Genomic DNA, 57,671 nt, shown 5'->3' on the forward strand with positions numbered 1-57,671 from the left:
CGTCCGCCAGTACTCCGCTGTCGGTACTACATGCGTAGCCGTTTCTATTAAGTTAACCCTCAGCGACCCGAAGGGCAGGGTGCTTTGGGCGAGTTGTGTAAGTTTTAGCCGCTTCGTCCACAACGTACTGCACGGCGATTCTGTTCTATATGACAATCACTTTGGGTTTACAGACATCCCCTGATGATTGCTGGACCCGAAGGTACCAGGAGGGAAGGGCTAAGGCTGCTTACGCAGCGAGAGCGTATTCCCCGTAGGTTTCGTCATTGGCAACTATAAGAAGTTGCAACAGTGGATTTACGAGTTCTGTTACCAACTCGGCATGCACCTAAAGTTTCGCAACCGGCGTCGAATCCTAAACGGCCCCGTGCTTGTAACTCGTTGTTTCTTAGTGAGTGACAAGCCTGTGCAGTGTACGTCAATCGGTCACAGAAGGCCAACCCGAAGGTTGGCCTTGGGCAATCAGCGGGTTACTGATTGCCGCCTTTGTCCGTGTCTTGCAGGCTTTGCAGGGCCTTGGAGGTGATCTCGATGCATTTCTTGTCATCGCCTGCCGCATGGGCCGCTTTGGCCTGGGAAACGGCGGTGTCGATTTCGCCGGATTTGCCGCTGGTGTCGGTGGCGAGCAACGCTTTACCGTTGTTGATTTTGTCCAGGTTGATTTGGCACAGATCGTCTTTTGTTCCGGCTGCAAACGCGGGGGAGGCCAGCATCGCAGCGGTAATGAACAAACCAGCAAGAGCGGAACGCTTCATGGGTATCTCCTTGTGCAAATAGGGCTCGATGCTGCCGGTTTTCCGTGCAGCCAGCGAGGTCACTGATGAGCCTCGTTTGTCGAGGCCTATGCAGATGACTACGCCAGCGCGCAGGGGTTCTGTTTTGTCGCTGGATTAGTCGAAAAACCCCTGAATCATTGGCTTTTTGCACCCAAACAGGGCGGCGTTAGTGGGCGCGCGCCTGGGTAACCCGATCCACCAAGTACACCAGGCCGTGGTAATCAATGCCGCCATATTGCGTCAGACCAATCTCACACGTGCGGCTGGTGGAGATGCCTTCGCTGCAATGCTGCACGGCGTCCTTCAGGCTGCGCAGTGAGTGGGCATTCAGCTCCGGCGTGGTGAAGCCCTTGTCGCCGGCAAAACCACAGCAGTGAATGCCTTCAGGGATCACCACGGTTTTGCTGCAACGCCTGGCCAGGTCGATCAACGCCTGGCTTTCTCCCAGGTGTTGGGTGCTGCAGGTGACGTGCACGGCGATCGGGGCTTCCTGGGGGGTGAAGTCGAGGCGGTCCATCAGGTGGGTGCGGATAAAACGCACCGGGTCGTAGAGGTCGAGGCGGGTTTCGGCCAGGTCCTGCACCAGGCGCAGGGTGCACGGGCTGGTGTCGCAGTAGATCGGGTCGAGGCCGCCGCGGCTGGCGTGGAGCAGGGCGCCGATCAGTTCCTGGCGTTTGTGTTCGGCTTGTTCGGCGTAACCTTTGGACGCAAAAGGTTGGCCGCAGCAGAGGTTGTCCTGGTTGTCGGGAAAGACGACCTGGTAACCGGCTTTTTCCAGCAGGCCGCGGGTTTTGTCGTACAGCGACATCTGTTCCTTGTCACCGGCTGCCGGCCCCATTGCGCGTGATACGCAGGCGGCGAGGTACACCACTCGTGGTCGCTCATCGTTCACGGCGGGGCTGAAGCGAATGGCTTTTTCCGGCTGCGGCATGGCGTTGGTCCACTGGGGGATTTGCCCCTTGGACAGCTTGGTCACCGTGGCCGAGAGCTTTGCCAGCCGTGGAGCGCCCAGCAGCATGCGCGCACCGTTGGCTACGTGCAGCGTGAAGCGCGCGCCTTGCAAGGCGGTGGCGAAATGCGTCGACAGCCATTCGGCGGTTTTCGTACGGTCGGCGTCGCGGCTGCGTAGCTTTTTCACCAGGTCGCCGGTATTGATTCCTACCGGACAGCGTTGGGCGCAAAGCCCGGTGGCTGCGCAGGTGTCGATGCCTTGGTATTGATAGGCCGCTTCCAGTTCAGTGGTGTCGACGCCGGCGCGTTTCCTGGCCTGTATATCGCGCCAGATCACAATGCGCTGGCGCGGGCTGAGGGTGAATCCTTTCGACGGGCAAACCGGTTCGCAGAAGCCGCACTCGATACACTTATCCACAAGCTCGTCGGCGGCGGGCAGCGGTTTGAGGTGTTTGAGGTGGATTTGCGGGTCTTCGCTGAGTACCACGTCCGGGTTGAGAATACCGTTGGGGTCGAGCAGGCGCTTGAGCTGCCACATCAACTGGTAGGCATCGCTGCCCCATTCCAGTTCGACGAAGGGCGCCATGTTGCGACCGGTGCCGTGCTCAGCCTTCAGCGAACCGCCAAATTCGACGGCTACCAACTGGGCAACGTCGTCCATGAACGCCTGGTAGCGTGCGACTTCTTCTGCGCTGTTGAAGCCTTGGGTGAACACGAAGTGCAGATTGCCCTCAAGGGCATGTCCGAAAAGGATCGCTTCGTCGTAGTGATGTTTATCGAACAGCTCGATGAGGCGGTTTACGCCGATGGCCAGTTGTTCCACCGGGAAGGTCACGTCTTCGATGATCACGGTGGTGCCGGTTTTACGCACGGCGCCCACGGCGGGGAAGGTGTCTTTGCGGATCGCCCACAGGCGGGCGTTTTCCACCGGATCTTCCGTGAAGTCGACCTGTTTCTCCACCGGGAAGCTGGCGAGGGACGCCATGATCAGCGCCAGTTGCTTGTGCAACAGTGAGGGCGAGGCGGCGCGGGATTCGATCAGCAGGGCGCAGGCATTTTCCGACAGTTGTTGTACGAAAGCCGGCATGCCGGGTTTGTCCTGCACCGAGCGCATGCTGCGCCGGTCCAGCAGTTCAACCGCTGAAACGGGTTGGGTTTTGAGTACGGTCACTGCGTTGCAGCAGGTTTCCACATCAGGGAACACGATCAGGGCCGAGGCTTTGTTCGGGTGATCGATCACCGTGTCGTAGGTCACTGCGCTGATAAAGCCCAGGGTGCCTTCGGAGCCCACCAGCAGGTGGCTGAGGATATCCAGCGGCTCGTCGAAATCCACCAGGGCGTTGAGTGACAACCCGGTGGTATTTTTCAGACGGTATTTGTGGCGGATTTTTGCAGCCAGTTCGGCGTTGGCCCGCGTTTCGCGGCCCAGTGTTGCCAGGCGTTCGAGCAGGTCGCCGTGACGCTGGCGAAAGGCCGAAACACTGGCCGGGTCTTCTGTGTCCAGGCGGCTGCCGTCGGCCAGTACCAGGCGAATGCCTGCCAGGGTGTGATAGGTGTTCTGCGCCGTGCCACAGCACATGCCGCTGGCATTGTTGGCGACGATGCCGCCGATCTTGCAGGCATTGATCGAGGCCGGGTCCGGCCCGATCTTGCGTCCGAAAGGTGCCAGCCACGCATTGGCCTGGGCGCCGATCACGCCGGGTTGCAGGCGGATTTGCGTGCCTTGGCCGCGAATTTCGCGGCCGTTCCAATTGTCCCCCAGCACGATCAACACCGAGTCGCTGATGGCCTGCCCGGAGAGGCTGGTGCCCGCCGCGCGAAAGGTCACCGGCACGCGGTCGCGCTGGGCCAGTTGCAACAGGGCCACCACTTCGTCTTCCGATTCAACGCGGACTACCAACTGTGGGATCAGTCGGTAAAAACTGGCGTCGGTGCCGAAGGCGAGGGTGGAAAGTGGATCGTCGAAGCGACGATCTTTCGGGATCAGTTGTGCGGCGTCGCTCAGAAAGGCAGCAGGCAGGCTCATCGGTCCTCCAGAAATAGCAGACGCCGGAATCGCTGCCCGGCGTCGGTTCTTACCCTATTACACGCAGGTCTCAGTGCACCAGCATGCCGGTGAACCAGTAGGCCTGGGCCAAGGTGATCAGCCCGACAATCGTCGCGAAAAACAGGCTGTGCTTGAGGGTGAAGCGGAACAGGTCGGATTCCTTGCCCACCAGGCCAGTTGCGGCGCACGCCACGGCGATCGACTGCGGCGAGATCATCTTGCCGGTCACGCCGCCGCTGGTGTTCGCCGCCACCAGCAAGACGTCGTTGACGCCGATCTGGTGGGCGGTGGTGGCTTGCAGCGAGCTGAACAGGGCGTTGGACGAAGTGTCGGAGCCGGTCAGAAACACCCCGAGCCAGCCAAGGAATGGCGAGAAGAACGGGAATGCCGAGCCGGTGGCGGCGAGCACCAGGGCCATGGTCGACGACATGCCGGAATAGTTGGTGACGAAGGCGAAGGCCAGCACCATGCCGATGGACAGGATCGGCCAGCGCAGTTCATAGAAGGTTTCTTTCAAGGTGGTCAGACCAGTTTTGAAATCGATCTTCAGCACCAGCATCGATACCAGGGCGGAGAAGAAAATCGCCGTACCGGTCGCGGAAATCGGGTCAAGCTTGAACACTGCCGGAATTGCCGTTGGCGCAGCAACGATCGGCGCAACCTTGATCACCAGTTGGTCCAGGTGCGGGATCGCGAAATTGAACACCGAGCTGTACATCGCGCCGCCCGCGGCGAACAGCGCCTTGAATGGCTTGAGGGTCCAGATGGTGACGAGCACGGTCAGGATCAGGAACGGTGACCAGGCCTTGAAAATCTGCCCCAGGCTGTAAGGCGAGGCCAGGGTGTTGCGAGGCAGGCCAAAACCACCGGCGCTGGCGGTGACGGCAGTGCCGGACGTCGCGCCGGCAATTTGCGCATTGGCGCTGCGCTTGGGCTGCCAGACTTTCAGGAACAGGGTCAGGGAAATCAGACTGGCCAGGGCCGAGGTGATGTCTGGCAGTTCCGGGCCGATGAAGTTCGAGGTGAAGAACTGGGTAACGGCAAAGCTCAGGCCTGCGACCAGTGCGGCTGGCCAGGTTTCTCTGACGCCACGCAGACCGTCCATCATGAACACCAGCCAGAACGGTACGAACAACGACAGCAGCGGCAATTGGCGACCGGCCATGGCGCCAATCTTGAACGCATCGATGCCGGTCACTTGCCCTGCCACGATGATCGGAATCCCCAGTGCGCCGAACGCTACAGGGGCGGTGTTGGCAATCAGGCACAGGCCGGCGGCGTACAGAGGGTTGAAACCCAGTCCTACCAGCAGTGCGGCGGTAATCGCCACCGGTGCACCGAAACCGGCGGCGCCTTCCAGGAACGCGCCGAAGCAGAAGCCGATCAACAGCACCTGCAGGCGCTGGTCGTCGGTAATCGACAGCACGGAGCTGCGGATGATTTCGAACTGGCCGCTTTTGACGGTCAGTTTGTAGAGGAATACGGCGGCGACGATGATCCAGGCGATTGGCCACAGGCCGTAGGCAAAGCCATAACCGGCGGCGGCGAGCGCCATGTCGACCGGCATCTGGAAGGCAAAGATCGCTACCAGGATCGAGAGTGCCAAGGTGATGCTGCCCGCAACGTGGCCTTTGAGGCGAAACACCGCCAGGGCCAGGAAGAAAAATACGATGGGAATAACGGCGGCCAGTGCGGACAGGCCGAGGCTGCCGAGCGGGCTGTAGAGCTGTTGCCAGGTTTGCATATGGGGTGGCCCCTAATTGTTGTTGGTCAGGCACTGCTTTAGTGATTTGGGTAATTGGTATTACCAATTTACAATCACCGTTGGCTAGGTTAAGAGTCTTCAGGGGGATGTGTCAATTTGCCGCTTGTGAATCTTTGGTCGTAGGCGGGCGCGGGCAGGTGCTGATCGGCTGAAACGAGGGCGTTCTGATAGGTGCCGGATGGGCTGCGATAGGCCAGAATAGGGGCCCCGGCGAGTGGTCGGGATGGTGGAGAGTGAGTTATGGGGTTTGATCAGGTGCGTCAGCGCCGTTTGTCTGACGATATCGTCGAGCAGCTTGAGGGCATGATCCTTGAGGGCACGCTGAAGTCGGGCGAGCGCTTGCCGGCCGAGCGCGCACTGGCCGAGCAGTTCGGGGTGTCGCGTCCGTCGTTGCGTGAGGCGATCCAGAAGCTGGCGGCCAAAGGTCTGTTGGTCAGCCGTCAGGGCGGTGGCAATTATGTAGTGGAGTCGCTGGGTTCAACCTTCAGCGATCCGCTGCTGCACCTGTTGGAAAATAATCCCGAGGCTCAGCGTGATCTCCTGGAGTTTCGTCAGACCCTGGAAGCTTCGTGCGCGTATTACGCAGCGTTGCGCGCCACTGAGGTGGATCGCGAACGGCTCACTGCCGCTTTCGAAGAATTGCAGGATTGCTACACGCGATCAGATGAAGTGAGCCGTGCGGAAGAGGGCGCGGCGGATGCGAGGTTTCACCTGGCCATCGCCGAGGCCAGTCATAACGCAGTATTGCTGCACACCATTCGCGGCCTGTTCGACCTGCTCAAGCGCAACGTGGTGACCAACATTGGTGGCATGTATCAGCAGCGTACGGAGACCCGGGACATGCTGATCAATCAGCATCGTGACCTGTACCTGGCGATTATCGAGGGGCGTGCCGAGCAGGCGCGGGAAGTCTCAACACGTCACCTGCTGTATGTGCAGGAAGTGCTGGAGGAAGTGCGTCAGGAGGTTCAGCGCATGGCCCGGGCGGAGCGGCGCAAGGGAATGTAGCGATTGTTGTGGCTGAGGGAGCGGGCTCCCTCGGCCACATCAAGTCACAAGAAAGTCAGTCTTCCTTGCCCTTGTTACGCACGGCACGCTGCAATTCCCGGTTGGAATCGCGTTCGCGCTCGGTGTCGCGCTTGTCGTATTCCTTCTTGCCCTTGCCCAGCGCGATCTCGCACTTGACCAGGTGCTTGCTCCAGTACCACGACAGGCAGACACAGGCGTAGCCCTTTTGCTGCACGGCGGCGTGGAGCTTTTCCAGTTCGCGGGCATTGAGCAGCAGCTTGCGCGTGCGCACCGGGTCGGCAATCACGTGGGTGCTGGCGGTCATCAACGGCGTGATATGACTGCCGAGCAGCCATGCCTCACCGTCTTTGAGCAGCACATAACTGTCGACCAGTTGCAGCTTGCTGGCGCGCAGACTTTTTACTTCCCAGCCGGCCAGGACCAGACCAGCCTCGAACCGATGTTCGATGAAGTAATCGTGTCGCGCCTTTTTATTTTGCGCGATGGTCCCTGTTGGGTGTTTCTTTTGTTTAGCCATAGGGGCGGCATTATAGGGAGTTGCGAGCGCGTCGGCTACGGTCAACCTGCGTGCTTGAGCGTGTTGAATGAATCCCGGACAATGCAGGCTGGTTTTAGATTTTTTTCTTTCGCGAATCCTGTTGTCCTTTCGCGATGTTTGCCGCTCAGCTGTGGAAATAACGCTCACATGACGACGCATATTCAACGTTCGGCCCTGCTGCCTTACCCGGCGCAGGCGCTCTATGACCTGGTCAACGACGTGGCGCGTTACCCGGAGTTCCTGCCTTGGTGTTCGACTGCCGAGGTGTTGGAGAGCAGTGATGAGCACATGGTTGCCAGCGTGGGGGTGGCGAAGGGCGGCTTGAGCCAGCACTTTGTCACGCGCAACACGCTGGTGCCCGGGCAGTCCATCGAGATGAATCTCGAAGAAGGCCCGTTCACTCAGTTGCATGGGGTGTGGGTGTTCAAGGCGCTGAACGAGAAGGCGTGCAAGATCAGCCTGGATTTGTCGTTCGATTATGCCGGCCCTATCGTGCGTGCCACCCTGGGGCCGCTGTTCAATCAAGCGGCCAATACCCTGGTGGACGCGTTCTGCCAACGCGCCAAGCAAATGCATGGCTGAGCCATTGGTTGAGGTCGAGGTGGTGTACGCCGCGGTGGATCGCCAGGTGTTGATGAGCCTGGCAGTAGCGGCGGGCACAAGCCTCAGGGCTGCTGTGCTGGGTTCGGGAATAGATGCGCAATTTCCGGAACTGGATCTGCAGGGTTGCCCTTTGGGGATCTTCGGTAAGGTGGTGGCGGACGCGGATGTTCGTCGTGTGCAGGCCGGAGATCGAATCGAGATCTATCGCCCATTGCTGGCCGACCCGATGGAGATACGCCGCTTGCGTGCGGCCAAGGCGGCCAAGGCAAAACAACAGAATTCTTAGCTTGCGAAACGGCAGGCAACAAAAAGCCCGGCATGCCGGGCTTTTTATCGAGCGTTGCAAACTTATTGCGGGCTGGCGTCCAGAGGTTCTGGAGTCGGCACCGGAACGGTTTGTACGCCGTCGACGCCTTTCTGGATCTCGTCCAGCAAGGAGCCAGGCTTGGCCGGTACTTCGGACTTGGGCTTCTCCTCGTTCTGCGCGGGCGCAGGGGCGGTGGTGCCGTTGTCCTTGCCCAGCAAGGCTTCATCGCGGCTTACGCCCGGTTTGAAGTCCCCCGACAGGCTGACGAGCTGGTCATTGCCATTGAAGATGACACTGACCCGCTCCTGCTGGCGTTCACCGCCACCAGGTTGGATGCTATAGAGATAATCCCAGCGATCGGCATGGAATGTGTCGGTCAGCAGGGGATTGCCCATGATAAACCGTACTTGCCGTCGGGTCATTCCCGGGCGTAACTGGTCTATCATGTCCTGCGTGACGACATTGCCCTGCTGGATGTCGATTTTGTAAACCCCGGGGAATGAACAACCGGCGAGTGCGAGCAGTCCCACAAAGGTGAAACTGGTTAGCAAGAGCTTGGTGTTTTGCATCGGTGGGCGACTTCCACTATCTTGGCTGGGACAACGTAAACGCCGATCATACCCGTATTAAGAGAAGCTGCGAAGCAGCATCCGCGAGAAAGCTAACCATGGTTGAAAATAGCGAACTACGCAAAGCCGGTCTTAAAGTGACTCTGCCACGAGTCAAGATTCTACAAATGCTCGATTCTGCTGAGCAGCGCCACATGAGTGCCGAGGATGTATACAAGGCACTGATGGAGTCTAACGAGGACGTCGGCCTGGCCACGGTTTACCGTGTACTGACCCAGTTTGAAGCAGCAGGACTGGTGGTTCGTCATAATTTCGACGGCGGTCATGCAGTGTTCGAATTGGCTGACGGCGGTCATCACGACCACATGGTTGACCTGGATACCAATGAGGTTATCGAGTTCACCAGTCCGGAAATCGAGAAGCTCCAGCACATGATCGCTGAGCAGCATGGATTCGATTTGGTGGATCACAACTTGGTTCTCTACATACGTAAGAAAAAGTAAGAAAGCTACGCAGATCCGCTCTGCGAAACGATCGAAGGCGACCCTAGGGTCGCCTTCGTGCTTTCTATAGAAAGAAAATGACCAGCAAGCAGGCCTCAGACCTTTGCGGTGACCACCATTTTCTTCGCGTGAGCCAAGGACTCCTTGGTCAGGTCGATGCCGCCGAGCATCCGCGCCACTTCTTCTACCCGTTCGGTCTTGTTCAGCTTGGACACGGCGGTATGGGTGGCATCGCTGCCCCTTACCTTGTGCACGAACAGGTGTTGATGCCCTTGGGCGGCCACTTGTGGCAAGTGGGTTACGGTCAGCACCTGGCCGCGATCGCCCAGCCGGCGCAAAAGCTGGCCAACAATCTCGGCCGTCGGGCCGCCGATCCCCACGTCCACTTCATCGAATACCAGTGTCGGCACGCGTGAGGTCTGGGCGGTAATCACCTGGATCGCCAGGCTGATCCGTGACAGCTCGCCGCCGGACGCCACTTTAGCCAGTGCCTTGAGGGGTTGGCCCGGGTTTGCGCTGACCAGCAGTTCTACCTGCTCAAGGCCGTTGGGCAGCAGCTCGTTGCTGGTGTTGGTGTGCAGTTCGATGGTGAAGCGCCCGCCGGGCATGCCCAGGCGCTGGATTTCCTGCTCCACCGCGCTGGCCAGGCCGGTCGCAGCCTGATGGCGCAGATCGCTCAGCTCTCGGGCTTTCTCTTGATAATGGCGAGCAAAGGACGCCAGTTCTTCGCTCAAACGCTCGATGGACTCATCATTGGCATTCAGGGTTTCGATTTCATCCAGCAGTTTTTGCTGCATGGTTGCGACTTCGGTCGGCTGGATTCGGTGTTTGCGTGCCAGGGTGTAGATGGTGTCCAGGCGCTCTTCTATATCCTGCAGGCGTGCCGGGTCGGCATCGAAGTGGTCGAGGAAGCGATTCAGCTCGCCCACGGCTTCCTCTACCTGGATTTGCGCGCTGGTCAGCAGCGTGGTGGCTTCATTCAGCGACCCGGAGGCGTTATTCACGCTGGAAAGCCGGTTGAGGCTCGCCGTCAGGGCATTGAGCACATTCCCGGAATCACTTTCACTGCACTGTTCCACCACTTGCCGGCAGATGCCCAGCAGGGTTTCTGCGTTGGTCAGGTTCTTGTGTTCCTGTTCCAGTTGCTCCAGTTCGGTCTCGCCGAGCCCCAGGCTTTCCAGTTCTTCCAGTTGATAGCTGAGCAGTTGGTGGCGGGCACGTTGCTCGTCGCCGGAGTTGGAGAGGCGCTCCAGCTCCTGGCGGGTTTGCCGCCAGCGCTGGGCGGCCAATTGCACCTGGCGCGCCAGATCGGTGGCGCCGGCGTATTCGTCGAGGAGCCGGCGATGGGTGTCGGTTTTCAGCAGGGATTGGTGTTCATGCTGGCTGTGGATGTCGATCAGCAGTTCGCCCAGGGCTTTCAAGTCGCCGAGGGGGCAGGGCGTGCCATTTATATAGCCACGGGAGCGCCCTTCGGCAGTGATCACCCGGCGCAGGATGCAGGGGCCTTCATTATTGAGGTCGCGCTCGGCAAGCCAGGCTTCGGCTTCCGGGATGTCCGCCAGGTCAAAGGTGGCGAGGATATCCGCCTTGTCGGCGCCCGGGCGTACCACGCCGCTGTCGGCGCGGTCGCCGAGGGTCAGACCCAGGGCGTCGAGCATTATCGACTTGCCGGCGCCGGTTTCGCCTGTGATTACGCTCATCCCGCGATCCAGTTCAAGATCCAGATGTTCAACGATGGCGTAGTTATGTACGGACAGGTGCACCAGCATGACGGCCGCTCCCAGGCTTTAGGTCTGGTTATTTATACAGTGTTTTGTTCTGGGGTGACAATCCTGATGCTTAGTCCGATTTGCTTGAATAGACGTCTTTTTAAGTGCGACAGGGAATGATCGGCAGGAATTGATCCAGGACAAGTGAAAGACTTTTGGTAACGCCTCAACCCTTGAACCTGAAAATTGTGGCCCCATATACCGGAACAGAAGCGCGAGTCGAGTTCGCGCATGATTTTGAAAGGAGAAATCTATGGCTGACGAACAGACGCAGGATACGCAAAATCCAGACGCCAACCAGGCAGCAGGTGAAGACCTGGCCGCTCGTGTACAAGTGCTCGAAGAGCAATTGGCAGGCGCACAGGATCAATCGTTGCGTGTTGCCGCCGATCTGCAGAACGTCCGCCGCCGCGCCGAGCAGGATGTAGAAAAAGCTCACAAATTCGCCCTGGAAAAATTTGCCGGTGATCTGTTGCCGATCATCGACAGCCTGGAGCGTGGCCTTGAGCTGTCCAACCCGGACGACGAAAACATCCGTCCAATGCGCGAAGGGATCGAACTGACCCTGAAAATGTTCCAGGACACCCTGAAGCGTTATCAGCTGGAAGCCATCGATCCGCAAGGCGGCGAGCCGTTCAATGCCGAGCATCATCAAGCGATGGCGATGCAGGAAAACGCTGATCTTGAGCCGAACAGCGTATTGAAGGTGTTCCAGAAGGGTTACCAGCTCAACGGTCGCTTGCTGCGCCCGGCAATGGTTGTGGTGAGCAAGGCTCCTGCACCTGTTGCACCTTCGATTGATGAGCAGGCTTGAAATAAGTCGTAACGGCCCCATCTATAAGTCAAGCGTTTAAGTACTGCCGCAGTTAGCCACCACTGCTGCGGCAACAAAATCTAAGTTTCGGGAGAGTAAATCATGGGCAAAATTATCGGTATCGACCTGGGGACTACCAACTCCTGCGTCTCCGTGCTGGAAAACGGCGTATCCAAAGTTATTGAAAACGCGGAAGGCGCACGTACCACCCCTTCCATCGTGGCTTATGCCAACGACGGCGAAATCCTGGTGGGCCAGTCCGCCAAGCGTCAGGCTGTGACCAATCCGCATAACACCCTGTACGCGGTGAAGCGTCTGATCGGTCGTAAGTTCGACGAAGAAGTCGTACAGAAAGACATCAAGATGGTCCCGTACAAAATCGCCAAGGCTGACAACGGTGACGCCTGGGTTGAAGTGAACGGCCAGAAAATGTCGCCGCCACAAATCTCGGCTGAAATCTTGAAAAAGATGAAGAAAACCGCCGAAGACTACCTCGGTGAAGCAGTGACTGAAGCGGTGATCACCGTTCCGGCCTACTTCAACGACAGCCAGCGCCAGGCGACCAAAGACGCCGGCCGTATTGCTGGCCTGGACGTAAAACGTATCATCAACGAACCCACCGCAGCCGCTCTGGCCTACGGTATGGACAAGGCCAAGGGCGACCACACCGTGATCGTTTACGACCTGGGTGGCGGTACCTTCGACGTTTCCGTGATCGAAATCGCTGAAGTCGATGGCGAGCACCAGTTCGAAGTGTTGGCCACCAACGGTGACACGTTCCTGGGCGGTGAAGACTTTGACATTCGTCTGATCGACTACCTCGTTGACGAATTCAAGAAAGAAAGCGGCATGAACCTCAAAGGTGACCCGCTGGCCATGCAGCGCCTGAAAGAAGCCGCTGAGAAAGCCAAGATCGAACTGTCTTCGAGCAATTCGACCGACGTGAACCTGCCGTACATCACTGCAGACGCTACCGGTCCGAAGCACTTGAACGTGAAAATCTCCCGCGCCAAGCTGGAAGCGCTGGTAGAAGACCTGGTTCAACGCACCATCGAGCCTTGCCGCATTGCGCTGAAAGACTCGGGTATCGACGTTGGCGCGATCAACGACGTGATCCTGGTAGGCGGTCAGACCCGTATGCCACTGGTTCAGAAGCTGGTTACCGAGTTCTTCGGTAAAGAAGCGCGTAAAGACGTGAACCCGGACGAAGCCGTTGCCATGGGTGCTGCCATCCAGGGCGCGGTATTGGCCGGCGACGTGAAAGACGTTCTGCTGCTGGACGTAAGCCCGCTGACCCTGGGTATCGAAACCATGGGTGGCGTGATGACTGCGCTGATCGAGAAAAACACCACGATTCCTACCAAGAAATCGCAGGTGTTCTCGACTGCCGACGACAACCAGGGCGCAGTGACCATTCACGTGCTGCAAGGTGAGCGTAAGCAAGCGGGTCAGAACAAGTCCCTGGGCAAGTTCGACCTGGCCGAGATTCCACCAGCACCACGTGGCGTGCCACAAATTGAAGTGACCTTCGACATCGACGCCAACGGCATCCTGCACGTAGGCGCCAAGGACAAGGCCACCGGCAAGACTCAGTCGATCGTGATCAAGGCTAACTCGGGTCTGTCCGAGGAAGAAATCCAGCAGATGATCCGTGATGCTGAAGCCAACGCCGACGAAGACCGCAAGTTCGAAGAGCTGGCCGCCGCCCGCAACCAGGGTGATGCACTGGTTCACTCGACTCGCAAAATGATCGCTGACGCTGGCGACAAAGTGACTGCCGAAGAGAAAACTGCAATCGAAGCCGCAGTAGTTGCCCTGGAAGCCGCTGTTAAAGGCGACGACAAGGCCGCTATCGAAGCCAAGGTTGAAGAACTGTCGAAAGTCTCTGCGCCAGTGGCTCAGAAAATGTACGCCGAACAAGGCCAGCCGGCTGACGGTGCTGCACACCAGGCAGAACCTGAAGCCAAGCACGACGACGTTGTCGATGCCGAGTTCGAAGAAGTAAAAGACCAGAAGTAACTTGGTCGCCCGGTTGACCGCTCACAAGCGGTGACTGGTAGGATGTCGCCGCGCGGGAGCTTGCTCCCGCGTTGGCGTGTCTGGGGTACGCGAATTTTTACAGCATGCGACAACGCTCGGATGCTGGCGGTGTGATCGGGAATGCTCCTGCTTTCCGGGCGACAGTCACCGCGTTTTTGGCCGGTTGCCGGCTGAAAGCAGTAACGACCAGGATCGTTGAATTGACGTGAGTTGGGTCCGGGCCTGTATTGGGGCTCAACGAGTTTGGCAAGGCTCAGGAGGGTTTTGCCGGACGTCCTTAAGAGTGCAAAGACTTATGGCAAAGCGTGACTATTACGAAGTGTTGGGTGTGGAGCGCGGCTCCAGCGAGGCGGACCTGAAAAAGGCTTACCGTCGCCTGGCGATGAAGCACCACCCGGACCGTAATCCGGATAACAAAGAATCCGAAGACCTGTTCAAAGAGGCCAACGAGGCCTACGAATGTCTGTGTGATCCAAACAAGCGTGCCGCTTACGATCAGTATGGCCATGCCGGCGTCGACCCGAGCATGGGTGGCGGCGGTGCCGGTTTTGGCGGTCAGAACTTCTCCGATATTTTCGGCGACGTGTTCAGCGACTTCTTTGGTGGCGGCCGTGGTGGCCAGCGTGGCGGCGCCCAGCGTGGCAGCGACCTGCGCTACACCCTGGAGCTGAACCTGGAAGAAGCGGTGCGCGGCACCAGCGTCAATATCCGCGTTCCGACGCTGGTCAACTGCAAGCCGTGCGACGGCTCGGGTGCCAAGAAAGGCTCCTCGCCGATCACTTGCCCGACTTGCGGCGGTATCGGCCAGGTGCGGATGCAGCAAGGTTTCTTCTCGGTGCAGCAAACCTGCCCGCGTTGCCATGGCCAGGGCAAGATCATTTCCGACCCGTGCGATTCGTGCCACGGCGAAGGGCGTGTCGAAGAGTACAAGACCCTCTCGGTGAAAGTGCCGGCGGGTGTTGATACCGGCGACCGCATTCGTCTGTCGGGCGAAGGCGAGGCGGGTACTCAGGGCGGCCCTACGGGCGACCTGTACGTGGTGATCAATGTGCGCGAGCACTCGATCTTCCAGCGCGACGGCAAGCATCTGTTCTGTGAAGTGCCGATCAGCTTTGTGGATGCGGCCTTGGGTGGCGAGCTTGAAATTCCGACGCTGGATGGTCGGGTCAAGCTCAAGATCCCTGAGGGTACGCAAACCGGCAAGCAGTTCCGTATTCGTGGCAAAGGCGTTGCGCCGGTGCGCGGTGGCGGTGCTGGTGACTTGATGTGCCGTGTGGCGGTAGAGACGCCGGTGAACCTGGGCCGTCGTCAGCGTGAATTGCTGGAAGAGTTCCGCAGTTCCCTGGCTGGCGATGACACCCATTCGCCAAAAACCACTGGTTGGTTCGAAGGCGTGAAGCGCTTCTTCGGCGACCTGTAAGGAAGTGAGTATGCGACGTATCGCGGTGATGGGCGCTGCCGGGCGCATGGGCAAGACTTTGGTTGAAGCCGTACAGGCACGCTCGCCGGCGTCCGGGCTTACGGCGGCGATTGTGCGCCCCGGCAGCACCTTGATTGGTGCGGATGCGGGTGAGTTGGCGTCCCTGGGGCGGATTGGCGTTTCGTTGTCCGGCAACCTCGAGCAGGTCGCCGACGAGTTCGACGTGCTGATCGACTTCACCCTGCCGGAGGTGATGCTGAAAAACCTGGCGTTCTGCCGTAAGGCGGGCAAGGCCATGGTGATCGGTACCACCGGTTTGAGTGCCGAGCAGAAGCAACTGCTGATGGAGGCGGGCAAGGACATTCCTATCGTGTTCGCCGCCAACTTCAGCGTCGGCGTCAACCTGTCGCTGAAGCTGCTCGACATGGCGGCGCGGGTGATGGGGGATGAGGCTGACATCGAGATCATCGAGACCCATCACCGGCACAAGATCGATGCGCCGTCGGGTACGGCGTTGCGCATGGGCGAGGCGATTGCCGATGCCCTTGGACGGGATCTGTCGAAGGTGGCCGTGTACGGTCGCGAAGGCCACACCGGTGCCCGTGCTCACGACACCATCGGTTTTGCCACCGTTCGCGGCGGTGATGTAGTGGGTGATCACACGGTGCTGTTCGCAACCGAGGGTGAGCGTCTTGAGATCACCCACAAGGCGTCGAGCCGCATGACGTTCGCCAAGGGTGCCGTACGTGCGGCGCTTTGGCTGGATGGGCGTGCGCCGGCCCTGTATGACATGCGCGACGTGCTGGATCTGCATTAAGAAGTAGCTAAAACGGGGCCTCAGGATTATTCTAAGGCCCCGTTTTTACCCGCTAGGCGACGTCCTGTCGCATTCCCCTGCCTTTAAGGCTCATTAGCGGTGGACCAAAAAAGCCTTTTTCTGTAAGCTACAGCTTTAGTGTGTCCACTAAAAGCGCGCAGAATAATTCGGTGAAGAAGCGGGGTGACGTGTCCATACGTCACTCCGCTTTTTTACAACCTGCGATCGCCCTTTCAGGCTTTATTTACGGGAGGTCTTCTTGACTAAGCCAGCCATACTCGCCCTTGCTGATGGCAGCATTTTTCGCGGCGAAGCCATTGGAGCCGACGGTCAGACCGTTGGAGAGGTGGTGTTCAACACCGCCATGACCGGCTATCAGGAAATCCTTACCGATCCTTCCTACGCCCAACAGATCGTTACCCTGACCTATCCGCACATCGGTAACACCGGTACTACACCGGAAGACGCCGAGTCTGATCGTGTCTGGTCGGCGGGTCTGGTAATTCGTGACCTGCCACTGGTTGCGAGCAACTGGCGTAACACGATGTCCCTGTCCGATTACCTGAAAGCCAACAACGTTGTGGCGATCGCCGGTATCGATACGCGTCGCCTGACCCGCATCCTGCGTGAAAAAGGCTCGCAGAACGGCTGCATCATGGCCGGTGACAACATCTCCGAAGAAGCGGCGATTGCGGCAGCCCAAGGTTTCCCTGGCCTGAAAGGCATGGACCTGGCGAAAGTCGTCAGCACCAAGGACACGTACGAGTGGCGCTCCACTGTCTGGGACTTAAAGACCGACAGCCACGCGACCATCGACGCTTGCGAACTGCCTTACCACGTCGTGGCCTACGACTACGGTATCAAGCACAACATCCTGCGCATGCTGGTCGAGCGCGGTTGCCGCGTGACCGTGGTGCCGGCGCAAACCCCGGCCAGTGACGTGCTGGCCTTGCAGCCGGACGGCGTATTCCTGTCCAACGGCCCGGGTGACCCCGAGCCTTGCGACTACGCCATCAAGGCCATCAAGGAAGTACTGGAAACCGAGATCCCGGTATTCGGTATCTGCCTCGGCCACCAGTTGCTCGCCCTGGCCTCCGGCGCCAAGACCCTGAAAATGGGCCACGGCCACCACGGTGCCAACCACCCGGTACAGGATCTGGACACGGGCGTCGTGATGATCACCAGCCAGAACCACGGTTTTGCGGTAGATGAAGCGACTCTGCCGGGCAACGTCCGGGCGATTCACAAGTCGCTGTTCGACGGCTCCCTGCAAGGCATCGAGCGCACCGACAAGAGCGCGTTCAGCTTCCAGGGCCACCCTGAAGCAAGCCCGGGCCCGAACGACGTAGCGCCGCTGTTCGACCGTTTCATCAATGAGATGGCCAAGCGACGCTAAGTGAGCGGCCTGAGGGTGGCCCGGGAAACCGGCGGCCCCCTCAGGCTCTTCAAAGATTGTTCAAGACGGCTTGCCGACTGACCTGCGGATTTGAGTGACAAACCCATGCCAAAACGTACAGACATAAAAAGCATCCTGATTCTCGGCGCTGGCCCGATCGTGATCGGCCAGGCCTGCGAATTCGACTACTCCGGCGCCCAGGCCTGTAAAGCCCTGCGCGAAGAGGGTTACCGCGTCATCCTGGTGAACTCCAACCCGGCCACCATCATGACCGACCCGGACATGGCCGACGCCACCTACATCGAGCCGATCAAGTGGCAGACCGTTGCCAAGATCATCGAGAAAGAGCGTCCGGACGCGCTGCTGCCAACCATGGGTGGCCAGACCGCCCTGAACTGCGCACTGGACCTGGAGCGCGAAGGCGTTCTGGAGAAGTTCGGCGTAGAGATGATCGGCGCCAATGCCGACACCATCGACAAGGCTGAAGACCGTTCGCGTTTCGACAAGGCCATGAAGTCCATCGGCCTTGACTGCCCGCGTTCCGGTATCGCCCACAGCATGGAAGAGGCCAACGCGGTTCTGGAACGCCTGGGCTTCCCGTGCATTATCCGTCCGTCCTTCACCATGGGCGGCACCGGTGGCGGTATCGCTTACAACCGTGAAGAGTTCGAAGAAATCTGCGCCCGCGGCCTGGACTTGTCTCCGACCAAAGAGCTGCTGATCGACGAATCCCTGATCGGCTGGAAAGAATATGAGATGGAGGTTGTCCGCGATAAGAAGGACAACTGCATCATCGTCTGCTCCATCGAAAACTTTGACCCAATGGGCGTGCACACCGGTGACTCGATCACTGTTGCGCCAGCACAGACCCTGACGGACAAGGAATACCAGATCATGCGTAACGCCTCTTTGGCGGTGCTGCGTGAGATTGGCGTGGAAACCGGTGGCTCCAACGTCCAGTTCGGCATCTGCCCGGACACCGGCCGCATGGTTGTGATCGAGATGAACCCGCGTGTATCGCGTTCTTCGGCGCTGGCATCGAAAGCTACCGGCTTCCCGATTGCGCGTATCGCCGCCAAGCTGGCGATCGGCTACACATTGGACGAGCTGCAGAACGAAATCACTGGCGGCGCGACGCCGGCATCCTTCGAGCCGTCGATCGACTACGTCGTCACCAAGCTGCCACGCTTCGCTTTCGAGAAATTCCCGAAAGCCGACGCCCGCCTGACCACTCAGATGAAGTCGGTTGGTGAAGTCATGGCCATCGGCCGGACCTTCCAGGAATCCCTGCAGAAAGCCCTGCGTGGCCTGGAAGTGGGCGTTTGCGGTCTGGACGAGAAACTCGACCTGAGCAACCCGGAAAGCATGAGCGTGCTCAAGCGCGAGCTGACCGTGCCGGGCGCCGAGCGTATCTGGTACGTGGCTGACGCCTTCCGCGCCGGCATGACCGTCGAAGATATTTTCTGCATGAACATGATCGACCCGTGGTTCCTGGTGCAGATCGAAGATCTGATCAAGGAAGAAGAGAAGGTCAAGACCCTCGGTCTGTCCTCTATCGACCGCGACCTGATGTTCCGCCTCAAGCGCAAAGGCTTCTCCGACATGCGCCTGGCCAAGCTGCTGGGTGTGACCGAGAAGAACCTGCGCACGCATCGTCACAAGCTGGATATCTTCCCGGTCTACAAGCGCGTCGATACCTGTGCGGCCGAGTTCGCCACCGACACCGCGTACATGTACTCCACCTACGAGGAAGAGTGCGAAGCCGCGCCGTCGGGCCGCGACAAGATCATGATCCTGGGTGGCGGTCCAAACCGTATCGGCCAAGGCATCGAGTTCGATTATTGCTGCGTACACGCCGCTCTCGCCCTGCGCGAAGACGGGTACGAGACCATTATGGTCAACTGCAACCCGGAAACTGTTTCCACTGACTACGACACTTCCGACCGTCTGTACTTCGAGCCGGTAACGCTGGAAGACGTGCTGGAAATCTGCCGCGTCGAGAAGCCAAAAGGCGTGATCGTCCAGTACGGCGGCCAAACCCCGTTGAAACTGGCTCGCGCACTCGAAGCCGCTGGCGTGCCGATCATCGGTACCAGCCCTGACGCTATCGACCGTGCTGAAGACCGTGAGCGCTTCCAGCAGATGGTTGAGCGTCTGAACCTGCGTCAGCCGCCAAACGCCACCGTGCGCAGTGAAGACGAAGCGATCCGCGCAGCCAGCAAGATTGGTTACCCGCTGGTGGTGCGTCCGTCCTACGTACTGGGCGGTCGGGCGATGGAAATCGTCTACGAAGAAGACGAACTCAAGCGTTACCTGCGTGATGCGGTGAAAGTGTCCAACGACAGCCCGGTGCTGCTGGACCACTTCCTCAACTGCGCCATCGAGATGGACGTGGATGCGGTCTGTGACGGCACCGACGTGGTGATCGGCGCGATCATGCAGCACATCGAACAGGCTGGTGTTCACTCCGGTGACTCCGCTTGCTCGCTGCCGCCGTACTCGCTGCCGGCGCACATCCAGGACGAGATGCGCGAACAGGTCAAGAAAATGGCCCTGGAGCTGGGTGTGATTGGCCTGATGAACGTACAGTTGGCGCTGCAAGGCGAAGACATCTACGTCATCGAAGTCAACCCGCGCGCCTCGCGTACCGTGCCATTTGTTTCCAAGTGCATCGGTGTTTCCCTGGCGATGATTGCCGCCCGTGTGATGGCCGGTAAGACCTTGAAGGAAATCGGCTTCACCAAGGAAATCATTCCGAACTTCTACAGCGTGAAAGAGGCGGTGTTCCCATTCGCCAAATTCCCTGGTGTGGACCCGATCCTGGGCCCAGAGATGAAGTCCACCGGTGAAGTGATGGGCGTGGGCGATACCTTCGGTGAGGCGTTCGCCAAGGCCCAGATGGGCGCCAGCGAAGTGCTGCCGACCGGTGGTACTGCCTTCATCAGCGTGCGTGATGATGACAAGCCACTGGTTGCAGGCGTGGCCCGTGATCTGATCAACTTGGGTTTCGAAGTCGTGGCCACTGCCGGGACCGCCAAGCTGATCGAGGCTGCCGGCCTGAAAGTGCGTCGCGTGAACAAGGTGACGGAAGGCCGTCCACACGTGGTCGACATGATCAAGAATGACGAAGTCACTCTGATCATCAACACCACCGAAGGTCGCCAGTCGATCGCGGACTCCTACTCCATTCGTCGTAACGCCTTGCAGCACAAGATCTACTGCACCACCACCATTGCTGCTGGCGAAGCTATCTGCGAAGCGCTCAAGTTCGGTCCTGAAAAAACCGTGCGTCGCTTGCAGGATCTACATGCAGGATTGAAGGCATGATCAAATACCCAATGACCGTCCAGGGCGCAAAAGCCCTGGAAGAAGAGCACGCCCACCTGACCAAGGTCGTCCGTCCGAAGCTGAGCCAGGACATCGGTACGGCCCGGGAATTGGGTGACCTGAAGGAAAACGCTGAATACCATGCTGCCCGCGAGCAGCAAGGTATGGTCGAGGCGCGGATCCGTGATATCGAAGGCCGCCTGCAGAACTCGGTGGTTATCGACGTCACGACCATTCCGAAGACCGGCAAGGTGATTTTCGGCACCACCGTGGAAATCGCCAACGTCGAGACTGACGAAAGCGTGGTTTACCACATCGTGGGTGAAGACGAGGCCGACTTCAAACTCGGCAAGATCTCCGTCGGTTCGCCGCTGGCCCGCGCCTTGATTGCCAAGGAAGAGGGTGACGTGGTGGCCGTCAAGACGCCTGGTGGCGTGATCGAGTACGAGATTGTCGAAGTTCGTCACATCTGAAAGACGGCGCCCGCTTCGTGCGGGCGCCATGCTTTGGCAGTTTGCCCAGATGCTTTGGGTTGGCGGCCTATGGCTGTTGCATATTGGTGTACTGCCGGCGCTGGGCCTGATTGGTCTGGCACCGTTGCTGATCGATGAGTTCAGCGGATTATTAAGCGCGTTGCTGGTGGGTTTTGCGGCGGCGTGCGTAACGCTTCAGGCGCTGGTGCTGATCAAGGCCGAAGGCTTGGGGAGTTTGTGGCGGGATATTCGCGGGCAACTGCTGTTGATGGCGCTGTATGCGTGCGCAATGTTTTGCGTGGTACGCATCTTTCTGCCGGAAGCGTTGCGCTGGCAGCTGTTCAGCTATCTTGTGCTAGGGTTTTCCGGGTTGGTGCTGGTTGTTCAGCCGGTGCCGGGATGGAGTGGCAGGGCGTGCGAAGCACGCCCGTGACCCTTGTTTCACTTGAAGCGGTGTACGTTCGACAGTTGCTTGTTGGCGCTGAAGTTCTTGCGATACAGCAGTGCCATCTTGCCGATGACCTGAACCAGGTCCGCCTTGCCAACCTTGCACAGTTCTGCAATGGCTGCCAGGCGCGCCTCGCGATCAAGGATGCTGACCTTGATCTTGATCAGCTCGTGATCGCCCAATGCGCGTTCAAGTTCGGCTAACACACCTTCAGTCAAACCGTTGTCAGCCACAATCAAAACTGGTTTCAGATGGTGGCCAATGGATTTGTACTGTTTCTTCTGCTCTTGAGTGAGCGGCATAATCTGACCCCTGCGTCTGATCTTGTAAAAAGCGGCGGCCAGTTTACCCGAGCGAGTCCGGGACCGCCCAGTTAATCACGACCCGTTTTATTTTCGAGGTGGCCCGTGGCCCGTTCCAAAACTAGCCTTAAGTGGCTGCAAGAGCATTTCAACGATCCTTACGTCAAAATGGCGCAAAAGGATGGCTACCGTTCCCGGGCCAGCTACAAGCTGCTGGAGATCCAGGAAAAGGACAAGTTGATCCGTCCTGGCATGAGCGTTATCGACCTTGGTGCCGCCCCGGGTGGCTGGTCCCAGGTGACCAGTCGTCTGATTGGTGGGCAAGGTCGTTTGATCGCTTCCGATATCCTGGAAATGGACAGCATCCCGGATGTGACCTTTGTTCATGGTGACTTTACCCAGGATGAAGTGCTGGCACAGATCCTCGAGGCGGTCGGAAATTCGCAGGTAGACCTTGTGATTTCCGATATGGCCCCCAATATGAGTGGATTACCAGCTGTTGATATGCCGCGAGCCATGTTCCTCTGCGAATTGGCACTGGATCTGGCGGGACGGGTACTACGTCCGGGTGGTGACTTTCTGGTCAAGGTCTTCCAGGGTGAAGGCTTCGACGAGTATCACAAGAACATCCGCAAGCTGTTCGACAAGGTACAGACACGCAAGCCTGACTCTTCCCGAGACAGGTCTCGCGAGCAGTATTTGCTGGGTCGTGGTTTCCGTGGCATTGAAGGCGCTGCCAGTGAAGAGCGTTTTTGAGGAATTTGACGGAGGCGATAGGTTTTTTTATATCGCTTTCGTCACGAAGCTTTACGAATATTGTGTAGTCAAAGTTTCACAAAGGGTTACAGACGGCGCCTGCCAGAGTTGTAGGTAATGTAGTAAGTTAGGCCGGTGAATATCATGCGAAGCGCGCGCCAGTAGCGGAGCTTGCTTCAGAGGGTAGTTAATTGAACGATATGGCAAAGAATCTGATCCTGTGGTTGATCATCGCGGCTGTCCTCGTGACGGTGATGAACAACTTCTCCAGCCCTAACGAGCCGCAGACCCTCAACTATTCCGACTTCATCCAGCAAGTTAAGGATGGCAAGGTCGAGCGCGTAGCGGTTGATGGCTACGTGATTACCGGCAAGCGCAACGATGGCGACAGCTTCAAGACCATCCGTCCGGCAATCCAGGACAATGGCCTGATCGGCGACCTTGTGGATAACCACGTGGTCGTTGAAGGCAAGCAGCCTGAGCAGCAGAGCATCTGGACCCAACTGCTGGTAGCCAGCTTCCCGATACTGGTGATTATCGCCGTGTTCATGTTCTTCATGCGCCAGATGCAAGGTGGTGCGGGTGGCAAGGGCGGGCCGATGAGCTTCGGCAAGAGCAAGGCACGCCTGCTCTCCGAAGATCAGGTGAAAACCACCCTGGCTGACGTTGCCGGTTGCGACGAAGCCAAGGAAGAAGTGGGCGAACTGGTTGAATTCCTGCGCGATCCAGGCAAGTTCCAGCGTTTGGGCGGGCGTATTCCTCGCGGTGTGCTGATGGTTGGCCCGCCAGGTACCGGTAAAACCCTGTTGGCCAAGGCCATTGCGGGCGAAGCCAAAGTGCCTTTCTTCACCATTTCCGGTTCCGACTTCGTCGAAATGTTCGTCGGTGTGGGTGCCAGCCGTGTTCGCGATATGTTCGAACAGGCCAAGAAGCACGCGCCTTGCATCATCTTCATCGATGAAATCGACGCCGTTGGTCGCCATCGTGGCGCCGGCATGGGCGGCGGTCATGATGAGCGTGAGCAGACCCTTAACCAGTTGCTGGTTGAGATGGACGGCTTTGAAATGAACGACGGCATCATCGTGATCGCCGCAACCAACCGTCCTGACGTACTCGACCCTGCGCTGCTGCGTCCGGGCCGTTTCGACCGTCAGGTTGTGGTGGGTCTGCCGGATATCCGCGGCCGTGAACAGATTCTGAAAGTGCACATGCGCAAAGTGCCGATGGGCGACGACGTGGCTCCGGCCGTGATTGCCCGTGGTACTCCAGGCTTCTCCGGTGCCGACCTTGCCAACCTGGTGAACGAAGCTTCGCTGTTCGCTGCCCGTACCGGCAAACGCATCGTCGAAATGAAAGAGTTCGAACTGGCGAAAGACAAGATCATGATGGGCGCCGAGCGCAAATCGATGGTCATGTCCGAGAAAGAGAAGCAGAACACCGCTTATCACGAAGCCGGTCACGCCATTGTCGGTCGTGTTGTGCCTGAGCATGACCCGGTCTACAAGGTATCGATCATTCCTCGTGGTCGGGCGCTGGGCGTTACGATGTTTCTGCCGGAAGAGGATCGCTACAGCCTCTCCAAGCGTGCGCTGATCAGCCAGATCTGCTCGCTGTATGGCGGCCGGATTGCTGAAGAGATGACCCTGGGCTTCGACGGTGTGACTACCGGCGCCTCCAACGACATCATGCGTGCGAGCCAGATTGCACGGAACATGGTGACCAAGTGGGGTCTGTCGGAAAAACTCGGCCCTTTGATGTATGCCGAGGAAGAAGGCGAGGTGTTCCTGGGGCGTGGCGGTGGCGGTCAAGCTGCCAGCTTCTCCGGTGAGACAGCCAAGCTGATCGACTCCGAAGTGCGCAGCATCATTGACCAGTGCTACGGCACGGCCAAGCAGATCCTCACCGATAACCGTGACAAGCTCGACGCCATGGCTGATGCCCTGATGAAGTACGAGACCATTGATGCCGAGCAGATCGACGACATCATGGCCGGCCGTACGCCTCGCGAGCCTCGCGATTGGGAAGGTGGTTCGGGTACTTCAGGCACGCCGCCTGTGGTGCAGAACGAGCGCCCTGAAGCCCCGATCGGCGGCCCTGCTGCTGACCATTAAGGTTTGAAATGACTTCTGCGTTGTCCTCGACCCGGTTGCCTTGCGGCAGCCGGGTTCTTGATTTGGCCCGTACACACGTTATGGGCATTCTTAACGTAACCCCTGATTCCTTTTCCGATGGCGGCCGCTTCAGCCAGCTTGATGCTGCGTTGCGCCATGCGGAAGCGATGGTGGCTGCCGGTGCGACCCTGATTGATGTCGGTGGCGAATCAACCCGGCCCGGCGCACGCGCAGTGTCTCCCCTGGAGGAGCTGGAGCGGGTTGCGCCGATTGTCGAGCGCATCCACCAAGAGCTGGACGTGATTATCTCTGTCGACACCTCGACTCCTGCCGTCATGCGCGAAACCGCGCGGCTGGGGGCTGGGTTGATCAACGATGTGCGTTCCCTGCAGCGGGACGGCGCGCTTGACGCGGCGGCTGCCACGGGGCTGCCGGTTTGCCTGATGCATATGCTCGGTGAGCCGGGCACGATGCAGGACGATCCGCATTACGACAATCTGGTCGGTGAAGTGAAAGGCTTTCTGGCCGAGCGCATGGCTCAGTGCGCTGCAGTGGGGATAGCTCCCGAGCGGATCATCCTTGATCCGGGGTTTGGCTTTGCCAAGACCCTGCAGCACAATTTAAGCCTGTTCAAGCATATGGAATCCCTGCATGCCCTTGGTCGCCCCCTGTTGGTCGGGGTTTCGCGCAAGAGCATGATAGGTCTGGCGTTGAATCGTCCCGTGGGTGAGCGGCTGTATGGCGGCCTGGCACTCGCGGCACTTGCCGTGGTCAAAGGCGCGCGTATCTTGCGCGTGCATGACGTGGCCGAGACGGTCGATGTCGTGCGAATGATCGCAGCGGTTGAATCAGCCGAATAAGAATGATGGAGCACTTATGACTAAAAAATATTTTGGCACCGATGGCATCCGCGGTCGGGTCGGCGAATTCCCGATTACCCCAGATTTCATGCTCAAGCTGGGCTGGGCCGCCGGCATGGCGTTCCGCAGCATGGGCGCTTGCCGCATTCTGGTGGGGAAAGACACCCGTATCTCGGGTTATATGTTTGAGTCTGCGCTGGAGGCAGGTCTTTCCGCTGCCGGTGCTGACGTGATGCTGCTGGGGCCGATGCCTACGCCGGCGATCGCTTACCTGACGCGTACCTTTCACGCTGAGGCCGGTATCGTGATCAGCGCTTCGCACAATCCTCACGATGACAACGGCATCAAGTTCTTCTCGGGCCAGGGCACCAAGCTGCCGGACGAGATCGAGCACATGATCGAAGAGCTGCTGGATGCGCCGATGACCGTCGTCGAGTCGAGCAAGCTGGGCAAGGTGTCGCGGATCAACGATGCTTCTGGCCGTTACATCGAGTTCTGCAAAAGCAGCGTGCCAAGCAGCACCAATTTTGCGGGGCTGAAAGTTGTCATCGACTGCGCCCACGGTGCGACCTACAAGGTAGCGCCGAGTGTGTTCAAGGAGCTTGGCGCAGACGTTACTGTGCTGTCGGCCCAGCCTAATGGCTTGAACATCAATGACAATTGCGGCTCGACCCATATGGGGCAGTTGCAGGCGGCGGTCCTTGCCGAGCATGCTGACCTGGGCATCGCTTTCGATGGTGATGGTGACCGGGTATTGATGGTCGACCACACCGGCGCGATTGTTGATGGCGATGACCTGTTGTTCATCATTGCCCGCGACTTGCACGAGCGTAACAAGCTGCAAGGCGGTGTCGTTGGCACGTTGATGAGCAATCTCGGCCTGGAGTTGGCCCTGGCAGATCTGGGTATTCCGTTTGTGCGTGCCAATGTCGGTGACCGCTACGTGATCGCTGAGCTGCTGGAACGCAATTGGCAGGTGGGTGGCGAAAATTCCGGGCATGTCGTCTGCTTCCAGCACACGACTACCGGCGATGCGATCATTGCGGCGCTGCAGGTGCTGCTGGCACTGCGTCGTCGCGAAGAAAGCCTGGCCCAGGCGCGTCAGGCGTTGCGCAAGTGCCCCCAGGTGTTGCTGAATGTGCGCTTCGCGGGCGGTGACAACCCTATCGAACATCCGGCCGTCAAGGAGGCCAGCGAGCGCGTCACTGCGGCGATGGCGGGCCGTGGTCGGGTGTTGCTGCGCAAGTCGGGCACCGAGCCTTTGGTGCGCGTGATGGTCGAAGGCGAGGACGAAACACAGGTTCGCGGCTATGCCGAAGAGCTGGCAAAACTGGTAACTGAAGTTTGCGCCTGAATTCGGCTTGCCAGTGATGATGTGGTTGGGTAACATCTGCGCCCACTTTGACCGACGAGGTACAGCATGCGTCGCACTATGGTAGCTGGTAACTGGAAGATGCACGGTACCCGCGCCAGTGTCGCTGAGCTGATCAACGGCCTTCGTCATTTGGCCTTGCCTGGCGGTGTTGATGTCGCGGTATTCCCGCCTTGCTTGTATATCAATCAAGTGATTGATGGCTTGAAAGGCAAGTCGATTCAGGTCGGCGCGCAGAACTCTGCGGTGGAATCCATGCAAGGTGCATTGACCGGTGAGATTGCACCGAGTCAGTTGGTTGATGCGGGTTGTTCCCTGGTGCTTGTCGGGCACTCCGAGCGTCGCCAGATCATGGGCGAGCGTGATGGGACACTCAATCGCAAATTCGCGGCGGCACAGGCTTGTGGCTTGATTCCGGTGTTGTGCATAGGGGAGACCCTTGAACAGCGTGAGTCCGGTAAAACTCTTGAGGTTGTCGGGCGTCAGCTGGGCAGCATCATCGAGGAGCTGGGAGTGGGTGCTTTTGCAAATGCAGTAATTGCTTACGAGCCGGTCTGGGCCATTGGCACCGGGCTGACTGCTTCGCCGCAACAGGCGCAGGATGTGCACGCAGCCATCCGCGCGCAGTTGGCGGCAGAGAATTCTGAGGTCGCACGAGGTGTGCGGCTTCTATACGGCGGCAGCGTGAAGGCGGCCAATGCGGTCGAACTGTTCGGCATGCCGGATATCGATGGGGGGCTCATTGGTGGAGCTTCCCTGAATGCAGATGAGTTCGGTGCGATTTGTCGCGCCGCGGGAAACTGAAAAAATGCTGGAAACAGTCATCGTTGTTTTTCATCTGCTGGGTGCACTGGGCGTAGTTGCTCTGGTTTTGCTGCAGCAGGGTAAAGGTGCGGACGCTGGTGCGTCTTTCGGGGCAGGTGCTTCAAATACTGTGTTCGGAAGCCAAGGTTCCTCTACCTTTCTTAGTAAGTTTACTGCTATACTTGCCGCCGGTTTCTTCATAACCAGCTTGGGGTTAGGTTACTTTGCTAAAGAGAAAGCTCATGTGCTGACTCAAGTAGGTCTCCCAAACCCAGCAGTGTTGGAAGTACCAAAAGCAAAACCGGCTTCTGATGATGTCCCGGTGCTTCAAGAGCAAAAGTCGGCTACTCCAGCGACTGACGTGCCTCCAGCTCAAGAGCAGAAGTAAGAAGGTTGTAAACGCTGTATTGCCGAGGTGGTGGAATTGGTAGACACGCAACCTTGAGGTGGTTGTGCCCATAGGGTGTAGGGGTTCGAGTCCCCTTCTCGGTACCAATTATCAGGAGAGCCCGCTGTTGCGGGCTTTCTTGTAGGTGGAAGGTTACATTGACCCTGTAAGGGATCGGTCGTATACTTCCGCCCCAGCTTTGTCGCGGGGTGGAGCAGTCTGGTAGCTCGTCGGGCTCATAACCCGAAGGTCGTCGGTTCAAATCCGGCCCCCGCAACCAGTTTTAGCGGAGCCCCTTTTAAGGGGCTTTTTGTTAGCTGGACACTTTCAACGCCGCTGTTCGACGGCGTTTCAAGGATGGGCGTTTCGCCCATTTTTTTATTTTGCACAGCATGCACATACATGCACGAGGGGGTTCAGGTGTCGAGCAAGCTAGAAGAGTTGCAGGCCTTGTTGGCCCCGGTGGTCGTGGCCCTAGGCTATGAATGCTGGGGTATTGAGTTTTCGGCTCAAGGTCGCCACTCAATGTTGCGCGTTTATATCGATAAAGAGGGCGGCGTGCTGGTGGACGATTGTGCCATTGTCAGCCGTCAGATCAGCGGTGTCCTGGATGTTGAAGATCCGATCTCCGTTGAATACACCCTCGAAGTTTCCTCGCCTGGCATGGAACGCCCACTGTTCACTATTGATCAGTTTGCAAAATTTGCCGGTGAACAAGTGAAGATCAAGCTGCGCTCTCCCTTTGAAGGGCGACGCAACTTTCAGGGCCTTCTGCGCGGTGTAGAAGAACAGGACGTCGTGGTGCAGGTAGAAGACCATGAGTTCCTGTTGCCGATCGATATGATCGACAAGGCCAACATTATTCCCAGTTTTGACTGAGACGCGGATCCCGCGGATCCAATGGCTTGCGAAAGGCGAGGCGTACGATGAGCAAAGAAGTACTGCTGGTTGTTGAGTCGGTATCCAATGAAAAGGGCGTACCGGCAAACGTGATTTTTGAAGCGCTGGAGCTGGCCCTGGCCACTGCTACCAAAAAGCGTTTTGAAGACGAAGTTGATCTGCGTGTGGAAATCAACCGCCACACCGGTGCCTACGAGACTTTCCGTCGCTGGACGGTCGTCGAAGAAGCCGATCTTGATGATCCGGCCATCGAAACCTGGCCGAGCAAGGTTGCTGAAACGCATCCTGGCGCCCAGGTCGGTGATGTCGTCGAAGAAAAGATTGAATCCATCGAGTTCGGCCGCATCGCTGCACAGACTGCCAAGCAAGTCATCGTGCAGAAGGTCCGCGAAGCCGAGCGCGCTCAAGTCGTTGACGCCTATCGCGAGCGCCTGGGGGAAATCATCTCCGGCACCGTGAAAAAAGTCACCCGCGACAACGTGATCGTCGATCTGGGCAACAACGCTGAAGCGTTGCTGGCTCGCGAAGACATCATTTCCCGCGAAACTTTCCGGGTTGGCGTGCGTTTGCGTGCGCTGCTCAAGGAAATCCGCACCGAGAACCGCGGCCCACAGCTGATCCTGTCGCGTACCGCGCCGGAAATGCTGATTGAGTTGTTCCGCATCGAAGTGCCGGAAATTGCCGAAGGCCTGATCGAAGTCATGGCTGCGTCCCGCGATCCGGGTTCGCGCGCCAAGATCGCGGTCCGCTCCAAGGACAAACGCATCGACCCGCAAGGCGCTTGCATTGGTATGCGCGGTTCGCGCGTCCAGGCAGTGTCGGGCGAATTGGGCGGTGAGCGTGTGGACATCGTCCTGTGGGACGATAATCCGGCGCAGTTCGTGATCAACGCAATGTCGCCTGCTGAAGTGGCGGCAATTATCGTTGACGAGGATGCCCATGCAATGGACATCGCCGTTGGCGCAGACAATCTGGCTCAGGCCATCGGTCGCGGTGGTCAGAACGTACGTTTGGCCAGCCAGTTGACCGGCTGGACCCTGAACGTGATGACCGAATCGGACATCCAGGCTAAGCAGCAAGCAGAAACCGGTGACATCCTGCGCAACTTCATCGACGAGCTGGAAGTCGACGAAGACCTGGCACAGGTGCTGGTAGATGAAGGCTTCACCAGCCTGGAAGAGATTGCCTACGTACCGTTGGAAGAAATGCTCAACATCGACGGCTTTGACGAAGACACCGTCAACGAGCTTCGCGCTCGGGCCAAGGATCGTTTGTTGACTAAAGCCATCGCTACTGAGGAAAAGCTGGCAGACGCCCATCCGGCCGAAGACCTGCTCTCGCTTGAGGGTATGGACAAGGATTTGGCGATGGAACTGGCGGTGCGCGGCGTAATTACCCGCGAAGACCTGGCCGAGCAGTCTATTGACGACCTGCTCGACATCGACGGCATTGACGATGATCGTGCCGGCAAGTTGATCATGGCCGCCCGAGCCCATTGGTTCGAGTAATTAGGCGCGGCCTGAGGAGAGAAGTGCATGACGCAAGTCACGGTGAAACAACTGGCCGATGAGGTCAAAACACCGGTAGAGCGCCTGTTGCAGCAGATGCGTGAGGCAGGTCTGCCGCACACCGCCGCCGATGAAGGTGTGAGCGATAGTGAGAAGCAGTCTTTGCTGACTCACTTGAAGAGCAGCCACAAGGCGAAAGTGGAAGAACCGCGCAAGATTACATTGCAGCGCAAAACCACCAGCACCCTGCGTGTTGCTGGTAGCAAGAGCATCAGCGTTGAAGTACGCAAGAAGAAAGTCTTCGTACAGCGCAGCCCGGAAGAAATCGAAGCCGAGCGCAAACGCGAACTGGAAGAACGTCGCGCAGTAGAAAATGCTGCTCGTCAGAAGGCTGAAGAAGAAGCCAAGCGTCGCGCCGAAGAAGAAGCGCGTCGCCAGCCTGCTGCTGCGCAACCTGCTAACACTGAGGCCGTTGCTGCGCCTAGCGCGCCTGTAGAAGCTGTTCGTGAGGCCGCTCCGGTTGCCGCCGCGCCTGCTCCTGCAGCCGACACTCGCAAACGCGAAGAACCTCGTCGCCCGGACAAACCACGTGCCGACGATAACAATCGTCGTGGCAGTGGCGATGGTGAGCGTAAAAACGCTCCGCATCGTGCTTCGGTCAAAGAGAAGGCGCCAGCGCCACGTGTTGCTCCACGTACTACCGACGAAGAAAGCGACAGCTTCCGCCGCGGTGGTCGTGGCAAGGCCAAGCTGAAGAAACGCAACGCCCACGGTTTCCAGAGCCCAACCGGCCCTGTCGTGCGTGATGTGCAGATCGGCGAGACCATCACTGTTGGCGATCTCGCCAATCAGATGTCGGTCAAGGCTGCTGAAATCATCAAGTTCATGTTCAAGCTGGGTACTCCAGCCACCATCAACCAGGTACTGGATCAGGAAACTGCCCAACTGGTTGCTGAAGAGCTGGGCCACAAAGTGACCCTGGTCAGCGACACCGCCCTGGAAGATTCCCTGGCAGAGTCCCTGAAGTTTGAAGGCGAGACCTTCTCCCGTGCGCCAGTCGTGACCGTAATGGGCCACGTTGACCATGGTAAGACCTCGCTGCTCGACTACATCCGTCGTGCCAAGGTAGCTGCAGGCGAAGCCGGCGGCATCACCCAGCACATCGGTGCATACCACGTTGAAACCGAACGCGGCATGGTTACCTTCCTCGACACCCCTGGTCACGCCGCGTTTACCGCCATGCGTGCCCGTGGTGCCAAGGCGACCGACATCGTGATCCTGGTAGTTGCAGCGGACGACGGCGTAATGCCGCAGACCATTGAAGCTGTCCAGCACGCCAAGGCCGCTGGTGTTCCACTGGTAGTTGCAGTGAACAAAATCGACAAGCCGGGCGCCGATCTCGATCGCATCCGTAGCGAACTGTCGGTTCACGGCGTAACTTCCGAAGAGTGGGGCGGTGATACGCCGTTCGTTTCGGTTTCGGCGAAAGTCGGTACCGGTGTAGACGAACTGCTTGAAGCTGTTCTGCTGCAAGCCGAAGTACTCGAACTGAAAGCAACCCCATCGGCCCCGGGTCGTGGTGTTGTGGTTGAATCGCGTCTCGACAAAGGTCGTGGCCCGGTTGCAACCGTTCTGGTTCAAGACGGTACCCTGCGCCAAGGCGACATGGTGCTGGTCGGTTCGAACTACGGCCGTGTACGTGCCATGCTCGACGAGAACGGCAAGCCAATCAAGGAAGCCGGTCCTTCCATCCCTGTCGAGATCCTCGGCCTGGACGGTACCCCGGACGCTGGCGACGAGATGAGCGTGCTGTCGGACGAGAAGAAAGCCCGTGAAGTGGCTCTGTTCCGTCAAGGCAAGTTCCGCGAAGTCAAGCTGGCCCGTGCTCACGCCGGCAAGCTGGAAAACATCTTCGAGAACATGGGCCAGGCAGAGAAGAAGACGCTTAACATCGTCCTCAAATCTGACGTTCGTGGTTCCCTCGAAGCGTTGAACGGCGCCTTGAACGGCCTGGGTAACGACGAAGTGCAAGTGCGTGTTGTCGGTGGCGGTGTGGGTGGTATCACCGAATCCGACGCCAACCTGGCACTGGCTTCCAACGCTGTACTGTTCGGCTTCAACGTGCGTGCCGATGCTGGCGCACGGAAGATCGTCGAGCAGGAAGGCCTGGACATGCGTTACTACAACGTCATCTACGACATCATCGAAGACGTCAAGAAAGCCCTCACCGGCATGCTTGGCAGCGACGTCCGGGAGAACATCCTGGGTGTGGCCGAGGTGCGTGACGTGTTCCGCTCGCCGAAATTCGGCGCGATCGCCGGTTGCATGGTTATCGAAGGTGTTGTGCACCGTAACCGTCCAATCCGTGTACTGCGTGAAGACATCGTTATCTTCGAAGGCGAGCTGGAATCCCTGCGCCGCTTCAAGGATGACGCTTCCGAAGTACGTGCCGGCATGGAATGCGGTATCGGCGTCAAGAGCTACAACGACGTCAAGGCTGGCGACAAGATCGAAGTCTACGAGAAGGTCCAGGTTGCTCGCAGCCTCTAACTCGCGCACTTCAAGGGCCACGCGGCGCCCCGGCATGCAAATGCCTGGCGCAGCGTCCGGACTCTAAACGCAACGCCCGGTCTGGCTTTTGTCAGGCCGGGCGTTTGCCGCTTTCAGACCCCACGGGTTTCACCGTGTGGCAGTAACAGGTAACAAGACATGGCAAAAGAATACAGCCGTACCCAACGTATCGGCGATCAGATGCAGCGCGAGCTGGCCCAACTGATCCGTCGTGAAGTAAAAGACCCCCGTGTTGGCCTGGTCACCATCACCGCCGTTGAAGTCAGCCGTGACGTTGGTCACGCCAAGATCTTCATCACCGTGATGGGCCAGGACAACAGCGAAGAAATCGCGCAAAGCATCAAGGTGCTCAACTCTGCCGCAGGCTTCCTGCGGATGCAGCTGGCCCGTGAAATGAAGCTGCGCAGCGTTCCACAGTTGCACTTCCACTACGACGAAAGCGTCGTGCGTGGCGCGCACCTGTCGGCACTGATCGAGCGGGCCGTGGCTGAAGACAATCAGCACCCGGAATCCGCCACGCCTGAAGACGCCAAGGAGTAATCGGTGGCTCAGGTCAAACGTATCCGTCGTAACGTCAGCGGCATCATTCTGCTCGACAAGCCCATTGGCTTTACCTCCAATGCGGCGTTGCAGAAGGTCCGCTGGCTGCTCAATGCCGAGAAGGCAGGGCACACCGGCAGCCTCGATCCCTTGGCCACCGGCGTATTGCCTTTGTGTTTCGGCGAGGCCACCAAGTTTTCGCAATACCTGCTCGATTCCGACAAGGGTTATGAAACCCTGATGCAACTGGGCAAGACCACCACCACGGCAGACGCCGAAGGTGATGTTTTGCAGGTTCGCGAGGTGACCGTTGGTCGTGCTGATATCGAGGCTGCCTTACCTGCTTTTCGTGGGCAAATCAGTCAGATACCGCCGATGTACTCGGCTTTGAAGCGTGATGGCCAGCCTCTTTACAAGCTGGCACGTGCAGGTGAAGTGGTGGAGCGCGAACCGCGTTCTGTTACTATTGCGCGCTTGGAATTGCTCGCCGCTGAAGGCGACACTGCCCGATTGGCGGTGGACTGCAGCAAAGGCACCTATATCCGTACCCTGGTGGAAGATATCGGTGAGCAACTAGGCTGTGGCGCATACGTTGCAGAACTGCGACGCACCCAGGCCGGACCTTTCACCCTGGCTCAGACGGTCACGCTGGAAGAGCTGGAAGCGGTACATGCCGAAGGCGGCAACGAAGCGGTTGATCGCTTCCTGATGCCATCGGACAGCGGTTTGCTGGATTGGCCACTGCTGCACTTCTCGGAGCACAGCGCGTTCTACTGGCTTAACGGCCAGCCGGTACGTGCACCGGATGCCCCGAAGTTCGGCATGGTGCGGGTACAAGATCACAACGGTCGCTTTATCGGTATCGGTGAAGTGAGCGAAGACGGGCGCATCGCGCCGCGTCGACTGATTCGGTCAGAATGACCGAACGAGGGTGGCTGTTAACAGGCACGGTCACTACTCATTTTTAGATACAGGGATTTGTCCCTGGCCTGTTGAAACCGTCCTTTGGATGGTTTCCTGAAAAAAGGATTGCCTCATGGCTCTCGACGTTCAAGAAAAAGCTCAAATCGTAGCTGACTACCAGCAAGCTGTTGGTGACACTGGTTCGCCAGAAGTGCAAGTTGCACTGCTGACCCACAACATCAACAAGCTGCAAGGTCACTTCAAGGCCAACGGTAAAGATCACCACTCCCGTCGTGGTCTGATCCGCATGGTAAACCAGCGTCGTAAGCTGCTGGACTACCTGAAAGGCAAGGATCTGGGTCGTTATCAGGCTCTGATCGGTCGCCTGGGTCTGCGTCGCTAATAAGCGATTGCGCTAGAGGTTGGTTGGCTGTCGTGTGTCAGTGGGTTTCCCGCTGGCCCATGGCAGGCTTCCAGCCTCAAGTTTTATCTGGATACACGTTTTACCCTGGACAGGCGTTGGGCCGATTCCCGACATTGCCCAAGAATTTCGCAAGAAGACAAGTTCCCCAAGAGCCACAAAGAAGGTAGGACACCGTGAACCCGGTTATCAAAAAATTCCAGTTCGGTCAGTCGACCGTTACCCTCGAGACAGGCCGTATCGCCCGTCAAGCCTCCGGCGCAGTGCTGGTCACCGTTGACGACGACGTCACCGTATTGGTGACCGTTGTAGGCGCCAAGACCGCTGACCCAAGCAAAGGCTTCTTCCCTCTTTCCGTTCACTACCAGGAAAAGACTTACGCTGCCGGTAAGATCCCTGGTGGTTTCTTCAAGCGTGAAGGCCGTCCTTCCGAGAAAGAAACCCTGACTTCCCGACTGATCGACCGTCCGATCCGTCCGCTGTTCCCAGAAGGCTTCATGAACGAAGTGCAGGTTGTCTGCACCGTCGTTTCCACCAGCAAGAAGACCGATCCGGACATCGCTGCGATGATCGGTACCTCGGCTGCCCTGGCCATCTCCGGTATTCCTTTCGATGGCCCGATCGGCGCAGCTCGCGTTGCTTTCCACGAAAGCACCGGCTACCTGCTGAACCCGACTTACGAACAACAGAAAGCTTCGAGCCTGGACATGGTCGTTGCCGGTACTTCGGAAGCCGTGTTGATGGTTGAATCGGAAGCCAAAGAGCTGACCGAAGACCAGATGCTGGGCGCGGTACTGTTTGCTCACGACGAGTTCCAGGTTGTGATCAACGCTGTTAAAGAACTGGCTGCTGAAGCTGCCAAGCCAACCTGGACCTGGGCTCCTGCGCCTGAAGCTACCGCACTGCTGGGCGATATCCGCTCCGAGTTCGGTGCTGCGATCTCCGACGCCTACACCATCACCATCAAGGCCGACCGTTACGCTCGCCTGGGTGAACTGAAGGACCAGGTTGTTGCCAAGCTGTCCGGTGAAGAAGGCCAGCCTTCCTCCAGCGAAGTCAAAGCAGCCTTCGGCGAAATCGAATACCGCACCGTTCGCGAAAATATCGTTAACGGCAAGCCACGTATCGACGGCCGCGACACCCGCACCGTACGTCCGCTGAACATCGAAGTCGGCGTTCTGCCAAAAACCCACGGCTCGGCCCTGTTCACCCGTGGCGAAACCCAGGCCCTGGTTGTTGCAACACTGGGTACTGCCCGTGACGCACAGCTGCTGGACACCCTGGAAGGCGAGAAAAAAGACCCGTTCATGCTGCACTACAACTTCCCTCCGTTCTCGGTAGGTGAGTGTGGTCGCATGGGTGGTGCCGGCCGTCGCGAAATCGGTCACGGCCGTCTGGCCCGTCGTTCGATTGCAGCCATGCTGCCTGCCGCCGACGTGTTCCCGTACACCATTCGTGTTGTGTCGGAAATCACCGAGTCCAACGGTTCCAGCTCCATGGCTTCGGTCTGCGGTGCTTCCCTGGCTCTGATGGACGCCGGCGTTCCGATGAAGGCACCCGTTGCCGGTATCGCGATGGGTCTGGTTAAAGAAGGCGAGAAGTTCGCCATCCTGACCGACATCCTGGGCGACGAAGACCACCTGGGCGACATGGACTTCAAGGTAGCCGGTACCGCCAAAGGTGTTACCGCGCTGCAGATGGACATCAAGATCAAGGGCATCACCGAAGAAATCATGGAAATCGCTCTGGGCCAAGCCCTGGAAGCGCGCCTGAACATCCTCGGCCAGATGAACCAGATCATTGGTCAGTCCCGCACCGAACTGTCGGAAAATGCTCCGACCATGATCGCGATGAAAATCGACACCGATAAAATCCGTGATGTTATCGGTAAAGGCGGCGCGACCATTCGTGCGATCTGTGAAGAGACCAAGGCTTCGATCGACATCGAAGACGACGGCTCGATCAAGATCTTCGGCGAAACCAAGGAAGCGGCTGAAGCGGCACGTCAGCGCGTTCTGGGTATCACCGCTGAGGCCGAGATCGGCAAGATCTACGTCGGTAAGGTTGAGCGCATCGTCGACTTCGGCGCATTCGTCAACATCCTGCCAGGCAAGGACGGTCTGGTTCACATCTCCATGCTGAGCGACGCTCGTGTTGAGAAAGTGACCGACATCCTGAAAGAAGGCCAGGAAGTGGAAGTGCTGGTACTGGACGTGGACAACCGCGGCCGTATCAAGCTGTCCATCAAGGACGTAGCAGCAGCCAAGGCTTCGGGCGTTTAATCACCCCGTCGCTGCCAGCTGAAAAAAGGGACTCTTCGGAGTCCTTTTTTTATGCCTGCGGGAAAGTGCCGGAAAATCAGGTGCTTACTAAAATCCCAAAGCCGCAACTTGCATGCAGGCACGATCGACTTCATGCAAGTTGCACGATTCCGAAAATGAGACTGTTTTATAAGTTGTTGTTTTATAAGGATTTAGTTTTGGTGTGAGACTTGGCACACTGCCTGCAATAACCCTGTTAACGCTGCAGCATCAAGGTTCACACACTGCAGACTTTTAATAAAACAGGAGTTACTCGTATGAAGAAGTTCGCTCTCGCTACTGCTACCGCTCTGACCCTGGCCATGGGTGCTAACGTGGCCTTTGCTCAGACTTCCCAAGCTCCAATGACACTGGCGGCTGGTGAAGCCACCAAGGCTAAAGAAAGCGTTTCGGATACTTGGATCACCACCAAAGTTAAATCCGACTTGCTGACCGAGAAAGGCATTCCTGGTTCGGACATCAAGGTTGAAACCAACAAAGGTGTGGTTTCCCTGTCCTCCACAGTTGCTATCTCCGACGCGCAGAAAGCCACTGCTGTAGCGATCACCAAGAAAATCAAAGGTGTAACCGCAGTTTCGGCTGACGGCTTGATGGCTGGCGGCGCGACCAAGGCTGACAACGTCGACAAAACCAAAAGCGCAGCTGCTGGCGCTAAAGAAACTACTTCCGATACCTGGATTACCACCAAGGTGAAAGCTGACCTGGTAACCGAGAAAGGTATTCCTGGCACCGACATCAAAGTCGAAACCAACAAAGGCGTAGTTTCCCTGTCTTCGACCGCAGCGGTCACTGAAGCTCAGAAAACTACCGCGGTGAATATCACCAAGAAAATCAAAGGCGTTAAAGCTGTATCGGCCGATGGCCTGAAAGCAGAGTAACGCTTAACGAATCGCCTGAACTAGGCGGAGGCGGCCACGAGCGAGTCTAGATATCCGCTCAATGCACCTCACAGGTTCATGCGACCGGCCACACGGATGTGGCCATTACAGGCCCCGGCACTTGTGCTGGGGCCTGTTCTATTGCGGGGGGAAATTGTAGGAGCGAGCTTGCTCGCGAAAAGCCTGAGGACGACACGTTGACTCAGAAAGCACGCGTTATCGTTGACGTCCTTCGCGAGCAAGCTCGCTCCTACAGGGGATCTCCATCGTTTGAGTTACTCGGCATCCAGATGCATCGGTGTCACCACCCGACCATCTTTCTCGGCTTCACCCAGGTTTGCATCGATAAAGTAAACCCGGTCATCTTCCAGCTGGCCCTTGTCCACCAGGTAGTCCTTGATCGCGCTGGCGCGGTCCTGGCCCAGTTGGCGTAGCAGCACGTCGCTGCCACTCCAGAACTTGATCACACCGTCCCGCAGCTTGGCTGTGCGCTCATCGCTGCTCAGGTTTTTCCACTCGGGCGGTGGCTGCAGTTTCAAGCGGGTGCGGTAGATGCCTTCCAGCAACGGCGCCTTTTCCTTCTCCGGGACTTCAAGCAGCGACGCCTGTGCCGGGACTTTATCGCCACGGCGCTGAAGGATCTTGTAGTAGTTGTACTGGTATTCACGTTCCAGCCGTTGTGCGGCCAAAAGCGGGCCGTCACTGCTGGCAGCGGCAGTGCCTTCGATTTCCAGGCGCAGGGCAGGGCGCTCCTTGAGGGCTTTGGACAGGCTGTCCAGGGCCGACTGGGAGTCCTTGCTCAGTTCGCTGGAACCTGCAGCGAATGACACGTTGCCCAGGTCCTGGGCGCCGCCACCGCTAATCAGGCCGCCAATAAACTTGAACGGCGCTGTAGCCGCGCGCACCACCAGGTTACGCAGGGTCTGCCAGACAATCGGCATCACGCTGAATTGCGGGTTGTTCAAGTCACCGGTTACCGGCAGCTCAATGGAGATCTTGCCGTCGGAGTCCTTGAGCAGGGCAATCGCCAGGCGAATCGGCAGGTCCACGGCGTCTGCGCTGTCGACCTTCTCGCCCAACTGCAGTTGCTCCACCACCACCTTGTTCTCGGCCTTCAACTGCCCCTTGGTGATGACGTAATGCAGGTCCAGGTTGAGCCGGCCCTTGCGGATGCGGAACCCGGCGAATTTGCCCGAGTACGGCGTCAGGGTGGTCAGTTCGACCCGTTTGAAGCTGGTGGCGATATCGAGCGCGGCCATCGGATCAAACGGGTTCACGCTGCCCTTGATGGTGACCGGCGCATAGCGGTCGACCTTGCCCTTGACGTCGACGCTTGCCGGCTTGGCCTGACGACTGTCGATGGTGCCGATCTGGCCGTTGAGCTGCTGGATGGCGGTGGCGAAGTTCGGGGTCAGGCTGAAGTCGGCGAAGTTGGCCGAACCATCGTTGATCGCAATTTGACCAATACGAATGCCCAAGGGCTTTTCTTTACCGGCCGCAGGTTTGGCGGCGGATTTGCTGGCGCTGTTGGCCGGCTGTGGAATCAGCAGGTCATCGATGTTGGTGGTGCGGTCATCGTTGATCATGAAGCGTGCGTAGGGTTGGAACAGGTTGACCTTGTCGATCGACAGGCTGTCGCCATGTTGATAATTCACGCCTTCGAGCACCAACCGCTGCCACTTCAGGAAGTCGCGGGTCTTCATGGTGTCCAGGGTGTGCAACTGATCGACCTGTGCCCGGCCAGTCACCTGGAACGCCAGGGGCTCGGTGCTTTTCAGATTCACGTCGAGGTTGCTGCCGAGCATGCCGCTTCGCAGTTCCAGACGGATAAACGGGCTGATGTAGGACTGGGCGACGCGCAGGTCGATGTCCTTGGTATCCACTTTCAACTTGGCGCTGACCGGGCTCAGGTTGACCTGGCCGGTGGCCTGCAGCTTGCCTTGTTTGCCCACGCCGGTATCGAGTTTGAGCGTAAACGGGCTCTGGTTGAGGCTGTCGAAATCCTGCAGGTCGAGGTTAAGCGGGCCGACTTCCAGGGCGACTGCCGGTTTGGCCGAGCGGTCCGCCAGATGCACTTGATAGTTGCGCAACTGCACGTCCTTGAGCAGCACTTGCCAAGGTTTGCTTGGCGCTGCCGGTGCCGGCTTTGGCGAATCAGCGGCGGCGGGGGCGGTAGCCGGCTCGGGTGCGGTTGCAGGCTTGCCAGGCTGGCTGGCAAACAGCTTCTGCCAATCCAGTTGGCCATCGGCCTCAAGGGCCGCCCAGGTTTCGAGCTTGTTGCTGCGAATCTTGCCGACGATCACCTGTTGCTTGGCCAGGTCGACCGTGGTCTCGCTGACGTCCAGGCGTTCCAGACGGGCCAGTTGGCGACCATCCGGTGCCTTGATCGCAAACGGCGCGACACTCAGGGCGACGTTGGTCAGGTTCAGCTCGGTTTCCTTGGCCAGGCTCAGCTTGTAGTCGGTGCTGAAGTTGAGAACCCCGTCTTCCAGGACCAGCGGCACCGCGTCACGCACATACGGCCACCAGACTTTCATCTTGCCGTCGGTAACCTTGAGTTTGCCTTCGGAGGCAATCGGAATAAGGCTGAAGTTGCCGGTCCAATCGATCTGGCCACCTTCAGGGCCAGCGGCCACCAAGGTCATATCGGCGTTGTCATCGGGCAGCGTGCTGAGGTTTTTCAGCTCGAAATCCAGTTTGTCGTAGAGAAACTCGATCGGCTCACTAGGGCGCAAATCCTGGAAGTGCACATAGCCGCCCGCCAGCTTGATGCTGTCGATACGCAGCGGGAATGGTTTGGCGTCCGGATCGGTTGGCGTCGGTTCGCTGGCCGGCAATTTGAACAGCTGTGCCAGGTTGAGCTGGCCGGATTTATCGAACAGCAGCTCGGTCTTCGGCTTGTCGAGTTGTACGTCGGCCAGGTGCAGGGCGCGGGTCCACAGGCTGTCGACCTGCAGGTTGGCATAGAGGCGCTCAAAGGCCACTTGCTCCTTGCCGGGCTCACCGATATTCAGGCCCCACACGGTCAATTCGAGGCTGAACGGGTTGAGCTCGATACGCTGGATATGCGCCGGCACAGTGGCGTAATTGGCCAACTGTTGGTTGGCCACGCGAAGGGCAATACCCGGGAGAATAAGGAAGCCCAGCAAGCTGTACAGGGCAAGGGCGGTCAGCAAGGCGCCAGCGGCGCGAATCAATCCTTTGGGCATATGTGACGCCATCTATGTCGTTCAAGAGTGCCTTGGAGTATGGCACGGGTTTACGGTTCCGAAGAGCCGGGCCTTTATTAGTGCGCCCGGGACCTTTTAGGACAAGTCTTACAGCTGCAGGATCAGGGTCTTCAGTGGTGGTTGCTGGTCTTGTGACGGGAAGTCTGCGCCGGGTGTCATGACCTGCCAGTCGCGCACCGGGCGGCCGGCCTTTTCGGCGCAGCGCAGGACCTGGTCGCGCCAGTCTTCCATGCTGACTTTTGCCAGGTTGTTGCAGCAGATCAGCACGCCGTCATCGGCAGTGGCCAGCAGCGCAGGCTTGAGCAGGCTCTGGTAATCCCGCAGCAGGTCGACGGTGCCGAAGGCGCTCTTGGCCCAGGCGGGCGGGTCGAGCAGCACGAGGTCGTATTGGCGTTGATCCAGGCGCGGATAACTCGGCAGTTTCTGCCCGCGCCGCTGGCTGATAGGCAGGCCGGCCAACTGGCGGATTGCCGGGAAATAGTCCGACTGCACGAATTCCATCGTCGGCAATTGCGGATTGAGCTGACCGTTTTCACGGCCCACCGCCAGGTTGCCTTCGGCGAAGTCCAGGTTGCACACCTCGCGGGCGCCACCGGCAGCGGCGCTCAGGCCAACGCCGCAGGTGTAGGCAAACAGGTTCAGCACGCTTTTGCCGGCGCTGTGGGCCTTGACCCAGCCGCGGGTGTTGCGCAGGTCGAGGAACAACAATGGGTCTTGCCCGGCATGCCGACCGCGCACGCGGTAATTGAGGCCCCATTCATGGCCGATCAGGTCTTCCAGGGCCGCAGGTTCTGCGCGGTACACCGTGTCTTCACGGTCGATGCGCGAGTTGCCCCGGGAGCGGTCGTTGTAGACCAGCAGCAACTCCAACCCCAGGTGCTGGTTGATCGCCTGGTGCAGGTGCAACAGATCGTCACTTTCCAGTGACTGGTGAAAGCTCTGCACCAGCAGTTGCGGGCCATAACGGTCGATAGTCAGGCCGCCGGCGCCTTCCTGGCTGCCGTGGAACAGGCGATAGCAGTCGGTGCCTTGGGCATGCAACTCGGCAAGCAAGTCCTGGCGATGATCGAGGGCGGCGCGCAGCGCCTGATTCAAGGAAGACATAACGCGCGCCTTGCAGGGTCATTGGGGCGCGGGAGTTTAACAGTTATGGCTCCAGCAGGCCCATTCGCCTGTGGGCCCGTTGCACCGAACCATTGCGCATGGCCCAACGCAGCAAGGGCGCGCTGCGCTTGACTCCGGCACGGATCATCTGGCGTTGCATCGGGCTTTGCTTCTGCCCAAGCATGTCGCTGGCCCAGTCCGGCAGCAGGTCGATGCCGGCCTGCATCATCAGCGCGCCGAACGGCTTGGCCAAGGTGCTCGGGGACGGCGCATTGAGCAGCAGGCGCAGCACTTCGTGGCTGCGTTCGTCACACAGCAGTTGCGGGCGAATACGCTCAAGGTAATCGGAAACTTCCTGGCGTGACCGCGGCACATGGCGGGCGCCCAGTTGCTCGGCCACCAAGGCGATTTCGCTGTAGTACCGGTCTTGATCCCTTGGGGATAAATCCGGGTTGCGATAACGCAGGTGGGCCGCGAGAAAGTTGCTGACTTCCGCCACATGCACCCAGGTCAACAGTTCGGGATCGCTGGCGGCGTAGGGCCGTCCGTCCGGTGCATGGCCGACCACTTGCAAGTGAATGGTGCGCACTTTCTCGATCAGCCATTCGGCGTCCCGCCGCGAACCAAATGTGGTGCCGGAAATAAACTGCGAGGTGCGCCGTAAACGCCCCAGCATGTCCTGCCGAAAGTTCGAGTGGTCCCACACGCCGGCCAGCGCCAGCGGGTGCAATGCCTGCAACATCAAGGCGCTGATGCCGCCAATCAACATGCTGCTGAAGTCGCCATGGACCTTCCAGCTCACCGAGTTCGGCCCGAAGAGACCTGGATCACCCTTGGGGTTTTCCAGGTCGAGTTGGCCCAGCGACAAGCCGGTCAGGCTCATCAGCTGGTTTTCGATGCGGCTGCGAATGAATTCCATGGGTTCCTATCGGTTGAGGCGCTTGTCGATCAGGCCGTCCACTACGCTCGGGTCGGCGAGAGTGGACGTATCCCCCAGGCTGTCCAGTTCGTTGCAGGCAATCTTGCGCAAAATCCGTCGCATGATCTTGCCAGAGCGGGTTTTCGGCAAGGCCGGCGCCCATTGAATCAGTTCGGGCTTGGCGAAGCTGCCGATTTCCTTGCTCACCAGGTCCAGCAGGTGCTTTTTCAGCGCATCGTCGGGTTCGACGCCATTCATGGGCGTGACGAAGGCATAGATGCCCTGGCCCTTGAGGTCGTGGGGGTAGCCCACCACTGCGGCCTCGGCGACCTGGTCATGCAGCACCAGCGCGCTTTCCACCTCGGCGGTGCCGATACGGTGCCCGGACACGTTGATCACGTCATCGATGCGCCCGGTGATCCAGTAGTCGCCGTCCTCGTCACGCCGCGCGCCGTCGCCAGTGAAGTAGTAACCAGGGTAGGGTTTGAAATAGGTGTCGATCATCCGCTGCGGGTCGCCGTACACGCTGCGGATCTGCCCCGGCCAGCTCGATTTGATCGCCAGCACGCCGCTGCCGGCGCCGCTGATTTCCTTGCCTTGCTCATCGAGCAGCACCGGTACCACGCCAAACATTGGTTGGGTGGCGCAGCCGGGCTTGATGCGCTGGGCGCTGACCAGCGGGCTGAGCATGATGCCGCCGGTTTCGGTCTGCCACCAGGTGTCGACAATCGGGCAGCGTTGTTCGCCGACCGCGTTGAAGTACCAGTCCCAGGCTTCCGGGTTGATCGGCTCGCCGACGCTGCCGAGCAGGCGCAGGCTGGCGCGGGAGGTTTTTTCCAGCGGGCCGTGGCCTTCCCGCATCAGCGCGCGCAAGGCGGTGGGCGCGGTGTAGAAGATATTGACTTGATGCTTGTCGATCACCTGCCAGAACCGTGAGCTGTCAGGGTAGCTCGGCACGCCTTCGAACATCAGCGAGGTCGCGCCATTGGCCAGCGGGCCATAGACGATGTAGCTGTGGCCGGTCACCCAGCCGACATCGGCGGTGCACCAGAACACCTCGCCGTCGCGGTAATCGAGCACGTACTTGAAGGTCATCGCGGCTTGCAGCAGGTAGCCACCGGTGGTGTGCAGCACGCCTTTGGGTTTGCCGGTACTGCCGGAGGTGTAGAGGATAAACAGCGGATCTTCCGCCTCCATCGGCTCGGGCGGGCAGTCGTCGCTGACCGCGTCCAGGGCTTGTTGATACTTGAGGTCGCGGCCTTCGGTCCAATTGACCGTCGCGCCGGTGCGCTGTACCACCAGCACCGTGCTGACGCCCGGGCAACTGGCCAGGGCCTTGTCGACATTCTGTTTCAACGCCACCGGCTTGCCACCGCGCACGCCTTCATCGGCGGTGATCACCGTGCGGCAATCGGCGTCGAGAATGCGGTCGCGCAGGGCGTCTGGCGAGAAGCCACCAAACACCACCGAATGCACCGCGCCGATCCGCGTGCAGGCCAGCATTGCGTAGGCCGCTTCGGGGATCATCGGCATGTAGATGCACACCCGGTCGCCTTTCTTCACGCCACGGCTTTTCAGCACATTGGCCAGGCGGCTGACGTTTTGGTGGAGTTGGCGGTAGGTGATTTTGGAGGATGTCGCAGGGTCATCGCCCTCCCAGATGAAGGCCGGCTGATCGGCGCGTTGCGCCAGGTGACGGTCGATGCAGTTGTAGCTGACGTTCAGTTGGCCTCCGGCAAACCATTGGGCGGCGCCGGTCTTGATGTCGGACTTTTGGACGGTCTGCCAAGGCGTGGTCCAGTCGAGAAAGCGCTTGGCCTGCTCGGCCCAGAAGGTGTCGGGTTGCTCGACGGATTGGCGGTAGAGGCGCTGGTAGTCCTCTTGACTGAGTTGCGCAGCCCGGCGGACGGCATCGGCGGTGGGGAACGTGCTGATATCGAACATGAGGGATCCTTATTCTTGTTTTTGCGACAAGAGGGGAGCTTTGCGACCCTCGTAGGAGCTGGCTTGCCAGCGATTGCATCACCTCGGTATTGAGTTTCACCGAGGTGTTTGCATCGCTGGCAAGCCAGCTCCTACAAGGGTCCGCTCCCGCAGGTTCAGACCCTCATTGTAGTGCTGATACCATCAACCGCGGTGACGGCCGCGGAAGTAGTTGATCAACCCCTGGGTGGACGCATCGTCCGCAGGCTGTTCTTCAGTGCCGGTCAGGCGGTTGTAGACGCCTTTGCCCAGCTCCTTGCCCAGCTCCACGCCCCATTGGTCGAAGGCGTTGATACCCCAGATGACGCTCTGCACGAACACTTTGTGCTCATACATGGCCACCAGCGCGCCGAGACGGCGAGGGCTGATGCGCTCAACCACAATGGTGTTGCTCGGACGGTTGCCCGGGATCACCTTGTGCGGCGCCAGCTTCTCTACTTCAGCTTCGGCCATGCCTTTGTCGCGCAGTTCAGCTTCAGCTTCGGCGCGGGTCTTGCCGAGCATCAGTGCCTGGCTCTGGGACAGGCAGTTGGCGTACAGCCACTGATGGTGGTCGGAGACCGGGTTGAAGCTGACGATCGGCACGATGAAGTCGGCCGGGATCAGTTGGGTGCCCTGGTGCAGCAGCTGGTGGTAAGCGTGCTGGCCGTTGCAGCCTACGCCGCCCCAGATAACCGGGCCGGTGTCGGTGGAAACCGGCGTACCGTCCTGGCGCACGCTCTTGCCGTTGGATTCCATGTCCAGCTGTTGCAAGTGCTTGGTGATGTTACGCAGGTAGTGGTCGTACGGCAGGATCGCGTGGCTCTGCGCGCCCCAGAAGTTGCCGTACCACACGCCCAGCAGGCCCAGCAGCACCGGCATGTTCGCTTCGAACGGTGCGGTCTGGAAGTGCTGGTCCATGGTGTAGGCACCGGACAACAGCTCCTTGAAGTTGGACATGCCGATGGCCAGCGCGATCGGCAAGCCGATGGCCGACCACAGCGAGTAACGACCGCCGACCCAGTCCCACATCGGGAAGATGTTTTCTTCGCGGATACCGAAGGCCACGGCGGCCGCGTTGTTGCTCGATACGGCGATGAAGTGGCGATACAGCTCGGCCTCCGAACCACCCTGGGCCAGGTACCAGGCGCGGGCGGCCTGGGCGTTTTTCAGAGTTTCGAGGGTGTTGAAGGATTTCGACGAGACGATGAACAGCGTGGTCTCGGCGCGCAGCTTCATGGTCAGCTCGTGGAACTCGCTGCCGTCGATGTTCGCCAGGTAATGGCAGCGCACGCCTTTGTGGGCGTAGGACAACAGCGCTTCGGAGACCAGCTCCGGGCCGAGGAACGAGCCACCGATACCGATGTTCACCACGTCGGTGATCGGCTTCTCGGTGTAGCCACGCCACAGGCCGTCGTGGATGCGGCCGACCAGGTCAGTGATCTGGTTCAGCACCTTGTGCACGTCCGGCATGATGTTCACGCCGTTGACCGACAGCTTGTCACCCACCGGGCGACGCAGCGCGGTGTGCAGCGCCGGGCGGCCTTCGGAAGAGTTGACCGGCTCGCCGTTGAACAGCGACTTGATCGCGCCCTGAAGGTCGACTTCCTTGGCCAGGCCCACCAGCAGGTCGCGGGTTTCGCGGGTGATCAGGTTTTTCGAGTAATCGAGGAAAAGCCCGCAGCTGCTCAAGGTGAATTCGGTAAAGCGCTGGGGGTCGGCATTAAAGGCTTCGCGCATGCTGAAATCCTGCATGGCTTGGCGATGTTGATTGAGCGCTTGCCAGGCGGGCAGAGCGGTAACGTCATGAGGAGTGCGGTAGTACGCCATCGCTGCGGGTTTCCTTTTTATTGCTGGGACTGCTGTAGGACACTTCAAAGCCGGGAATGTCCTGTCTTTGTGAAGATGACAGGCTCAGGTCGACGCCAACCAATAGCGTAGGGCGAATACATTAAACCTAGCGTGTCGATCTGTCTTGGCTTTGTCTGCGCTGTGGCCGGTACTTTTTTATACCGGCCGATCAGGCAGTGCAACAGGCGGGGTGTGTCGCGGGGTCAGTTCAGGTGCAAATGCAGGTTGTCGATGAGCCGGGTGGCGCCCAGGTAGGCGGCGACCAGAATCACTACATCCTTGTCGTCAGCGGTGGCCGGGCGCAGGTGCAGGCCCTGGCGGACCTCCAGGTAATCCATGCGAAAACCTGCCGCTTCGATCTGCTGGACCTGTGCGGCACGCAGTTTGGCGAAGTCGCGGTCACCTGCTTCAATCGCTGCGGCAATCTGGCTGAGGCTGCGGTACAGCACCGGTGCGATGGCGCGCTGCTCCTCGGTGAGGTAACCGTTGCGCGACGACAGCGCGAGGCCATCGTCGGCGCGTACGGTCGGCTCGCCGATAATCTGGATCGGCATGTTCAGGTCATGAACCATGGCGCGAATCACCGCCAGTTGCTGGTAGTCCTTCTGGCCAAAGATCGCCAGGTCCGGCTGGACCATGTTGAACAGCTTGCTGACCACCGTGGCCACGCCTTCAAAATGCCCGGGACGGCTGGCGCCGCACAGGCCTTCGGACAGTTGCGGCACGCTGACGCGCGTCTGGCCGGCCATGCCGTCGGGGTACATCTCGTCGACGGTCGGGGCGAACAGCAGGTTGCAGCCGGCCTGCAGCAGTTTCTCCTGGTCGGCCGCGAGGGTGCGTGGGTATTTGTCCAGGTCTTCGCCGGCGCCGAATTGCAGCGGGTTGACGAAAATGCTCGCCACCACGAAGTCCGCTTGTTGCGCGGCTTTGGTCACCAGCGTCGCATGGCCGCTGTGCAGGTTGCCCATGGTGGGCACAAAGCCGATGCGTTTGCCCGCGCTGCGGGCATGGGCGACGGCGGCGCGCAGTTCGCGCACGGTCTTGACGGTGTTCATGCAGAGAATCCGTGTTCGGCGCCCGGGAAGGTGACGGCTTTGACTTCGCTGACATAGGCGGCGATGGCCGATTGAATGCTGTCCTGGCCCGTCATGAAGTTTTTCACGAACTTGGGTACGCGGCCGGAGAGGGACAGGCCCAACATGTCGTGCACTACCAGAACCTGGCCGTCGGTGTCAGCGCCTGCGCCGATACCGATCACCGGTACCTTGACCGCCTGGGTGATTTCCGCTGCCAATTCGCTCGGCACGCACTCCAGCAAAATCATGCACGCGCCGGCCTGCTCAAGGGCGATGGCATCCGCGCGCATCTGGCGCGCCTGGGCTTCGCCGCGGCCTTGTACCTTATAACCGCCGAGGATGTTGACCGACTGCGGCGTCAGGCCCATGTGTGCGCAAACTGGCACGCCGCGTTCGGCCAGCAAGCGGATCGACTCGGCGAGCCAGGCCGCACCTTCAACCTTGACCATGTGCGCACCGGCCCGCATCAGCTTGGCGCTGTTGGTCAGGGTCTGTTCGATGGTGGCGTCGGCCATGAAGGGCAGGTCGGCAATGATGAATGCGCCCTCGTTACCGCGTTTGACGCAGGCGGTGTGGTAGGCGATGTCATCGGTGGTCACGGGCAGGGTGCTGTCATTCCCTTGCAGGACCATTCCCAGGGAGTCCCCCACCAGCAGCACTTCAACGCCAGCCTGGCAACTGGCCTGGGCAAAAGTGGCGTCGTAGCTGGTCAGCATGGTGATTTTTTCACCTTTGAGCTTGAGGCTCTGCAAGGTGCTAAGGGTAACGTTTGGCATGAAAAGGGTCCTCATTCAGGCGCTTGGAAACAGCGAGTAACGCGCGTGAGTCTTCGTTTATACAGGCGCACTTTCTTAAGGATCAGTGCTTATAAGGCCTGGATTGCGCCCTTTAGCGCCGGGTAGGCGGCAGCGGGACGCCTATAGTCGTGAGGAGAACTCTGGAAGTCAATTGGATGTGTTACCGCATTGTTACGGCCGGGGTGTTACCGCTGTTACTGATGCGATTCAGCAGGTCCACCGGTGTATTCAAAGGCGCCGCAGATCACTGTGGGAGCTGGCTTGCCTGCGATTGCATCACCGCGACATACCTGATGCACCGGGTCGTCTGCATCGCAGGCAAGCCAGCTCCCACATGATCGTGTCAGGCCTCCGGCAGGCGTTCCAGGCCGACAAACGGGCAGGCGTGGAGCAGGTCACTCAGCAAGCGGCCATCGGCCAGTTGCAGGCCGGCGGGAGCCAGTTCTGCCAGCGGGTAAAGCACGAATGCCCGCAGGTGCATTTGATAGTGCGGCACCTTCAGGCGCGGCTCATCGATCAGCCGGTCGCCGAATACCAGGATGTCCAGGTCCAGGGTGCGCGGGCCCCAGCGTTCAAGGCGCTCGCGGCCTTGGTCATTCTCGATGGCTTGCAGCGCATCGAGCAGTTCCAGCGGCGCGAGGGCGCTGTCCAGGGCCGCGACCGCATTGGTGTAACGCGGTTGGCCCGGGAGCAGGGAATCACTTTGATAGAAGGCAGAGACGCCCGCCAGCGTGGTGTTTGGCAATTGCGCCAAGGCCTCGACGGCATGGCGCAATTGTTGTTCAGGGGCCGCCAGGTTGCTGCCCATGCCGATGTAGATACGTTCCACGGGCTTACTCGCCAGAGGCGCTCGAGGCATCGCCAGCGCTGCGTTTGCGCTTGCTGCCACTGCTACGGCGACGTTTTTTCGGCCCATCGCCGCTGGCTTCGCCTTTGCTGCCGAGCTCTTTGATCATCTCGCGGCGCTGGCTGTCGTTGGCGTCCTGATAGTCGGTCCACCATTCGCCCAGGCCGTCAGTCTGCTCGCCGGCGCTTTCGCGCAACAGCAGGAAGTCGTAGCCGGCCCGGAAGCGCGGGTTGTCCAGGAGTAGGTCGGCGCGTTTGCCGCTGCGGCGTGGCAGGCGCTCCTGCATGTCCCAGATCTCGCGGATCGGCATGGTGAAGCGTTTCGGAATGGCGATGCGCTGGCATTGCTCGGCGATCAGCTCGTGAGCCGCTTCCTGCATGGCCGGAATCGCCGGCATGCCACGGTCTTGCAGGCGCATCACACGTTTTGGCAGCGCTGGCCACAACAGGGCGGCAAACAGGAACGCCGGGGTGACCGGTTTGTTCTGCTTGATGCGCAGGTCTGTGTTGATCAAGGCTTCACTGATCAGCGTGTGGGTGTAGGTCGGGTTGTACTCCAGTGCTTCGGCGCTGGCCGGGAACAATGGGTCGAACAACTGCAGGTCTACCAGCATTTCGAAGGTGTCGGCGGCATAGCCGGAGAGGAACAGCTTGAGCACCTCTTCGAACAACCGGGCCGACGGGATTTCCCGCAGCATCGGTGCCAGGTCGCGAATCGGCGCGGCCGTGTGTTTCTCGATCCCGAAGTTCAGCTTGGCGGCAAAGCGCACGGCCCGCAGCATCCGTACCGGGTCTTCCTGGTAGCGTTGCGTCGGGTCGCCGATCAGTCGCAGCAGGTTGTTGCGGATGTCGTGTACGCCATTGGCGTAATCGAGGATGCGCTCGCTGACCGGGTCGTAATACAGGGCATTGATGGTGAAGTCGCGGCGTTGCGCGTCTTCTTCCAGGGTGCCGTAGACATTGTCCCGCAGGATGCGTCCGCTTTCATTGCGGGAAGACTGGTTAGTGTCTTCTTCTTCATCGTTTTGCGGGTGGTTGGCGCGGAAGGTCGCGACCTCGATGATCTCGCGACCGAAGTGGATGTGCACCAACTTGAAGCGCCGACCGATGATCCGCGCATTGCGGAATTCGGCACGCACCTGTTCCGGCGTGGCGCTGGTGGCGACGTCGAAATCCTTGGGAGTGATATTGAGCAACATGTCGCGCACGCAACCGCCAACCAGGTAAGCCTGGTAGCCGGCGTTCTGCAAACGTTCGACGATGTTCACCGCATAACGGCTGAACTGGGCGCGTTGCAGCGAATGCTGGCTGCTATTGAGCACTTCAGGCGTGCTGCGTTTGTGTTGCGTACGACGCAAGGGAGAACGGAATGACTGGAACAACTTCTTCAGCATGGGATGCACTGTTTGAAGGAATGTTCGGCCATAACGAAGAATGACCGCATGATGGGCGGGGATTCTAGCATTTAGTCAGGGGATGGTGTAGGAACTAGCTGCAAGGCTTGAGCCAGAAGCTTAAAAAGAAGGGGGGCAAGCGCCAAATCGCAGAAACTACAAGGGGAGCCGAAGCTCCCCCAGAAGTAGTTGCGTGCTCTATTTTTATTATTGGTTTCGGGCTTCTTGTTTTTGTTGATCGCCCTCGCCATGAAGCTTCACCTTCATGACACTCCCAATCGGGAGCCAAGAGCAAACGGATTGCTTTGGTCGCTGTGTTGCTGATCTACGATCCAACCAGTTCAGGCTCTGCCTTAGGGCAGTTTTTGTTGTTCTCGGCCTGGTTGCGGGGCAAGCCCCAAATGCAACGCCTCTCCAAAAGAATCAGTTAGCTGCGCCTCCGCCGTGTTGTTTTTGTTATGCGTGAGTCGATTCGTCTTATTTTTATTGTCTTGTACATTTGCTTGTTATTGTTTTTGTACTAAGCATATAGCAGGGTGCGTGCCAACTTTTGCGAGGCCCAGCAAAATAAGGGGTTTGGGGCGCTTTCGGGTTTTTTGAAGGCGAAAAAAAGCCGGGGCTTCGTTACCGTAAGCCCCGGCTTTTGTTACGTGAAAAATCAGCGGTAACAGTTTTTTCACATCTGAGGGTGTTACCTGTGGGGGCGACCCACTCAGCTTTCGCTGGCAACCCCGGTCTTGCGCCGCGGAATGCCCAGGCGCTGGCGCCGTTCCCACAGGCATTTACGGCTGACGCCCAGTTTGCGCGCCAGTTCGGTCTCGGTCATGTGGTCCTGGTGCTCGAGGACGAAATGCTGGAAGTAATCTTCCAGTGACAAATCTTCCGTCGGCTCGTGGCTGTTGTTACTGCCACCCTGCTGCGGCGGCAAGCCAATGAAGTCGTCATCGTCCAGGTCGCTGAGCTCGATATCGATCCCCAGCAGCTCGGCGGAAATTTCCGGGCTCTCCGACAGAATCACCGCACGTTCTACCGCGTTCTCCAGTTCCCGCACGTTACCGGGCCAAGAGTAGTGGCGGATGGCCTGTTCGGCATCGGCGGCAAACTTCAGGTCGGTACGGTTGATGCGCGCACTCTGGCGTGCCAGGAAGGCCGTGGCGATCTCGTTGACGTCGGCACCGCGCTCACGCAGGGCTGGCAGTTTGAGAGCGATCACGTGCAGGCGGTAATAAAGGTCTTCACGGAACTGGCCGATCTTGGCCAGACTTTTGAGGTCACGGTGAGTGGCCGCAATCAGCCGTACGTCGACCTTCTGCGATTGCACGGAGCCGACGCGGCGGATTTCGCCTTCCTGCAACACGCGTAGCAAGCGCGCCTGGGCTTCCAGTGGCAGCTCGCCAATCTCGTCGAGAAACAGTGTGCCGCCGTCGGCAGCTTCAACCAAACCCGCACGGCCAGCGCTGGCGCCGGTAAAGGCACCTTTTTCATGGCCGAACAATTCGGATTCGATCAGGGATTCAGGGATCGCCGCGCAGTTCACCGAGATCATCGGTGCCTTGGCGCGCTTGGACAGGTTGTGCAGGGCGCGAGCCACCAGTTCTTTACCGGTACCGGACTCGCCCTGGATCAATACATTGGAGTCAGTCGGCGCCACCTTGCGGATCTTGCTGTACAGGTCCTGCATCGGTGGGCAGGAGCCGATGATGCCGATTTCGCCGTTACTGTTATCAGCGCCGGGTTTTTCTGCGCCGTTGACGGCCTTGCCCGCAGCCGGGCGTTCAGCCGGTGTGCTGCTGGCAGATTGGCGGTCACGCAGGATGCGGGCCACGGCCTGGAGCATCTCATCGTGGTCGAAAGGCTTGGCGATGTAGTCCACCGCGCCCATCTTCATCGAGTCCACAGCCGAACGCAGGCTGGCGTAGCTGGTCATGATCAGCACCGGGGTGCCTTGGCCGAGCTTGATCAGCTCGGTGCCAGGGGCGCCCGGCAAACGCAGGTCACTGACGATCAGGTCGAACGTGGGAATGCTGAAACGCTCCTGGGCTTCCTGCACCGAGCCGGCTTCGCTGACCTGGTACTGATTACGTTCAAGCAGGCGACGCAAGGCAGAGCGGATAATGGTTTCGTCTTCGACGATCAAAATGTGCGGCATTGATTCAACTCTCTCGACGGTCTCAGTTCACAGCGGACGTCGCTTCGACATGACGCGGCAAGGTCACCCGAATACGGGTGCCGCGTTGGCTTTCGGTGTCAGCCGGGCTGTCGATGGTGATTTGTCCATAATGCTCTTCAACGATGGAATAGACCAGTGCAAGGCCCAGACCGGTACCTTCACCCGGATCCTTGGTGGTGAAGAAGGGTTCGAACAATCGGTCCATGATGTTCTGTGGAATGCCGCTGCCTTCGTCCTCCACGATCAGATCGACCGTGTGCTCGAAAGCCTCGCTCTTGACCCGTACTGCGCTGCCGGCCGGCGATGCGTCGCGGGCGTTGGACAGCAGGTTGATCAGCACTTGGGCCAGGCGTTGTGAATCACCGTCGACCCAGTGTTCCGGGTCGCACAGATTGAAGAACTGTACTTCGAAATTGCGCCGGTTCAAGGCCAGCAGCCCAATGGCATCCTGAGCCACTTCGGCCAGGCACACGGCCTCGTCATGATTCTGATGGGCGCCGGCGTGGGCAAAGCTCATCAGCGACTGCACGATGCGCGAAACACGCTTGGTCTGCTCAAGTATCTGCCCGCTGATCTCGATGATTTCGCCGTCTTCCTCGCGCTCTTCCCGCAGGTTTTGCGCGAGGCACGCGATACCGGTGATCGGATTGCCGATTTCATGGGCCACGCCGGCCGCCAGGCGCCCGATGCTGGCCAGGCGCTCGGAGTGCACCAGCTTGTCTTCGAGCATCTGGGTTTCGGTCAGATCTTCCACCAGCAGCACCAGGCCGCTGTTGCCGGGCGCCAATGGCTCGTCGATAGCGGCCTTGTGCAGGTTGAGCCAGCGGGTCTGGCCGTCCAGCGCCAGGTGCTGTTTGTGCAAGTGTTCGTCGGGCAGGTTGATGAAGCCCTGGAGCAATTCTTTCCACGGGTCGCCAATGGTGTTCAGGCGCGAGCCCACCACGCGCTGGGCGGCGATGCCAGTGAGCTCTTCCATGGCCTTGTTCCACATCAGGATCTCTTGATCCTTGGCCAGGGAGCAGACGCCCATCGGCAGTTCCTGCAACGTCTGGCGGTGATAGCGGCGCAAGGCGTCGAGTTCGGCGGCGAGGCCGGTGAGGCGCGAGTGGTAATCCTCCAGCCGGCTTTCGATGAAGTGGATGTCTTCGGTCACGTAGTTTTCGCCGCCGGCCTTGTAGGGCAGGAAGGTCTCGACCATGTCCTGGGACACACTCGGGCCCATCAGGCCGGAAAGGTTGGCTTCGATACGGTCACGCAGGCGGCGCAAGGCGTAAGGCCGGCGCTCGTCGAACGGCAGGTAAAGATCGCGCAGGGCCTGTTCGACTTCCTTTTGCGCGGCCTTGGCGCCCAGCGGCTTGGCCAGTTGCGTGGCGAATTCCTGGGGTGATGCGGCGTGCAGTTCACGGCGTTGCGGGCGGCGTACGTTATCCACCGCGCAGGCTTCGGCGGCGCTGGTTTCTTCGGGGCTGGCGTTGGTGAACAGCGAGATCAGGGTGAACATCAGTACGTTTGCAGCCAGCGAGGCAATCGCAGCCATGTGCCAGCTGGTGTCATCCAGCACGTAGATCATGTTCAACAGCGGGATGTAGAAGCCCTGCAGATTGCCCACCAGCGGCAACAGCATGGTTACGGTCCACACCAGGATCCCGGCCAGCAGCCCGGCGATAAATCCACGGCGGTTGGCAGTCGGCCAGTACAGCACCGACAACACGCCCGGCAGGAACTGCAAGGTGGCGACGAAGGCGACAATGCCCAGGTTGGCCAGGTCCTGCTCGGCGCCCAGCAACAGGTAGAAACCATAGCCGGCCATGATGATCGCGACGATCAGGGCCCGGCGGGTCCATTTCAGCCAGCGGTAGATATTGCCTTCGGCCGGCGGTTGGTAGAGCGGCAGCACCAAGTGATTGAGCGCCATCCCCGACAGCGCCAGGGTGCTGACGATGATCAGCCCGCTGGAGGCCGATAACCCGCCGACATACGCCAAAAGCGCCAGAGACTTGCTGTTCGCGGCAATGCCGACGCCCAGGGTGAAGTATTCCGGATTGGTGGTGGCGCCAAGCTTCAGGCCGGCCCAGAGGATCAGCGGCACCGCCAGGCTCATCAGCAGCAGGAACAGCGGCAAGCCCCAGCTGGCGCTGACCAGCGAGCGCGGGTTGAGGTTCTCGGTGAAGGTCATGTGGTACATGTGCGGCATCACGATGGCCGAGGCGAAAAATACCAACAGCAGCGTGCGCCATGGGCCTTCCTGCAACGGTGTGTGCAGCGCGGCCAGGGCAGTCTGGTTTTGCAGCAGCCACAGTTCCAGCTGTTGCGGGCCGTCGAATACGCCATACAGCGCATACAGGCCTACGCCGCCAATGGCGATCAGCTTGATCACCGATTCAAACGCGATGGCGAACACCAGGCCTTCGTGTTTCTCACGGGTAGCGATATGCCGTGAGCCAAAGAAAATCGTGAACAGGGTGATCAGTGCGCAGAAGCTCAATGCAACACGGTGTTGTACCGGCTCGCGGGTCAGGATGCTGATGGAATCGGCCACGGCCTGAATCTGCAAGGCCAGCAGCGGCAGCACGCCGATCAGCATGAAGATGGTGGTCAGCGCACCGGCCCAGGTGCTGCGAAAACGGAAGGCAAACAGGTCGGCCAGGGACGACAGCTGGTAGGTGCGGGTGATTTTCAGGATCGGATACAGCAGCACCGGCGCCAGCAAGAACGCCCCGGACACCCCGAGGTAGCTCGAAAGAAAGCCATAACCGTACTGATAGGCCAGGCCCACCGTGCCATAAAACGCCCAGGCGCTGGCGTACACGCCCAGGGACAAGGTGTAGGTCAACGGATGGCGAATGATCGCCCGCGGAATCATTCCACGTTCACTGATCCAGGCTACCCCGAACAGCGCGGCCAGGTAGGCGGCGCTGATCAGCAGCATCTCGGTCAGGCTAAAGCTCATCGGCATCTTTTTGGCTCTGCAGGATGAAAGTCACGACGATCAGAATCAGCCAAAGCAGATAGGGCCGGTACCAGGCGCCTGTGGCGTCGATCCACCAATCCATGATGGCGGGAGAAAACAGGTAGATCCCGACGACCAGCAGCAGGACCAATCGATAGATGTACATGTTGGCCTCTGATTGAAAAACTGCGGCGATGGTAACGGATGGCTCGCAAGCTGCAAGCGCCTTCAGCGCAATTGCGCTTCGGCCAGTGTGAGTGTGCGCGGGATCTGCGCGGCGTCCCAGTGTTGAATGCCCCAATCCAGCAGTTCCCGTGGGCTGGCGTGGTTCAGTTCGTCGCCCGCTGGCTGGCCGAGGGCACGCAGGGCTCTTAACAGCAAAGGCGTCGCTTGGTCCGTGGTCAAGGGCGGTGAGCGGTAGGATTTGCCCAATTTGTTACCGTCCGGCTGGATGATCAGCGGCACATGCAGGTAACGCGGTTGGGGCAGGCCGAGCAGTTCCTGCAGGTACAGCTGGCGCGGTGTGGAGTCGAGCAGGTCGGCGCCGCGCACGATGTCGGTAATGCCTTGCCAGGCGTCATCAAGGACCACGGCCAGTTGGTAGGCATAGAGGCCGTCCCGGCGGCGGATGATGAAATCGCCTACGTCGCGCCCCAGATGTTGTCGGAATTCGCCTTGTACGCGATCGGTGAAATGATATTCCAGCTCCGGCACCCGCAGGCGGATGGCGGCATCTTGCTGGTCATGGCCGGCATTGCGGCACAGCCCCGGATATATCCCGTTGTAGGGTTCCAGTTGCTTGCGCGAACAGGTGCAGGCGTAGGCCAGGCCGTGATTGAACAGGCGGTTGAGCACTTCAGCGTAGGCATCATGCCGCTCGCTTTGTCGGACCAATTCCCCGTCCCATTCGAAGCCGTAGCGTTCCAGGGCATTGAGAATGGCTGCCTGGGCGCCAGGCTCTTCCCGCGGCGGATCGAGATCTTCCATGCGCATCAGCCAGCGGCCTTGATTGGCGCGGGCGTCGAGGTAGGAGGCGAGGGCGGCGACCAGGGAACCGAAGTGCAGGTGTCCGCTGGGCGTGGGGGCGAAACGCCCGATATAGGAGGAGGCAGTCATGGGCCGGATATTACTGGAAAACCGTCAAA

General features: G+C 59.2%; 46 protein-coding genes, 2 tRNA genes and 1 other RNA gene (1 of these 49 cut by a window edge). 28 read left to right on the forward strand and 21 right to left on the reverse strand.

Features of this window, described 5'->3' with window-relative positions; all coding sequences use genetic code 11:
• From ssrA to M2400_RS14830, 4 genes are all read right to left on the reverse strand, one after another.
• Nucleotides 1-367: a transfer-messenger RNA gene (gene ssrA / locus M2400_RS14815) on the reverse strand (it extends 27 nt beyond the left edge of the window).
• 103 nt (nucleotides 368-470) lie between these two features.
• Nucleotides 471-755 carry a hypothetical protein gene (locus M2400_RS14820; RefSeq protein ID WP_003212250.1) on the reverse strand — a complete coding sequence of 95 codons (285 nt, stop codon included), beginning with the start codon at nucleotides 753-755 and terminating at the stop codon, nucleotides 471-473.
• 187 nt (nucleotides 756-942) lie between these two features.
• Complete coding sequence (locus M2400_RS14825; protein WP_259196512.1) at nucleotides 943-3,753, reverse strand: FAD-binding and (Fe-S)-binding domain-containing protein; 2,811 nt, start codon at nucleotides 3,751-3,753, stop codon at nucleotides 943-945.
• Between the two features lie 70 nt (nucleotides 3,754-3,823).
• On the reverse strand, nucleotides 3,824-5,518 hold the full coding sequence (locus M2400_RS14830; RefSeq protein WP_177042192.1) for a lactate permease LctP family transporter: 1,695 nt from the start codon (nucleotides 5,516-5,518) through the stop codon (nucleotides 3,824-3,826).
• A gap of 261 nt (nucleotides 5,519-5,779) precedes the next feature.
• Here M2400_RS14830 and M2400_RS14835 point away from each other — a divergent pair, with 261 nt between their 5' ends.
• Entirely contained in the window at nucleotides 5,780-6,547 is a 768-nt protein-coding gene (locus tag M2400_RS14835) for an FCD domain-containing protein (protein WP_177042194.1), read from the forward strand.
• A 55-nt stretch (nucleotides 6,548-6,602) separates the two neighbouring features.
• On the opposite strand, the gene smpB is transcribed toward M2400_RS14835, so the two are convergent.
• On the reverse strand, nucleotides 6,603-7,085 hold the full coding sequence (gene smpB, locus M2400_RS14840; RefSeq protein WP_003212238.1) for an SsrA-binding protein SmpB: 483 nt from the start codon (nucleotides 7,083-7,085) through the stop codon (nucleotides 6,603-6,605).
• Between the two features lie 168 nt (nucleotides 7,086-7,253).
• On the opposite strand from smpB, the gene M2400_RS14845 reads away from it, so the two are divergent.
• Together M2400_RS14845 and M2400_RS14850 are read left to right on the forward strand one after the other, a co-directional pair.
• Complete coding sequence (locus tag M2400_RS14845) at nucleotides 7,254-7,688, forward strand: type II toxin-antitoxin system RatA family toxin (protein WP_003212236.1); 435 nt, start codon at nucleotides 7,254-7,256, stop codon at nucleotides 7,686-7,688.
• A complete protein-coding gene (locus M2400_RS14850; RefSeq protein WP_259196519.1) occupies nucleotides 7,681-7,995 on the forward strand; it encodes an RnfH family protein in 315 nt (104 codons plus the stop codon). The genes M2400_RS14845 and M2400_RS14850 overlap by 8 nt, the downstream gene beginning before the upstream one ends.
• A gap of 62 nt (nucleotides 7,996-8,057) precedes the next feature.
• On the opposite strand, the gene M2400_RS14855 is transcribed toward M2400_RS14850, so the two are convergent.
• Nucleotides 8,058-8,585, reverse strand: a complete 528-nt coding sequence (locus M2400_RS14855; RefSeq protein ID WP_003212232.1) for an outer membrane protein assembly factor BamE — start codon at nucleotides 8,583-8,585, stop codon at nucleotides 8,058-8,060.
• Between the two features lie 98 nt (nucleotides 8,586-8,683).
• Here M2400_RS14855 and fur point away from each other — a divergent pair, with 98 nt between their 5' ends.
• Nucleotides 8,684-9,088, forward strand: coding sequence for a ferric iron uptake transcriptional regulator (gene fur, locus M2400_RS14860; RefSeq protein ID WP_003212228.1), 405 nt, complete (start codon nucleotides 8,684-8,686; stop codon nucleotides 9,086-9,088).
• A gap of 95 nt (nucleotides 9,089-9,183) precedes the next feature.
• Here fur and recN read toward each other — a convergent pair whose 3' ends face one another.
• The gene (gene recN, locus M2400_RS14865; RefSeq protein WP_177078870.1) at nucleotides 9,184-10,857 is read right to left on the reverse strand and encodes a DNA repair protein RecN; all 1,674 of its coding nucleotides are present in this window, start codon (nucleotides 10,855-10,857) and stop codon (nucleotides 9,184-9,186) included.
• A gap of 253 nt (nucleotides 10,858-11,110) precedes the next feature.
• Here recN and grpE point away from each other — a divergent pair, with 253 nt between their 5' ends.
• The 8 genes from grpE to M2400_RS14905 all read left to right on the forward strand — a co-directional run bounded on the left by grpE (nucleotide 11,111) and on the right by M2400_RS14905 (nucleotide 21,577).
• Nucleotides 11,111-11,671 (forward strand): nucleotide exchange factor GrpE, encoded by a 561-nt coding sequence (gene grpE, locus M2400_RS14870; RefSeq protein ID WP_003212224.1) that lies wholly within the window; start codon nucleotides 11,111-11,113, stop codon nucleotides 11,669-11,671.
• Between the two features lie 102 nt (nucleotides 11,672-11,773).
• On the forward strand, nucleotides 11,774-13,690 hold the full coding sequence (gene dnaK / locus M2400_RS14875) for a molecular chaperone DnaK (protein ID WP_003212222.1): 1,917 nt from the start codon (nucleotides 11,774-11,776) through the stop codon (nucleotides 13,688-13,690).
• 316 nt (nucleotides 13,691-14,006) lie between these two features.
• Nucleotides 14,007-15,131, forward strand: a complete 1,125-nt coding sequence (gene dnaJ / locus M2400_RS14880) for a molecular chaperone DnaJ (RefSeq protein WP_010174305.1) — start codon at nucleotides 14,007-14,009, stop codon at nucleotides 15,129-15,131.
• A gap of 10 nt (nucleotides 15,132-15,141) precedes the next feature.
• Nucleotides 15,142-15,948: a 4-hydroxy-tetrahydrodipicolinate reductase gene (gene dapB, locus M2400_RS14885; protein WP_259196522.1), complete on the forward strand. Its 807-nt coding sequence runs from the start codon at nucleotides 15,142-15,144 to the stop codon at nucleotides 15,946-15,948.
• A gap of 259 nt (nucleotides 15,949-16,207) precedes the next feature.
• Entirely contained in the window at nucleotides 16,208-17,344 is a 1,137-nt protein-coding gene (gene carA, locus M2400_RS14890) for a glutamine-hydrolyzing carbamoyl-phosphate synthase small subunit (RefSeq protein WP_177042202.1), read from the forward strand.
• Nucleotides 17,345-17,449: 105 nt separating this feature from the next.
• Nucleotides 17,450-20,671, forward strand: a complete 3,222-nt coding sequence (carB, locus tag M2400_RS14895) for a carbamoyl-phosphate synthase large subunit (protein WP_259196523.1) — start codon at nucleotides 17,450-17,452, stop codon at nucleotides 20,669-20,671.
• Nucleotides 20,668-21,144, forward strand: a complete 477-nt coding sequence (greA, locus tag M2400_RS14900) for a transcription elongation factor GreA (protein WP_010174313.1) — start codon at nucleotides 20,668-20,670, stop codon at nucleotides 21,142-21,144. The genes carB and greA overlap by 4 nt, the downstream gene beginning before the upstream one ends.
• A gap of 28 nt (nucleotides 21,145-21,172) precedes the next feature.
• Nucleotides 21,173-21,577: an MFS transporter gene (locus tag M2400_RS14905; RefSeq protein WP_177078869.1), complete on the forward strand. Its 405-nt coding sequence runs from the start codon at nucleotides 21,173-21,175 to the stop codon at nucleotides 21,575-21,577.
• An 8-nt stretch (nucleotides 21,578-21,585) separates the two neighbouring features.
• Here the strand turns inward: M2400_RS14905 and M2400_RS14910 are convergent, their stop codons facing one another.
• Entirely contained in the window at nucleotides 21,586-21,894 is a 309-nt protein-coding gene (locus M2400_RS14910) for a YhbY family RNA-binding protein (RefSeq protein WP_177042205.1), read from the reverse strand.
• A 105-nt stretch (nucleotides 21,895-21,999) separates the two neighbouring features.
• On the opposite strand from M2400_RS14910, the gene rlmE reads away from it, so the two are divergent.
• The 16 genes from rlmE (at nucleotide 22,000) to M2400_RS14990 (ending at nucleotide 38,227) form a co-directional block, all read left to right on the forward strand.
• On the forward strand, nucleotides 22,000-22,650 hold the full coding sequence (gene rlmE / locus M2400_RS14915; protein ID WP_003212203.1) for a 23S rRNA (uridine(2552)-2'-O)-methyltransferase RlmE: 651 nt from the start codon (nucleotides 22,000-22,002) through the stop codon (nucleotides 22,648-22,650).
• 200 nt (nucleotides 22,651-22,850) lie between these two features.
• On the forward strand, nucleotides 22,851-24,761 hold the full coding sequence (gene ftsH, locus M2400_RS14920) for an ATP-dependent zinc metalloprotease FtsH (protein ID WP_008436840.1): 1,911 nt from the start codon (nucleotides 22,851-22,853) through the stop codon (nucleotides 24,759-24,761).
• Nucleotides 24,762-24,769: 8 nt separating this feature from the next.
• Complete coding sequence (gene folP / locus M2400_RS14925; RefSeq protein ID WP_177078868.1) at nucleotides 24,770-25,621, forward strand: dihydropteroate synthase; 852 nt, start codon at nucleotides 24,770-24,772, stop codon at nucleotides 25,619-25,621.
• Nucleotides 25,622-25,637: 16 nt separating this feature from the next.
• Complete coding sequence (glmM, locus tag M2400_RS14930; protein ID WP_177042209.1) at nucleotides 25,638-26,975, forward strand: phosphoglucosamine mutase; 1,338 nt, start codon at nucleotides 25,638-25,640, stop codon at nucleotides 26,973-26,975.
• 66 nt (nucleotides 26,976-27,041) lie between these two features.
• Complete coding sequence (gene tpiA / locus M2400_RS14935; protein WP_010174326.1) at nucleotides 27,042-27,797, forward strand: triose-phosphate isomerase; 756 nt, start codon at nucleotides 27,042-27,044, stop codon at nucleotides 27,795-27,797.
• 4 nt (nucleotides 27,798-27,801) lie between these two features.
• A complete protein-coding gene (secG, locus tag M2400_RS14940; RefSeq protein ID WP_026078118.1) occupies nucleotides 27,802-28,185 on the forward strand; it encodes a preprotein translocase subunit SecG in 384 nt (127 codons plus the stop codon).
• Nucleotides 28,186-28,206: 21 nt separating this feature from the next.
• Nucleotides 28,207-28,292 (forward strand) — tRNA-Leu (locus tag M2400_RS14945).
• 96 nt (nucleotides 28,293-28,388) lie between these two features.
• Nucleotides 28,389-28,465, forward strand: a tRNA-Met gene (locus M2400_RS14950).
• A gap of 140 nt (nucleotides 28,466-28,605) precedes the next feature.
• Nucleotides 28,606-29,064, forward strand: a complete 459-nt coding sequence (rimP, locus tag M2400_RS14955) for a ribosome maturation factor RimP (RefSeq protein WP_003235029.1) — start codon at nucleotides 28,606-28,608, stop codon at nucleotides 29,062-29,064.
• A 47-nt stretch (nucleotides 29,065-29,111) separates the two neighbouring features.
• The gene (gene nusA / locus M2400_RS14960) at nucleotides 29,112-30,593 is read left to right on the forward strand and encodes a transcription termination factor NusA (RefSeq protein ID WP_003212187.1); all 1,482 of its coding nucleotides are present in this window, start codon (nucleotides 29,112-29,114) and stop codon (nucleotides 30,591-30,593) included.
• Nucleotides 30,594-30,620: 27 nt separating this feature from the next.
• A complete protein-coding gene (infB, locus tag M2400_RS14965) occupies nucleotides 30,621-33,143 on the forward strand; it encodes a translation initiation factor IF-2 (RefSeq protein ID WP_177042211.1) in 2,523 nt (840 codons plus the stop codon).
• A 159-nt stretch (nucleotides 33,144-33,302) separates the two neighbouring features.
• Nucleotides 33,303-33,704 (forward strand): 30S ribosome-binding factor RbfA, encoded by a 402-nt coding sequence (gene rbfA / locus M2400_RS14970; protein ID WP_003212184.1) that lies wholly within the window; start codon nucleotides 33,303-33,305, stop codon nucleotides 33,702-33,704.
• Between the two features lie 3 nt (nucleotides 33,705-33,707).
• Entirely contained in the window at nucleotides 33,708-34,625 is a 918-nt protein-coding gene (gene truB, locus M2400_RS14975) for a tRNA pseudouridine(55) synthase TruB (RefSeq protein ID WP_003212182.1), read from the forward strand.
• A 115-nt stretch (nucleotides 34,626-34,740) separates the two neighbouring features.
• Nucleotides 34,741-35,010, forward strand: a complete 270-nt coding sequence (gene rpsO, locus M2400_RS14980; protein WP_003176135.1) for a 30S ribosomal protein S15 — start codon at nucleotides 34,741-34,743, stop codon at nucleotides 35,008-35,010.
• A 194-nt stretch (nucleotides 35,011-35,204) separates the two neighbouring features.
• Nucleotides 35,205-37,310 carry a polyribonucleotide nucleotidyltransferase gene (pnp, locus tag M2400_RS14985; protein ID WP_177042213.1) on the forward strand — a complete coding sequence of 702 codons (2,106 nt, stop codon included), beginning with the start codon at nucleotides 35,205-35,207 and terminating at the stop codon, nucleotides 37,308-37,310.
• A 296-nt stretch (nucleotides 37,311-37,606) separates the two neighbouring features.
• Nucleotides 37,607-38,227: a BON domain-containing protein gene (locus tag M2400_RS14990; protein ID WP_177042215.1), complete on the forward strand. Its 621-nt coding sequence runs from the start codon at nucleotides 37,607-37,609 to the stop codon at nucleotides 38,225-38,227.
• Between the two features lie 275 nt (nucleotides 38,228-38,502).
• On the opposite strand, the gene M2400_RS14995 is transcribed toward M2400_RS14990, so the two are convergent.
• The 13 genes from M2400_RS14995 to gluQRS all read right to left on the reverse strand — a co-directional run bounded on the left by M2400_RS14995 (nucleotide 38,503) and on the right by gluQRS (nucleotide 57,642).
• Nucleotides 38,503-41,436, reverse strand: a complete 2,934-nt coding sequence (locus M2400_RS14995) for a DUF748 domain-containing protein (protein ID WP_259196532.1) — start codon at nucleotides 41,434-41,436, stop codon at nucleotides 38,503-38,505.
• Between the two features lie 108 nt (nucleotides 41,437-41,544).
• A complete protein-coding gene (locus tag M2400_RS15000) occupies nucleotides 41,545-42,561 on the reverse strand; it encodes a class I SAM-dependent rRNA methyltransferase (protein WP_259196533.1) in 1,017 nt (338 codons plus the stop codon).
• Between the two features lie 43 nt (nucleotides 42,562-42,604).
• Nucleotides 42,605-43,480, reverse strand: coding sequence for an oxygenase MpaB family protein (locus tag M2400_RS15005; protein ID WP_177115773.1), 876 nt, complete (start codon nucleotides 43,478-43,480; stop codon nucleotides 42,605-42,607).
• Nucleotides 43,481-43,486: 6 nt separating this feature from the next.
• Complete coding sequence (gene acs, locus M2400_RS15010; RefSeq protein ID WP_259196545.1) at nucleotides 43,487-45,424, reverse strand: acetate--CoA ligase; 1,938 nt, start codon at nucleotides 45,422-45,424, stop codon at nucleotides 43,487-43,489.
• Between the two features lie 183 nt (nucleotides 45,425-45,607).
• Nucleotides 45,608-47,272: a glucose-6-phosphate isomerase gene (gene pgi, locus M2400_RS15015; protein WP_177042225.1), complete on the reverse strand. Its 1,665-nt coding sequence runs from the start codon at nucleotides 47,270-47,272 to the stop codon at nucleotides 45,608-45,610.
• Between the two features lie 224 nt (nucleotides 47,273-47,496).
• Entirely contained in the window at nucleotides 47,497-48,348 is an 852-nt protein-coding gene (gene panC / locus M2400_RS15020) for a pantoate--beta-alanine ligase (protein WP_177042227.1), read from the reverse strand.
• On the reverse strand, nucleotides 48,345-49,145 hold the full coding sequence (gene panB, locus M2400_RS15025) for a 3-methyl-2-oxobutanoate hydroxymethyltransferase (protein WP_177115770.1): 801 nt from the start codon (nucleotides 49,143-49,145) through the stop codon (nucleotides 48,345-48,347). Before panB ends, panC begins: the two co-directional genes overlap by 4 nt.
• A 364-nt stretch (nucleotides 49,146-49,509) precedes the next feature.
• Complete coding sequence (gene folK / locus M2400_RS15030) at nucleotides 49,510-49,995, reverse strand: 2-amino-4-hydroxy-6-hydroxymethyldihydropteridine diphosphokinase (RefSeq protein WP_177078861.1); 486 nt, start codon at nucleotides 49,993-49,995, stop codon at nucleotides 49,510-49,512.
• A 4-nt stretch (nucleotides 49,996-49,999) separates the two neighbouring features.
• Nucleotides 50,000-51,406 carry a polynucleotide adenylyltransferase PcnB gene (locus M2400_RS15035; RefSeq protein ID WP_259196547.1) on the reverse strand — a complete coding sequence of 469 codons (1,407 nt, stop codon included), beginning with the start codon at nucleotides 51,404-51,406 and terminating at the stop codon, nucleotides 50,000-50,002.
• A gap of 712 nt (nucleotides 51,407-52,118) precedes the next feature.
• Nucleotides 52,119-53,555, reverse strand: a complete 1,437-nt coding sequence (locus tag M2400_RS15040) for a sigma-54 dependent transcriptional regulator (RefSeq protein ID WP_259196549.1) — start codon at nucleotides 53,553-53,555, stop codon at nucleotides 52,119-52,121.
• A 22-nt stretch (nucleotides 53,556-53,577) separates the two neighbouring features.
• Nucleotides 53,578-56,532 carry a sensor histidine kinase gene (locus tag M2400_RS15045; RefSeq protein ID WP_023659379.1) on the reverse strand — a complete coding sequence of 985 codons (2,955 nt, stop codon included), beginning with the start codon at nucleotides 56,530-56,532 and terminating at the stop codon, nucleotides 53,578-53,580.
• On the reverse strand, nucleotides 56,516-56,692 hold the full coding sequence (locus tag M2400_RS15050; protein WP_003176118.1) for a hypothetical protein: 177 nt from the start codon (nucleotides 56,690-56,692) through the stop codon (nucleotides 56,516-56,518). Before M2400_RS15050 ends, M2400_RS15045 begins: the two co-directional genes overlap by 17 nt.
• A 62-nt stretch (nucleotides 56,693-56,754) precedes the next feature.
• Nucleotides 56,755-57,642: a tRNA glutamyl-Q(34) synthetase GluQRS gene (gene gluQRS, locus M2400_RS15055; protein WP_177129906.1), complete on the reverse strand. Its 888-nt coding sequence runs from the start codon at nucleotides 57,640-57,642 to the stop codon at nucleotides 56,755-56,757.
• Between the last annotated feature and the right edge of the window lie 29 nt (nucleotides 57,643-57,671).

The organism is Pseudomonas sp. BIGb0558 (genome assembly GCF_024807515.1).
In the GTDB taxonomy this organism is placed as follows: Bacteria; Pseudomonadota; Gammaproteobacteria; order Pseudomonadales; family Pseudomonadaceae; genus Aquipseudomonas; species Aquipseudomonas yamanorum_A.

What these genes read in the sequence shown, in the direction of transcription:
- M2400_RS14995 (WP_259196532.1), bottom strand. Translation starts at nt 41,436, where the DNA reads ATGCCCAAAGGATTGATTCGCGCCGCTGGCGCCTTGCTGACCGCCCTT.
- M2400_RS14905 (WP_177078869.1), top strand. Translation starts at nt 21,173, where the DNA reads ATGCTTTGGCAGTTTGCCCAGATGCTTTGGGTTGGCGGCCTATGGCTG.
- dnaJ (WP_010174305.1), top strand. Translation starts at nt 14,007, where the DNA reads ATGGCAAAGCGTGACTATTACGAAGTGTTGGGTGTGGAGCGCGGCTCC.
- fur (WP_003212228.1), top strand. Translation starts at nt 8,684, where the DNA reads ATGGTTGAAAATAGCGAACTACGCAAAGCCGGTCTTAAAGTGACTCTG.
- M2400_RS14845 (WP_003212236.1), top strand. Translation starts at nt 7,254, where the DNA reads ATGACGACGCATATTCAACGTTCGGCCCTGCTGCCTTACCCGGCGCAG.
- panC (WP_177042227.1), bottom strand. Translation starts at nt 48,348, where the DNA reads ATGAACACCGTCAAGACCGTGCGCGAACTGCGCGCCGCCGTCGCCCAT.
- M2400_RS14830 (WP_177042192.1), bottom strand. Translation starts at nt 5,518, where the DNA reads ATGCAAACCTGGCAACAGCTCTACAGCCCGCTCGGCAGCCTCGGCCTG.
- M2400_RS15040 (WP_259196549.1), bottom strand. Translation starts at nt 53,555, where the DNA reads ATGCCGCACATTTTGATCGTCGAAGACGAAACCATTATCCGCTCTGCC.
- M2400_RS15000 (WP_259196533.1), bottom strand. Translation starts at nt 42,561, where the DNA reads ATGTCTTCCTTGAATCAGGCGCTGCGCGCCGCCCTCGATCATCGCCAG.
- M2400_RS14850 (WP_259196519.1), top strand. Translation starts at nt 7,681, where the DNA reads ATGGCTGAGCCATTGGTTGAGGTCGAGGTGGTGTACGCCGCGGTGGAT.
- folP (WP_177078868.1), top strand. Translation starts at nt 24,770, where the DNA reads ATGACTTCTGCGTTGTCCTCGACCCGGTTGCCTTGCGGCAGCCGGGTT.
- greA (WP_010174313.1), top strand. Translation starts at nt 20,668, where the DNA reads ATGATCAAATACCCAATGACCGTCCAGGGCGCAAAAGCCCTGGAAGAA.
- infB (WP_177042211.1), top strand. Translation starts at nt 30,621, where the DNA reads ATGACGCAAGTCACGGTGAAACAACTGGCCGATGAGGTCAAAACACCG.
- M2400_RS14855 (WP_003212232.1), bottom strand. Translation starts at nt 8,585, where the DNA reads ATGCAAAACACCAAGCTCTTGCTAACCAGTTTCACCTTTGTGGGACTG.
- acs (WP_259196545.1), bottom strand. Translation starts at nt 45,424, where the DNA reads ATGTTCGATATCAGCACGTTCCCCACCGCCGATGCCGTCCGCCGGGCT.
- smpB (WP_003212238.1), bottom strand. Translation starts at nt 7,085, where the DNA reads ATGGCTAAACAAAAGAAACACCCAACAGGGACCATCGCGCAAAATAAA.
- secG (WP_026078118.1), top strand. Translation starts at nt 27,802, where the DNA reads ATGCTGGAAACAGTCATCGTTGTTTTTCATCTGCTGGGTGCACTGGGC.
- dnaK (WP_003212222.1), top strand. Translation starts at nt 11,774, where the DNA reads ATGGGCAAAATTATCGGTATCGACCTGGGGACTACCAACTCCTGCGTC.
- gluQRS (WP_177129906.1), bottom strand. Translation starts at nt 57,642, where the DNA reads ATGACTGCCTCCTCCTATATCGGGCGTTTCGCCCCCACGCCCAGCGGA.
- M2400_RS14825 (WP_259196512.1), bottom strand. Translation starts at nt 3,753, where the DNA reads ATGAGCCTGCCTGCTGCCTTTCTGAGCGACGCCGCACAACTGATCCCG.
- M2400_RS14835 (WP_177042194.1), top strand. Translation starts at nt 5,780, where the DNA reads ATGGGGTTTGATCAGGTGCGTCAGCGCCGTTTGTCTGACGATATCGTC.
- recN (WP_177078870.1), bottom strand. Translation starts at nt 10,857, where the DNA reads ATGCTGGTGCACCTGTCCGTACATAACTACGCCATCGTTGAACATCTG.
- grpE (WP_003212224.1), top strand. Translation starts at nt 11,111, where the DNA reads ATGGCTGACGAACAGACGCAGGATACGCAAAATCCAGACGCCAACCAG.
- M2400_RS15050 (WP_003176118.1), bottom strand. Translation starts at nt 56,692, where the DNA reads ATGTACATCTATCGATTGGTCCTGCTGCTGGTCGTCGGGATCTACCTG.
- tpiA (WP_010174326.1), top strand. Translation starts at nt 27,042, where the DNA reads ATGCGTCGCACTATGGTAGCTGGTAACTGGAAGATGCACGGTACCCGC.
- glmM (WP_177042209.1), top strand. Translation starts at nt 25,638, where the DNA reads ATGACTAAAAAATATTTTGGCACCGATGGCATCCGCGGTCGGGTCGGC.
- M2400_RS14820 (WP_003212250.1), bottom strand. Translation starts at nt 755, where the DNA reads ATGAAGCGTTCCGCTCTTGCTGGTTTGTTCATTACCGCTGCGATGCTG.
- M2400_RS14910 (WP_177042205.1), bottom strand. Translation starts at nt 21,894, where the DNA reads ATGCCGCTCACTCAAGAGCAGAAGAAACAGTACAAATCCATTGGCCAC.
- carB (WP_259196523.1), top strand. Translation starts at nt 17,450, where the DNA reads ATGCCAAAACGTACAGACATAAAAAGCATCCTGATTCTCGGCGCTGGC.
- panB (WP_177115770.1), bottom strand. Translation starts at nt 49,145, where the DNA reads ATGCCAAACGTTACCCTTAGCACCTTGCAGAGCCTCAAGCTCAAAGGT.
- M2400_RS15045 (WP_023659379.1), bottom strand. Translation starts at nt 56,532, where the DNA reads ATGCCGATGAGCTTTAGCCTGACCGAGATGCTGCTGATCAGCGCCGCC.
- pgi (WP_177042225.1), bottom strand. Translation starts at nt 47,272, where the DNA reads ATGGCGTACTACCGCACTCCTCATGACGTTACCGCTCTGCCCGCCTGG.
- M2400_RS14990 (WP_177042215.1), top strand. Translation starts at nt 37,607, where the DNA reads ATGAAGAAGTTCGCTCTCGCTACTGCTACCGCTCTGACCCTGGCCATG.
- rpsO (WP_003176135.1), top strand. Translation starts at nt 34,741, where the DNA reads ATGGCTCTCGACGTTCAAGAAAAAGCTCAAATCGTAGCTGACTACCAG.
- M2400_RS15035 (WP_259196547.1), bottom strand. Translation starts at nt 51,406, where the DNA reads ATGCTGAAGAAGTTGTTCCAGTCATTCCGTTCTCCCTTGCGTCGTACG.
- dapB (WP_259196522.1), top strand. Translation starts at nt 15,142, where the DNA reads ATGCGACGTATCGCGGTGATGGGCGCTGCCGGGCGCATGGGCAAGACT.
- ftsH (WP_008436840.1), top strand. Translation starts at nt 22,851, where the DNA reads ATGGCAAAGAATCTGATCCTGTGGTTGATCATCGCGGCTGTCCTCGTG.
- nusA (WP_003212187.1), top strand. Translation starts at nt 29,112, where the DNA reads ATGAGCAAAGAAGTACTGCTGGTTGTTGAGTCGGTATCCAATGAAAAG.
- rbfA (WP_003212184.1), top strand. Translation starts at nt 33,303, where the DNA reads ATGGCAAAAGAATACAGCCGTACCCAACGTATCGGCGATCAGATGCAG.
- M2400_RS15005 (WP_177115773.1), bottom strand. Translation starts at nt 43,480, where the DNA reads ATGGAATTCATTCGCAGCCGCATCGAAAACCAGCTGATGAGCCTGACC.